This window comes from Phocaeicola faecicola (assembly GCF_013618865.1).
Lineage (GTDB): Bacteria > Bacteroidota > Bacteroidia > Bacteroidales > Bacteroidaceae > Phocaeicola > Phocaeicola faecicola.
The window spans coordinates 1-56,893 of sequence record NZ_JABSOE010000027.1 but is presented as its reverse complement, the minus strand read 5'-3'; the positions used below and the strand labels follow the sequence as shown (position 1 = coordinate 56,893).

Sequence of the window (56,893 nt, the reverse complement as noted above, 5' to 3'; positions counted from 1 at the left end):
CAGTTTGAAAGGATAAAATCTTCAAAACTAAGCTTATAAACTTCTCTCTTTAGAAAAATTCGAATGAATCCAATCTGAGATGAAACAATAGAGGCCATCTCAAGTTTATTTTGAGACAGCCTCATTTCTTTTTTTATCTGTAAAAGGCTATTTATCCACAGTCTGACATGTCTGTGCATGCCTCAATTATCATACACCGTAACGTCTCCCTGCCCCAATAAGGAATTGAAGAGAGAAAGCCATTTGCCTCCGATCAGATCTGCGTCATAATCCTTTGCTTTTTCCCGTACCTGCTGTTTCATCCGACATCGTCTCTCCTCATCGTGCATCAATGACAACAACTCTTTTGCAAACCGGTGTGTGCTTCCCATAGGCAGCAGTATCCCGTTATCTCCAGAACCTCCGATAATTTCTTCTACCCCTTTAGAAGCATTAAAAGCCATCGGGATAACTCCGTAGGACTGTGCCTCGGTCAAACAAAGCGGAAAGCCTTCAAATGCAGAAGTCAGGCAGATTATTGATGCCTGCCGATAAAATCTTCCCACATCAGAGACATAGCCGATGAAAGAAACGCGTTCAAGTTTCCATTGTTCAGCCAGGTTTTCCAGGTTCTTTTTTTCAGGACCGTCCCCTATGATAACCAGTTCCCAGTCGGGAGCCTTACGAAATATCTTTTGCCAAATTTTCAACAAGATATCTACACGTTTAAAATAATCAAGACGACCGGAATAAATGACCTGTTTTTTCTTATCATTGCACCATTCAGCGGGCACAGGCTTTTCCGCATTGGAAATTACATGAATATGATTATCCGCTCCCAATGACAATAAACGGGCCAGCTGCTGCTTGTATCCGCTGCATAATACGGTAAATGCGTCTACCAGATGGTACATCCTCTTATAATCGGCCAAGAAGCGTTTGTCATACAGATGCAGCCACATCACTTTGGGATAGATAATTCCTCGCCAAAGGATTGTTTTGATGAATGACTTTGAGCTCCATCTTTTTTTCTCATATAAATAAACGATCTTCTCATACAGAGGAAGTCCATGAAGCGCAAAAACGATCTTGCAGGAGGTATGCTCCCGGACCGCCTGACAGATATCCGGGTTCATGAAAGCAGGCAAGACAAACTGGGAAATCTGCTTTTCCCGGATTACCTCTATTATGAACTTCTGGGTAGCTTCTTCGCGCAACGACAAGTTATCAGGTACCTCTATCAGATGGAGATGCTGACAATCATTCACGTTTAGATGAGAAGCAATCAGATATACTTCATATCCTTTATTGCTGATATAATCAGCGATATCCTGCGTAACCCGCTCTGCACCTCCGGCAGGAAAGGTATCATGAAAAAATAATATACGGTGCTTCATCTATGAAATTTCAAAAATATATACTTCAGATTAAATTTACGTATCTTTTTTCTGTCTTGCTTAGACAGCTTCCGCATATCTAGTTTTTTCGTATATTCGAAAGCCTTTTTATAGCATTTTCGGGAAATGGCTTCAAAGAACAAATAACGAAAGGATTCGGTCTTAGCATCCTCATAAACCGGTTCCAGACTTTTATCATACAAATTGATAAAATAGTGCTTTATTTCCAATGCGCTTTTGTGAAAGGTTTCGGTCTTCAGCATATCGGAACTGTGGCTTTGGGATTCTCCCAAGACACGATAAACCGCCGTGGCCTCCTGCATAAACTGAATTTTCCGATGGTAGGAAATCCACAGCCACAACGGATAATCTCCCATTCTCCATCTTTTCTTTTCCGGCACTATTTCCTTGTAATATTGACGCATCAGGTCTGCTTGAAAACAAACGGTCAGCGTAGGGATACCGTTCGTCTTCAACAATTCGGGAAAGGTACAGGAGGAGAAACCAAATGTGTTTTCTTCCATCTCCTGCAGACGCTCCGAATACAACAAGGTACGTGTGTAAACCATGCCATACTCTGAATTATTTTCCAGGAAATCTACCTGCTTCTGCAATTTGTATACATCTACCCAATAATCATCTCCCTCACAAATCGCTATGTATCTTCCCTTTGCACGGGGCAACTGAAAGTGCTGCCATATAGAAATCCGCTGGGAATGCTGGTTCACAGTCTGAAATATCGGCTTGATCAAATCCGGGTATTTGTCAGCATACTGTTTAATAATTTCAGGTGTCTTATCGGTAGATGCGTCATCATGAACCAAAATCTCAAAACAGAAAGTGGTCTGTTGGGCAAGAATTCCATCCAAACACTGAGCAATAAACCTTTCCTGATTATATGCTTCACAAAAAACACTTACCAAAACATTATTTTCCATGCTATATTAATCACTGCTTTTTGCTATTTTACTGTCCCACTATCGTTTCCCGATAATGCTTGATAATGATTGATTCCTTATAGTCAACCGGGGGGAAAATCTCTTTCCCGTAAAAACAGTTTAAATGACTGTTTACAAGGTCGTATCCAATAGCTGCGGAATAAGCAATGCCGGCAGAGAATCTTGGATTGATGTCGATTAAATAAAATCTATCTTCATTTTCAATAAACTCCATATTGACACATCCATTAATATTTAACAGACCTCCAATTTTGCGGGTCAAGCCTTTCAGCACTTCGTTATTACTCATTTGAACGCTGATTCCTGCTCCATTCTTTGTTCTGATCAACTCCTTTCTCGGAATAACCACATCGTTACCGGATGCTGCATTCCGGACATAATCTACGGTATAGACCGGACCTGATATGCAATGCTGAATGATATATCCCTCTTTATTTCTTAATAAAGCCAAATCTTCAGGACCGGAAATATACATCAAGCCTTCACTGCTGCGTCCATTGCAAGGCTTCGCCACCAACGGGTATTCAGTAGCAGGAAACGGATCTATCGGATGATGACAGTCCCATAAATATGTCTGTATCGATGGGATATCGTCTTCATGCACGAACTTCAGATATAAATTATGTTTATTCCGGGCAATAGACAAGACTTCATCTGCCTGCATACACAGTACAACGTGGTTAGCAGCAAAATGCGTCCTGTATTTGGCTATCACATCAATCTCAATGTCGGTTAATGGCATTATGCAGTGAATCTGTTCCTTCGCACAAATATCCAATAAAGCATTGACGTATGCCTCCTCCTCCCGGGCCAAAGGAACCTGATAGACTCTTGCACACAGCAATGATTCATAGTGCCATTCCGATGGATATATATCACATCCGATCACGGAATGCCCCTGTGCTGTCAATTTATCTATCACACACTGTGCAGACATAGAACCTATTGCCGTTATTAAAATATTCATGCCTTCGTCTTATTTATTAATATTACACATTATTGAGTCTATCACGGCATCTACCTCCGTATCCGATAAATCTGCGTATATTGGCAAGCATATTACCGTATTGGAGAGCTTCACAGCCACTGGCAGATTGGTTTCGGCAGCACTTTCCAGTCCTCTATACGTAGAAAAAGTACTGATTAAAGGATAAAAGTATCTGCGTCCGTAAATATTCTTCTGTTTCATCTTCTCATAGAGCATATCTCTGGAGATTCCCAGTTTATGCTCGTCAACAAATATCGGGAAATAGGAATAGTTATGCTTTACTCCCGGCATGTCTTCGAAGAATGTAATTCCATCCACATTACGAAAAGCCTCCCGGTAACGGCAGGCAACCCGTTTCCTTTCTTGAATGGCCTGGTCTACCTGCTTTAAATTCAATAGTCCAAAAGCGGCACGTATCTCATCCATTTTACTGTTGATCCCCGGTGCCACGACCGTGGTCTCATCCGCAAACCCGAAATTCTTCAGATAGTCAATTCTGCGTTTTGTCTCCTTGTCATGAACCACCAGTGCTCCGCCCTCAACCGTATTATACACTTTCGTTGCATGGAAGCTAAGCGTAGACATGTCTCCCTCTTCCAGGATACTTTTACCATCCACTTCCACTCCGAATGCATGGGCAGCATCGTAAATCACCTTCAGACCGTATTTATCCGCAATCTCTTTAATCCTCTTTACATCACAAGGGTTTCCATATACATGAACGGGCATGATGGCAGTGGTCTTGGGAGTGATGGCAGCCTCAATTTTATCAGGATCCAGATTACCGGTAGAGGGATCGACATCCACGAACACCGGTTTGATGCCATTCCACCAAAGCGAGTGAGTAGTGGCCACAAAACTAAACGGTGTGGTAATCACTTCTCCCGTAATACGCAAGGCTTGTAAGGCAGTTATAAGCGGTAACGTTCCATTCGTAAAGAGACTAATATAAAGAACCTTCAAATATTCACACAACGCCCCTTCCAGCTGCCGGTGAAAACTTCCGTTATTAGTCAGTTGTTTGCTTTTCCATATCTCATCCAGCAACAAGTCCAATTCTTTTCTTGATGGTAAAAGAGGAGATGTTACATATATCGGTTTATCAATCATAACAATTACAGTCTACAAATTTTTTTAAAAGTCCTCAGACGGAGTGAACACTTCTTGAAGCCACTCCGGCAAACCTCTCTTAAACTATTCTCCGGCCTAAAGAACTTGATCTTCAACGTATAATAAATACTGTGCCGTGGGAAGATAATTTCTTTGATTTTTCCTTTATACAAATAACTTAATACCTCCAAAGGATTCACCTTCTTGACTAAAGAAGAATGGGTAGAACCGTCTTCAAAAACTCCTAATTTCTCAAATGTGGATAATTGAAGTGTGGATTCCATGTTGAAAAAAACTTTCAAATACAATCCTCCCCAGACTGACATTGCAAAATCACAATCCGCTAAGTGCAACGCATTCGTATAGCGGGCAACCTTTCTCACAGTCTGTATGGTCAGTCGCACCAGTTCTTCGTTTTGGGTAAAACGGCGTTCTTTGAATACCGGCTTTATACCTGTGTCGTCCCGAGCATATCCTTTGGTAGAAGCATAAGGTGATACACAATAATACTGCTCTATCAGAGGCATGATTGAAGGAGTATATAAATGGGTGCCATAATAGCTATCAAAACTGCCGTACCGTATGGATAAGACTTCCGGAGCAGTACCCAGATAAAAGCATTTTCCGCGATATCCGCCTTCCCGTTCCAAAATACGGTTTATCATCAGTCGTGTAGTTCCTATCCATCCTACATCCACAATGGCCCAGGGGTATTCGGAGAACAGTCCTTCCTGTCTAAAATAATCCACCACCAGGGCTCTCTCCTCAGCAGCCTTCGCTACAATCCGCTGCTTGAGTCCCGATGATTGGAGGTATTCGAAAAACAAATCTTCCTGTTCCTTTGTCTTTATACGCTTAAAAGTGATATGCTTCTTGAAATCCTCATCCAGGTCGCTCCTATCCACTCTCAAATCCAGAAGAAGATCACTCACTTTTATCCGGTTCACATACAAAGGACTTCCTCCTTTGCATTCATACAATTCTTCTTTACTTAAAGAATAGATGTTCGGCAAGAACAACGAATATCTCGAAACAAACAAATAGTGCAGCGTAATTTCCGGATAATTCTTCTGATATTCCTCTGCTATCTGCTGCAAGATATAACCGTCTCTCGACAGGAAGTACAAATGTCTGACTCCCTCCTCTCTTGCCTTACGGAACAAGTAAGAAACATAAGGGACATACATGGATGCTATCATATCTGCCGCATTATCCACATCGGCATTCCGTATACCGGAAGTAAGACGGGCCGCACGCTGTATGCCGGCAAGAATAGAAAAATCGGTACCTCCCGGAAAACTCATGGCCTGTTTCATGGCCTGTTTTTCCATCTCTGTATATCCGGTAGATATCAGATAAGCAGTTATTTTCTTCTTTAAGGCCGATTTATAGTCGCTGGACACGTTATCTCCCATATGCTCCCAATGCGTCAGGTGCTTGAAATGGGCACGTACGATATCATATAACCCTCCTTCCCTTTTGGTTGCCTTATATTCACACGAAACAAATACAATATCTTCCGGTAAAGCACATCCTTCGTCCTGCAGTTTCTTCTTCAACACCTGAGAAGGTAAGTACATATCCGAGATAAAACAGATAGTATAACCCTCTTCACGCTTTCTGGCAATTAAGTCCTTCACATAAGCTACCGGAATCAAATTGTCCATCTCCACCTCAATCTCTTTCTCAATCACGGACTCAATGTCCAGATCAGGAAAAGCCTGCCGGTCAAATACCGAATATATCTCCCGCAACGACAGATTCGTATGCTGAAACTGGATGACGGCTTTCCTTTCTGCCTCCATTCTCCAGAGAAAAAAAGCATTCTGCCGAATTTTATCAGAAGGATATAAACGTTGAGACAGTATATAAAAAATATTCTCAGGTGCACCGCAAAGACGCAACAGAGTCGTATCAAAGATATCAAATGAAGCCAGTTTCATATTACTTTTATCTGATTTTTATTATATACAGTCTCAAACCATATATTAAATAACAAATTACTACAAAGACTGCATGTCGTTCAATTTCTTATAATATCCATTTTTAGCCAGCAGTTCCTCGTGCGTTCCGCGCTCTACAATTTCTCCTTCGAGCATCACACATATCTCATCGGCATTTTTGATGGTCGACAGACGGTGGGCAATGGCAATGGTCGTTCTTGTCTTCATCAGACGCTCCAAGGCATCCTGTACCAGACGTTCTGATTCCGTATCCAGTGCAGAAGTCGCCTCATCCAGAATCAGGATAGGAGGATTCTTCAGTACCGCACGTGCAATACTCAGACGCTGACGCTGACCTCCCGAGAGTTTACCTCCGCGGTCACCGATGTTCGTATCATATCCGTCAGGAGTCTCCATGATGAAGTCGTGTGCATTGGCAATCTTAGCAGCAGCCACTACCTGTTCCATTGTAGCATTTTCCACTCCGAAAGCAATGTTGTTGAAGAAAGAATCATTGAACAGAATGGCTTCCTGATTCACATTTCCAATCAGGCTGCGCAGATCGTGTACCGTCACATCCTTTATGTTGATTCCGTCGATAGTAATCTCACCTGCCTGTACATCGTGGTAGCGCGGCAACAAATCGACCAAAGTCGATTTTCCCGAACCCGACTGACCCACCAGAGCCACTGTCTTTCCTTTCTGTACGGTCAGATTGATGTGCTTCAGTACCTCCCGACGTCCGTCATAGCTGAAAGAGATATCCTTGAATTCAATCTTATCCGACAGTTCTTTCAAAGGAACAGGATGTTCCGGTTCCTTGATGTTGTTTTCTGCCTTCAGAATCTTGTCTACACGTTCCATGGAAGCCAATCCCTTCGGAATGTTGTAACCAGCCTTTGAAAACTCCTTCAACGGATTAATCACACTGTACAGGATGACCATATAGAAGATAAAGGTAGAAGCGTCGATGGTAGAAGTATTACCCAAAATCAGTGAACCTCCGAACCAAAGTACGATGACAATCAGGATTGTACCCAGAAACTCACTCATCGGATGTGCCAATGCCTGACGGGTAGCCACTTTATTGGTCGCATCACGCAGTTCGTTGCTGCAGCGGACGAAACGGCCGATCATCTTTTCTTCGGCGAGGAATGCCTTGATGATACGCAGTCCACCCAATGTCTCATCAAGCTGAGACATCGTATCACTCCACTTGCCCTGTGCCTCCAGCGACTGGCGCTTCAACGCACGGCCCACACGGCCCATTACCCATCCCATAGAGGGAAGTACCAGGATAGTGAACAGAGTCAGCTGCCAGCTGGTGACAATCAGCGTGGCAAAATAAGAGACAATCAGGATCGGGTTTTTAATCAACATGTCCAGTGAACTGGTAATGGAGTTTTCAATTTCTCCCACATCCCCGCTCATACGGGCAATGATGTCTCCTTTCCGTTCTTCCGAGAAAAAGCCCAGAGGAAGATACATCACCTTTGAATACACCATAATACGGATGTCACGGACCACTCCTGTACGAAGCGGAATCATGATGGCAGAAGAACCGAAGTAACAAGCTGTTTTCAGCAACGTCATTCCCGCCAGGAAAACACCCAAAAGCAGCAATGCAGTCGAAGACCCGAAAGTCAGGATAAGCTGAGAAACATAATAATAGAAATTATTGACTGCCACTTCTTGCAGACTGGCGCTTCCCCATTCCATATACTCATACACCTTTGTACTGTCTCCTGTCTTAAACAGAATATTCAAAATAGGCACCAATAGAGTAAACGAAAACACATTAAACACCGCCGACAATACATTCAGTGCAACGGCTGTCAACGCGTATTTTTTATATGGCGACACAAAGCGCCGCATCATTCGCAGAAATTCTTTCATGCAGGTTGATATTATTGATTAATGATTGATTTTATAAAAATAAAACAAAAAATTTACTTGAACAAATATAAGGGGGCAGCTACCTCCAGATTATCCCGTTTATTCAGGATTCACCACCAGTTGGTTTCCGTTCATCCGCTCCATATATTGCTGGATAATGGCTTTCAGCTGATTTTCCATCGGCTGTTGCACATCGGTCTGTCCCAGCAGGTTGTGCTTCAACAAGACGTCTTCCTTGAAATTATACAGGGCAATCGACTGTCTTCCGTCAAACTGCAGCAGGTAGTCTCCCTTGAAGAACTGATAAATACCGTCCAGGTAATTCACCGCATAAGTTTCCTCTGGAGGAGTGTTCAGCAGGTCGCATCCGAAAGCCACATACGGCCGGTCGTATCCCAGGTAGCCCAATACCGTCGGCATAATATCAATCTGCTGTGAGATACCGGGGCGCTTGCCCTGCAGACTTCCGTCGGGCGTGTAGAAGATAATCGGTATCGAGAAGATTCCGGCTTCCGTCTGATACTCCGCATGTTCATTCTGATTGGTATGATCGGCAGTCAGCACAAACAGCGTATTCTTGAACCACGGTTCCTTGGAGGCAGTCTCAAAAAAGCGCTGCAAGGCATGGTCGGAATAACGGATGCATTTATGAATCGGAAGAGAACTCTCCGGATATACCGACCGGTAGCGTTCCGGGATATTAAACGGATGGTGAGAAGAGGCCGTGAAGATTCCCGTAGAAAAAGGCTCCTTGAACTCAGACATCTTTTCGGCATAGAACTGCAGAAACTCTTCATCCCAGATGGCCCAGTTGCCATCGAAGAACTCATCATTGCCAAACTCGGTCCGACCGAAATAATCCTGGTATCCGGCAGCCCGGGAGAAAGCCTGAAAGCCCATCGAGCCATTGGCAGCTCCATGGAAGAAAGCCGTATAATACCCCTTCTTGCGCAGTTCTCCGGCCACACTCGTCAGACTGTTCAACGAGGCAGGGGTCAGGAAAAAGGCTTCCACAAACATCGGAATGCTCGACAGCGAAGAAGGCATACCGTCGATGCTGGCCCGCCCGTTGGCAAAAGAATATTCAAAATACATACTCTTCTGAATCAAAGAATCCAGGAAAGGAGTATATCCCTTGTATTTCCCGCCTTCCAATGTCGGGTTCAGTGCCCCGATATATTCTTTTCCAAAACTTTCCAATATCATTACCACCACATTTTTAGGCTTGAAAACCGTGGAATCGGAAGGCACACAAACCGGGTTGAAGGCTTTCAGCATCTCCTCGCGGTCAGTGTAATACTCAGGTACCACGAAAGGCTTCTTGCCAATGGTACGGAACATGGAGAACGGAGTATTCAGTACAATTCCGGTCTCAATCGGTCTGTCTACATACTGGTTGGCATTACTGATGGTAATCGGACGAGTCTGACGGGTCATTCCCCCTCTCATACCGAAGACGATGAACGGCGCACAGGCCAACAGGAACAGGGTATTCGATACGTAATAGGCGGGCAAGGACTTGCGCACCTCGGTAGCCGGCAACTGATACAGACGGTACAGCAGAAAAGCGATGACTGCCGTCAGCAATACCAGGTACCAGTGATTCACAAACTCAATGCCGATAATGCGTCCCAGGTTGTCCTCGTTGGCAAACTGGCTGAATACCGAGCAGGTAGTTCTCCGGTTGGTAAACTGAAAATAGACCGTATCCATCAGATTGGCTACCACACAGAGCGTATTCACGATGACATACAGCCATCTTACGAACTTGTGATAAGCCGGTACTTCTTTCCAATGCAGCGGAAACAAAAACAAGAGTATGAAAAGCGCGTTTGCATACATGATGGCAGAGGTATCAAAATACAGTCCTCCCCCACACAGTTCCAGAAAATGGGAAAAAGTAAGGTCCTTGAAAAACGCCGCGTTTTCCCACAAAAAGACCAGACGGCAAAGCATGAACACCACATATACCCAAAAGATATTGATAAACAATGCCTTCAGGGTCTTCCACTGACTCATCCAATTATTATTCATATCTTCTACTAATTTCAGTATAATCTTTTGTTATCATCTCATAGCACAACTTCAGCCAGATCAGCACGCAAGGAAGGGCTTTCAGGGCATAAGGTTGTACGAATGTCTTGCGCAGGTATTCCGGGAACAGGTCGGAAGGTGACATACTGGTCAGAATAAAGGCAAACACCATCAGTGCAATGTCCCATTTGTTGCGCTTCCACGGGGCGGTCACATACCAGATAGCGACTCCCATGAAGGCAATGATATAGGTACTCGACTCGCTTCCTGTGCTGAACAGCACCACAAACAGCAGGACCGAAGCCAGCAGGGCATAGCGGAAAGCCAGGTTCCGGTATTGCTTGAAACGCAGATAAGGAACCCCAAACAGGGCCAGTCCCGGTACTATCAGCCACAAGTCCGAATAAGTGGCACATCCCGAAAGTTTGCGCACCAGTCCCAGCAGAGACACATTCTGTGCCCAGGAGAACATGTTCAGTCCGTTCTTTTCCACCAGACTCTCGTACCATCCTCCATACTGTATCAGGATATATTCAGGAGAACTGATCAGCATGGGAGCCACAAAGCAGACCACTGCCCAGCCCACCAGCGACACCGAAAATTTCAGCTTGTGCCGTGAGAAAAAGAAAAAAGCCAGTCCCACAATGCCGTAGAGCTTTACAAACGTACCGATCACAATCAGCAGGGCAGCCCACACATCCTTTTCTTTCTCAATCAGATAGAACGTACCGATGATGATTGCGGCGATTGCCACATTAAACTGCGACATGAACAGGGCCGTCAGCAGTTCGTGCGCACAGAACCAGTATATGAAAATACGTTTCCTGTCGGGCATGGGCAGATACCGCACCGACCAGTACAGACAAAGCGAAAGCGCCACCAGCCAGCACAACAGTCCGATCCATTCCGGCAGAATGGCGAACGGAGCTATCACCAGACTGAAGAACGGTCCGTAATGATTCGTATCGAAATACTCTTCGGGATAGCCCGTATACAGAGGAAACTGTTTCCAGGTATGATGGAAGACCCCTCTGAATATCAAGAAATTATTATGCTTGTAAATCTTCAGCAACGCAGAAATGACCGGCAGCAAGATCCACAGTCCGTACAGCGTACGATAGTCACTGAAAAACGGCTTGGAGAAAAATCTCCTCATTTGTTCCATCCAATTCATGTCTCTATTCTTCGTTTTCACTACTTTTCTTATACTTAAATACCCAGCGAAGCAATATAAAATTGGCCGGGACCGCTACCGCCAGTACCAGCAGAGGAGCCAGCAGACGGGGAACTCCCATCCACAGGAACACATTGAACAACACCATGTGAAGCAAGTAATTGATCAGATGGCTGAACCCGAAGCCGGTAGCCTTCAGTACCGTAGGCTTGCTCCGGAAAGTAAAATAAGAAGTCATGAAGAAATTGCAGGCCAGACTGATCAGATACCCCGCCGTATAGGCGATGTTCAATGCAAGATAAGCCTGCAGCCAATAATATATCCCATAGTGAATCCCGGCCGCTACTGTCCCTACCAGACAAAAACAGATGAATTCACGTACCTTCTTTTGACGCAAGAGTGCAGAATAATCCATAAATAAAACTTGTTATTTTTTCTCCTCTTTCTCCCAGAGCAAAGTCTCAATATTATACAGCGGACGGTGCTTTACTTCAATGTAGATTTTTCCGATATACTCTCCAATCACTCCGATGGAAAGCAGCAGCAACCCTCCGATAAACCAGATGGAAAGCATGATGGAAGGCCATCCCGGCACTGCCCAATGCTCTAAATAAGAACACAATACGTAGATGAACATACAGACGCTCACCATCAGGCACAGCAGTCCCGCACTGACAATCAGCGAAATCGGCTTGGTCGAGAACGAAGTTATCCCGTCAATGGCCAGTGTCAGCATCTTGTTCAGGGTATATTTGGAATATCCGGCAGTCCGCTGGCTGATTACATCCTTCACCGTAGTCGAAGGATATCCGATCATCGGAATCAGTCCGCGCAGATACAGATTCCGCTCTCCGTAGTGCGCCAGCTGCTCCAGGGCCCTCCGGCTCATCAGACGGAAGTCCGCATGGTTGTATACCGCATTTACCCCCATCATCTTCTGCAGCTTGTAAAAAGCCAGTGCCGTATTTTTCTTCAGGAATGAATCTCCCTCCCGGGATACCTTCACTCCATACACGATGTCATATCCTTCCCGATAGCGGTCGACCATCTCCTCGATGGCATTCAAGTCATCCTGCAGGTCGACATCAATCGTAATCACCGCATCGCAATACGCTTTGACTGTCATCATGCCCGCCATGATCGCACTCTGATGCCCCACATTCTTCCCGAGGTTGATTCCCCGGAAATAAGGATTCTCCCGGAAAAGTTGCACAATCAGTTCCCAGGTATTATCCCGGCTGCCGTCGTTCACCAGCATCACAAAACTGTCTGCGGCCACCTTTCCCTTGGCCACCAGTCCGTCCAGCAGTGCCGTCAGGCGCCCGGCCGAAGCAAGCAGGACCTCATGTTCGTTATAGCAAGGACATACAATTCCCAGTCTCATAATCCAGTCTGTTGTTTTTGTTCCACAAACTCCGAGAAAGTAGCAAACGGTACCTTTCTCTCCTTAAAGTATCTGATAAACGCATCCAGTCGTTCCACCATCTCCAGTCCCGAATGATTGCGTATGATAAACGGCATCTTCAGTTCAGGATGTTCCTTCAGTTCATAAAACTCCCAAGGGTGAAAGTAAGTAACCATATAACCGTCATGGGCATGCGTACGTCGGCACATCCAGCGGTACAACGCCCCCGGAAGGTTGTGATACGACAGCCAGAACAGCGGGAAACGCAGCCAGGGAGTCACCGAAGCCGGAATCTGCAGCACATCCTCCTTCATGAAGCAGGTACGTGGCGTAGAAAGATGCATGTATCTTCCCGGGATAAACGTAGGATTCAGCGACGAGTTATATACATAGCCAGCCTTTCGGATTTCCTTTTCAGGCACAGGCATCATCCGGGCCTGACGATATCCCTTCACTTCCTTTCCAATCAGCTGTTCGAGTACTTCCTTCGATTTTTTCAAATCCGATACCTCAAAAGTCCAATGATGATAGCCATGCGAAGCCACCTCATGTCCTTCTGCCACAATACGTTGCATCACCTCCTGAGAATGAAGTGCAAAATTGGCAGTACAAAAGAAAGTAGCCTTCACCTGATTCTTTTTCAAGCAGTCCAATATACGGTTGGTTCCCACCGTAGAAATCCGCACCTGTTCCTCCAGAGGAATATCCACCTGATGTTCGCGCGGCACATCAAATTCTTCTGTATCAAAACTCAATAGTATCATACATAAAATCTTAAACGATACAAAAGTAGCAATAAAAAAGCAAGTCGATGGCTTTGTTTATATATTTTTTCATACATTTGCCTAAAATATAAATCATTCAAAGTACACTGTCTCAGTCTCTACCTGAAGCAGAGATTTCTTAATCGAGCAAAATGAAAATAGGATTTGACGCCAAACGTGCCGCCCAGAACAAGACCGGTCTCGGAAACTACAGCCGGTTTGTCATTCAGTCACTCAGCGACCTTGCCCCGCAAAATGAATATGAGCTTTATGCGCCATCCCCCCGAAAAAGCCAGCTGCTGGAAACCCTGCACGGAAAATTCTCCGTACATTTTCCCCAAGGCGGTTTCTGGACCCGGTTCCGCTCGCTCTGGCGGGTATGGGGAATCACCCGCGACATTGCCCAGGCAGACATCGATATTTTCCACGGACTGAGCAACGAACTGCCTCTGAACATCCGGAAAGCCCGTCATACGAAAAGCATCGTGACGGTTCACGACCTGATTTTCCTGCGCCATCCGGAATGCTATCCGGTAATCGACCGGATGATTTACAACTACAAGTTCCGGAGAGCCTGCCGGCAGGCCGACCGCATTATTGCTGTCAGCGAGTGTACCAAACGCGACATCGTATCGCTCTACCATATCGCTCCCGAAAAGATTGACGTGGTGTATCAGGGCTGTGACCCTGCCTTCAAGCAGGCCGTTCCGGAGGAGAAGAAAGAAGAAGTGAAAAAACGCTATCAGTTGCCGGAAAAATACATCCTCTATGTAGGAAGCATCGAAAGCCGGAAAAACCTGATGCTGCTGGCCCGGGCCTTGTGCCACCTGGACGCTTCGTACCAGGTCATTGCCGTAGGCAAGCACACTTCCTATGCCGACAAGGTCACCCGTTTCCTGGCCCACGAAGGCCTCCAGTCGCGCATGCGTCTGATTCACGGAGTACCCTTCAGCGACCTTCCGGCACTCTACCAGTGTGCTACGACCTTTGTCTACCCTTCCTTCTACGAAGGCTTCGGCATCCCGTTGCTGGAAGCCCTGAACAGCGGAGTTCCGGCCATCGGAGCCCACGGTTCCTGCCTGGAGGAAGCCGGAGGTCCTTCTTCCCTGTATGTAGCCCCTACCGATGAGAAAGGACTGGCGGAAGTCATACGGCGGACCTATACCGATGCCTCGCTGCGCGAACGGATGATTGAAGAAGGCAAAAAGTACGCCGCACAGTTCGAACCCGAACCGCTGACCCGGCAATTATTAGCTATCTATCAGAAACTATCAGAATAAGAATCTGTCATGCAAATATCTGTTGTAATCAATACATACAATGCCTCCAAGCATCTGAAAGAAGTGCTGGAAGCCGTGAAAGAATTTGACGAAGTACTGGTCTGTGACATGGAAAGTACCGACGACACCTGCCGGATAGCCGCCGGTTTCGGCTGCCGCATCATCACTTTCCCCAAAGGACTGCATCAGATTGTGGAGCCGGCACGCGACTTTGCCATCAAGCAGGCACGGTGTCCCTGGGTACTGGTAGTCGATGCAGATGAGATTGTGACACCCGAACTCAAGAACTATTTGTACAGCCGCATCCAGGAAAGCAACTGCCCGGACGGACTCTACATTCCCCGGAAGAACTATTTCATGGGACAGTTCATGCACTGCCACTACCCCGACTATATTCTCCGGTTTTTCCGCAGGGAAAAGACTTCCTGGCCTCCCATCATACACATCTCACCGGAGGTCGACGGACGGGTGGAAAAGATTCCGGAAAACCGCAAGGAACTGGCTTTCATCCATCTGGCCAACGACAGTGTGGCAGACATTCTGAGAAAGACCAACCAATATACCGAGTACGAACTGGAAAAGAAAAAGCACAAGAAATACGGTACCATGGCTTTCTTCTACCGTCCGGCCTTCCGTTTTCTGAAGGCCTATCTCTTCAAGGGGGGATTCCGCGACGGAAAAGCCGGATTTATCAAGGCTTGCCTGGAAGGGTATTACCAGTTCATCATGCTTGCCAAAATGACGGAAAGAAAGAAAAATTCCTAAGTCGCGAAGCTACCGGCTCCCCGGAACCGTCGTTGAATCATCATCTTATAAAAACGGAAGAGGGTGGATTGTCTTACGAGATAACAGACAATCCACCCTCTTTCCGTTGGCCGTTGCCGGCCGGTTATTTGCTCAGACGGTCTACAAAAGCCTTGAGTTTTTCCAGATAAGCCATTCCGTATTTCAGGTCGGGTTCCATGTAATTTCCTTCTGCCCATTCGTTCCACGACTTGATAAAGACCAGGTTGTGCTCCGGACGCTTGCCTTCCACTACCTGTGCCACATCCTGCAAATGACGTTCAAAACGTTCGGGAGTAGCCCCGTGGAACACCAGTCCCTGTCTTCCGGTACGCGGAGTATGGTCCCAGTTCGGAATAATGGTCGGATACCGGTCTTCTTTCCGCTCTTCCTTGCCGATAAAATACTTCATCACTTCCCGGTAAGGCTCGATCATCGGCGAGCGGAACAGCAGTTTACGCAGTTTCCGGCACAGATATGTCACCTGATTGCGGTGTTTCTTATAATTATACATTCCCACGATGTTCACCGCGTCAAATCCCAGGGCGCTGACCGTATCCGCCTTCTCCGGTCCGTAAATCTGACCCACAAAGTGGATACCTTTCAGTCCGTTTTCCCGGGCCAGCTTCTGCCACAACTGGATAAAATGTGCGGCATCCGGCAACTGGAAGGGCTGATACACCATAAACAGCGGTTTTCCGTCCACCTTCACATAACGCTCGTCCTTGAATGCCCTCAGTACATGATAGAAATGGGCAATATGATCCTCCTCGGAAGGATAAGTCTGTTCAATCAGAATTTCCCGCCGCTTCAGACCATGATGGAATCCCCTCCACGACTCGTTGGCCCAGGCCAGACAGAAAGGAAAATCAGGCTCCCCCGACTGCAGCACCTCCTCAAACGGGCGCTCCAGCAACTGCTTGCCGTTGCCAAACCAGTAATGCCAATAGCAGAATCCCTCTACGCCATACTCCCTGGCCATATCGGCCTGTGCCTTCCTTACTTCCGGCACACGCAAGTCATAATATCCCAGGTCGGCAGGAACACGCGGCTGATAATGTCCCCGATACAGCGGTCTGGCCTTTCCGACATTCATCCATTCGGTAAATCCCTTTCTCCACCATACATCGTTCTCCGGTATCGGATGAAACTGCGGCAAATACAAAGCCAGTACACGTACGTTTTTCTTATCCATTATTCTTCAAATACTTGTCAATTCCATTATTACACCATTTCAACTTACCGCTCTTGACTTCTTCCAGGGCCTTGAAGTGGGCCTGTTCGTTATGGCGGGAAGATTCCTTATGCCACAGATGGTACACAATACCTCCCATTTTCAGGGCTTTTTTCTCTACTCCGGCAAAGTGGAGACGATACACCAGTTCCCCGTCTTCGTGTCCCCATTCCAGCAAGTTCTCATTGTATCCGTTTACCTTGATAAAGTCACTGCGCCAGCAGGCAAAGTTGCAGCCGCGCATGTGGTCAATCTTACGGGCATAACGCTTCGAGAGAAAACGGCGAAGCACCGCCGAGCGGATACCGTTGAGTACAAACGAGAGCTTCAGTTGCGAGAGCTTCAGTCTCAGGTTTGTGTCAGTCAAGAGTTTATTCGTTACAATCGGGCCGATCTTGGTCCGGCTTCCACAGACATAATATCCCTCTTCCATCATCTCCACATGGTCTTTGATAAAATGTCTTTCCAGAATCACATCACCGTCAATCTGTATCAGATAGTCTCCGTGTGCCTGAGCCACTGCCTTGTTCATGATAATGGTCTTTCTGAAGCCATGGTCCTCCTGCCACACATGAATGACCGGAACCGAAATCTGTTCCCTGAACTGATCGATGACCTCCTTCGTATCCTCACGTGAACCGTCATCGGCAATCACGATTTCATCGGGAAGGCGTGTCTGAACCAGGATACTCTGCAAACATAACTGCAACGCCTCTTTCCAGTTATAAGTAGAAATCAATAACGTAATAGTCGCTTTCATACAGTAATTACTTTTTCATACTGTCATAAATAAATTCTCGAATAAAGTGAACTCCTCCATCGTAAGAGGGCGGTCTTTATCCATAATCCAATGTAAAGGACGATCATGATAGAAAGCAGCCATAAGTGAATAGGTGCTTTTAGGACCAATCAAATAATCACATTCCGACAGCGTATACAGATCCTCGGCCATATTGCCGTCGGATAAATGTACATCTTCATGCACACTGTTGCGGTATTTTGCAATATCCAGATGCCGGTCGTTCGTACAGATCAGCACCTGTACCCGCTTGCCGGGAAACAAAGCCCGGAACTGGTTGATTTTGTTGATATATACGGTATCATCGAAAAAGAACTTTCCTCCCATCCAGTTGGCATAATCCCCCCGGCGGATATGTACCCCCAGGCGGATATCGTATTCCGGCAGGGATGACAGCAATTCCTTCCGTGCTGCAATGACATTTTCCTTGAAAGAAAACTGGGACAGTATTTCGGAGCGGTATTTCATGAACAAATGGGGAAAGCGGAAATGCCAACCGTCAAGCGCGATGAATTTCTTGGTTTTGAGTTCTTCCAGCACCTGCGGAGTCACCGTTTCCGGGGTTTCCAGCCAGAAACATTTAATCAGACGGGCCTTGATCATGAACTTGGCAAACAGATAAACCAGCGGAGTGTGAAACTTCTCACGGCAAATCGCAAAGAAGCGGTATTTATAGGCAAAACGCATCGAAATCACCTTTACTCCATATTCGCGCCCAAAAGCATAAGCATGGGCATACTGCAAAATATTATTACACATTTGCCCATATCCTTTCACAAAAATCATATCTACACTTTATAATTTATCCCACATTTGTCTCCCTTGCAAAGATATAACAAAAACCACAAAACCCTAAAAGAAGTATACAAAATAACCGCAAGTTTATCCAATTATTTATATTTTTGCTATCTAAAAAAACGCTTCATGGAAAAGCTAGCTACATTATTACACAGCGGGAAAAACCCTAAGCTTCCGTATTATATCAAGGGGATATTCCGCTACCTGATGCCTTCTTCGCTGTTGAGAAAGAAGCTGGAGAAGACGTTGCATGCACTCGAAGGCAGGGCAGACAAGGCCTATATCCTCGACAGGGTGGACTATTACAACAAACTGTCGGAGAAGACGGCTCTTCCGGCCGACGCACCGCTGTTGGGGGCGCACCGGCTGAAAGGGAACAAGAGTGTGTATTTCTTTGACACGTACGAATTCACCCGGTGGTTCTCCCCTTCCCTGAAATGGTGCTATGTCTTCGGCGACGTAACGACGGTTCCGGCGTATCCTGCGGTGGTCAAGAGCCGGCCGACGGGAGGCGACAACCGTAACTCGGTGTTGCTGAACCTGGACAAGATCCGGCATTTCGTGTTTCTGAAAGACCGCAAGGCTTTTACGGAAAAAGAGGATAAGATCATCTTCCGGGGAGAGGCGCACGGAAAGCCCAACCGGATTGATTTCATCAACCGGTATGTCAACCATCCGATGTGTGACGTGGGGGATGTGGGTTATAATCCTCCCATTCCGCATGCCGACAAGATGACGCTGTACAAGCACCTGGACTATAAGTTCATCATGGCCCTTGAGGGGAATGATGTGGCAAGCAACCTGAAATGGGTGATGTCGTCCAACTCGATAGCGGTGATGCCGCGGCCTACCTGCGAGACCTGGTTCATGGAGGGAAGGCTGATTCCGGATTATCATTACATTGAAATCCGTCCCGACTATTCCGACCTGATCGAGAAGGTGACGTATTACATCCAGCATCCCGACAAGGCACAGGAGATTATTAATCATGCACATGAATATGTCAGACAGTTCCAGAACAAAAAGAGAGAAAGACTGATCTCGCTGCTGGTCTTGCAGAAATATTTCCGTTTTACCAATTAATTTTCATTTACCTCGATGGGCAAAGTATATTTCATCACATATGGCGACAAGAAATACCGGGAATCTGTGGCACGGATCAGCAAGGAGGCGGAGCAGACCGGAGTGTTTCACGAAATCATCGGGTATACGGATGAGCAGCTGCCGGAACCTTTCAAGACGTATGCAGCGCGTTATCCACGCGGTGGAGGATACTGGCTATGGAAACCCTGGGCGGTATGGAATACCTGGCAGCAAATGCAGGAGGGGGATGTGCTGGTGTATGCGGATGCCGGATGTACGCTCCTGCCGCATCCCGACTGGCAGCGTTACCTGCAGCGGATAGCCCACAAGAAGGCACTGTTCTTCATTGCAGAGGGAAAGAACCGGAAATGGTGCAAAAAAGAGGTATTCGATTTCTTCACCCCTTGCATACAGTGGTGGAAATATGCACGGCAGGTACAGGCAACCTTTTTCATGATCCGCAAGGAGGGAGAGAATGATGTCGTGGAGCGGTGGTATGAACTGGCCCGGACACGGCCGGAACTGTTTACCGATGTATTGCCCGAGAACCGGAGCAAGGAGTGTGCTTTCTTCAAGGAACACCGTCACGACCAGTCGGTGCTGACGGCCTGTATCTGTACTTCCGCACAACTGGAGGCGTTCTGTTTCCTGCCGGAGAAAATGGAGCGGAAGCATTTCGGCGGACAGGCGGTACTTGCCTCACGCATTTCGGCCGAGGGAGTAAGGGGTACTCAGGCCAATGCCTCGGAACCGCGGAAATGGAAAGACTGGATCAAACGGATGGGAAAGAGCCTGCAGTGTCACTTCACCGCAGGGTTGTTCCGTCTGAACCGTCTGTTCAGCCGGAGTACTACAAACGGCTGAGACGCTTCTTGCGTTCCTCTTCCGAGAAGAGGCGGTTGAATTCCTCGCGCGTGCGTTTCCAGCGCTTATGGCTCCAGAGCCAGTATTGAGGATGACGGCAGATGGTATCTTCCAGCAGTCTGAAATAACGTTCCGTAGCATAGAAAATCGGTTTGTCACTCAGCGTATCGGCTATTTTCACCATCCGTGCCACGTAATGTCCTCGCTTGGGACGTTCAATGTCAATGTAATACACACTGGTATCCATGATTTTGGAGATGCGTTCAGCTCCGGTAAAAACGGGAGTGTCATGATGCAGGAAGTCGGTCCAGTAATGGATGTTGTGATATCCGGGTACCTGGTCGGAAATGTAGCCCACGATGTTGACTATGCCTTTCTTCTTCCATCCCAGTACGGTCAGGAACGTGGCATCCATCTCGATGGACTGAGCCTTGAAACGGCCTCTCATATACAGGAAGAGACGGTCGAAAATCTTGTTTTCCAGCGGATGATAAATCTGGCCGCACTGCACGTTGCAATGAATACCCAGCGAACTGATCCACTCCCAGTTGCAGTAATGCCCCAGATAGACAGAGACCGAACGCCCGCTGGCAAAATCCTTGTTCAGTTCGTCCAGCCCCTCAAAGCGCATCCGTCGGCGCATCTCTTTCTCACTGATTGAAAACAGCTTGATGGTTTCTACGATATAGTCACAGAAAAAGGCATAAAACTCCTTGGCGATCTTCTCAATCTCCTTTGGCGACTTCTCCGGAAAGGAAGATTCCAGATTGCTGTACACCACGCGTTTCCGGTAGCGGACCACGTAATACAACAGATAATAAAGCAAATCGGAAATCCAGTAAAGCACCCGCAATGGAAGAAGAGAAACCAGATACCAGAGTGCGAAACCAATGTAATATCCTATATTTTTCATGTGATAAAACTACAAAACCATCCTGTCTGTTATAAACTTCACTTCATGAATAAATCCCCGGCTGCCCACGGCAGCATAATGAATGCAAACGTACTAATTTTACCCCTTCCCGTCAAGAGAAATGCGTGATTCTGACCACCTCTTCCACAATCTTCTGCGGATCGATGTAGCACATGCAGGCATAATCCTTCCTCCAGCAGGGCTTGTTGCCAAAGATGGAGCAGGGACGGCACGGAAGGTCGGTCTGGATAACGGTGGTACGCTCTTCTCCCCAGGGCATGAAACCGGCATAAGGATGAGTGGCGCCCCAGATTGACACTACCGGCACGCGGACCAGTGAGGCCAGGTGCATGTTGCCCGAATCCATGGCCACCATGACCGACAGTTTGCTCATAATGGCCAGTTCCTGTCCCAGACGGTACTTTCCTGCCAGAGAGAAAACTCCGGAATACCGGCTCTGCCAGGTTTCCAGCAAGTCTTTTTCCCGCTTTCCGCCTCCGAACAAAAGGACGCGGACATCAGGTACCTTGGCCAGACTGGCTATCACTTCTTCCATCTTGTCCAGAGGGTAAATCTTTCCCGGATGTGCCGCAAAGGGGGCAATGCCTACGTATTTGATGGTCTTATCCGAAAAAACCTCTTCGGCAAAGGAGACATCGGCAGGAACGTCTTCAAAAAGCGACTGAAAGGTGAGCGGGAACTCGAAGCCCAACTTGTTGAAGACATCCACATAGCGCTGGATGGACTTCCGCAAAGGAACCAGCCGCTTGTGCCTGGCGGCGGTCAGCTGCTTCTTCTCTTTCCGGCCCTTATTTATTACGGCAACAGGGATCCCGCAGAGGCGGAATCCCCAGTCTATTACTTTACTGCGCAGCACATCGTGCAGGTCTGCCACAGCATCGAATGATTCTTTCCGTAATTCGCCCGACAGCCGGAGCAGTCCCTTGAATCCCTTGTATTTCCCTTTCAGGTCGGCCTCCCTGAACGTCAGGTTGGCAGGAGCATTCTCGAAAAGGCAAGCCATATGAGGGCGGCTCAGCACCACCAGCTGGTGCTGGGGATAACGGCGGGCAAAGGAGTAGAGTACCGGCACAGTCATGGCCACATCGCCCAGTGCTGAAAAACGGACAACCAGTATTTTAGCCATTCAGCAATCTTATTTTTGTCCGTAAAGCACCGGATTCAGATTCGGATCGTTATACATCTTCATCTGTTTGTAAACCTTCATGTACTTGTGTCCGCTTTCAATGTCTTCCAGCAGACGGTCGATGGCAGCCGACAGGTCTTTCTGCTGCTCCAGCAGTACATCCAGTTTCGCCTTGCAGGCATCGCGGTGCTGAGCGTCGGTATCCGTACGCTCCACTTCCTTGCGCATATGATAGATTTTCAGAGCCAGAATAGACAGGCGGTCGATGGCCCATGCCGGGCTTTCCGTATTGATGCTTGCATCGGCGGCTACCTGTACGTCTTTGTACTTGTCAAGGAAATAGCTGTCAATCAGTTCCACCAGGTCGGTACGGTCCTGATTCGACTTGTCGATGCGGCGCTTCAGTACCAGAGCTTCGTCCGGGTTGATGTTCGGATCGCGGATAATGTCCTCAAAGTGCCACTGTACAGTATCAATCCAGTTTTTCAGGTAAAGGTAGTATTCAATACTTTTTACAGGATAAGGATTGTTAATGGGAGTATTCACGTCGTCTGTCTTGTGATAGTCATCGATAGACTGCACAAATATCGGATTACAAAGCTCAGTAAAAGTCATGTCGAAACAATTTTTAATTATACGATTATACAAAGCTAACAAAAACTTTGATAAATTCCAACAGAGTATTCAAAATCAAATGAAGTTTCCTAATTTTGCGGTCGGAAAACGAGAAAATAAATACATACTTGGATGAAAGTAGTTATAGACAATAAGATTCCTTACATAAGAGAAGCCATGGAGGCTTTGGCCGACGAAGTGGTTTATCTGCCGGGAAAAGAGATCACTGCCAGTGTGGTAAGAGATGCGGATGCCCTGATTACGCGTACGCGTACCCAGTGCAACCGGCAGTTGCTGGAAGGAAGCAAGGTAAGGTTTATCGGTACGGCCACCATCGGATTCGACCACATCGATACGGAGTATTGCCGGGAAGCAGGAATTACCTGGAGCAACTGTCCGGGATGCAATGCCGGTGCCGTGGAGCAGTACCTTCATTCGGTGCTGTTGCTTCTGCAGCAGGAAAAGCACGTGGAACTGAAGGATGCCTGCCTGGGAATTGTGGGTGTGGGACATGTGGGAAGTCATATCCTCAGTCTGGCCGAAAGGCTCGGAATGCGCATTCTGCTGAACGACCCGCCGCGTGCCGACCATGGAGAAGAAGGATTTGTCAGCCTGGAGACACTGGCGCGTGAGTGCGATATCATCACCTTTCATACTCCGCTGGAGAGAAACGGGGAATACCGCACCTTCCATCTGGCCGACAGGGACTTTTTCCATTCGCTCCGCAAAAAGCCTTATATCATCAATACCTCACGGGGGGAAGTAGTAGAGACCGAGGCCATCCTGGAGGCCCTGGACAAGGGACTCATCGGAGGAGCCGTACTGGATGTCTGGGAGAACGAGCCCCACATCAACCTGGAACTGCTCGACAAGGTATTTATCGGTACGCCTCACATCGCAGGCTATTCGGCCGACGGAAAGGCCAATGCCACCCGTATGGTACTCGAGGCGTTCTGCCGGTTCTTCGGCAAGGAAATGAATTTCCACATCGCCGCCCCGGAACAGCCGCATCGGGAATACGACAGCGACGAGCGTGTGCGCCAACTGCAGATGTACAACCCGCATGACGACTGCGACATGCTCCGTGCACATCCGGAGTTATTCGAACAGCTGAGGGGGGATTACGTATTGCGTAAGGAATGATTCTTCAACCTCCGGTGCGAGGTCGGAGCACCCCGCGCCGGAAGTTGGACAACCCCTGTATCAGGGTCGGACAACCTGCGCTGCCGGGCCGGAACAGACAAGGGCATCCGTTCCTTTCTTCCTCGCGGGAGAGGAGAAATACATTAATTATTCTGCGAAAAAACGGGATTTTCATGCACAAAATGTATAAAATTGTGCAACACAAGTGCAATTAATTGCCGGAATATTTGTATAGAACGAGAAATATTTATTCCTTTGCAGCGAAATATAAACAATTTTATTCTATTTATAAACTTAAAAACAAGAAAATTATGTCTGAAATCGCATCAAAAGTACAGAAAATTATCGTTGATAAATTGGGTGTAGACGAATCAGAAGTAACAGCTACTGCTAGCTTCACTAACGACCTGGGTGCAGACTCTTTGGATACTGTAGAATTGATCATGGAATTCGAAAAAGAATTCGGTATCTCTATTCCAGATGATCAGGCAGAAAAGATCCAGACTGTAGGCGACGCTATCTCTTACATCGAAGCTAACGCAAAATAATTATTCCCCTATGGAATTAAAAAGAGTAGTAGTAACAGGTCTTGGCGCACTCACTCCCGTAGGCAATACGGTTCCTGAATTCTGGAACAATCTTGTTAACGGAGTAAGCGGGGCAGGACCTATTACTCATTTCGATGCATCCAAGTTCAAGACACAGTTTGCCTGCGAAGTGAAGAACTTCAATGCAAACGACTTCATCGACCGCAAAGAAGCACGCAAGATGGACCTGTACACACAGTATGCCATCGCAGCTGCCAAAGAAGCAGTATCCGATGCGGAAATTGATGTAGAAAAAGAAGACTTGAACAAGATTGGTGTTATTTTCGGAGTAGGTATCGGTGGACTCCATACTTTTGAAGAAGAAGTACTGAACTACGCACAGACCAAAGACACAATCGGTCCGCGCTTCAATCCTTTCTTCATCCCGAAAATGATTGCGGACATTGCATCTGGTCATATTTCTATGATCTATGGCTTCCATGGACCTAACTTCACCACAACTTCTGCCTGTGCATCTTCTTCAAATGCCATCGGCGAAGCGTTCAACCTGATTCGTTTGGGTAAAGCCAACATGATTCTGGCAGGTGGTGCCGAAGCAACTATCTTCCCTGCGGGTGTAGGTGGCTTCAACTCCATGAATGCATTGTCTACACGTAACGACGACCCGACTCATGCCTCACGTCCGTTCAGCGCAAGCCGTGACGGTTTCGTAATGGGTGAAGGTGCGGGATGTCTGATTCTTGAAGAACTTGAACACGCTAAAGCACGTGGTGCAAAGATCTATGCCGAACTGGCCGGAACAGGTGCTTCTGCCGACGCTTATCATATAACAGCCTCTCATCCGGAAGGTCTGGGTGCGAAACTGGTTATGATGAACGCTCTGGAAGATGCAGGCATGCAACCGGAAGACATCGACTATATCAATGTACACGGAACATCTACACCGGTAGGAGATATTTCGGAAGTGAAGGCTATCCAGGCTCTTTTCGGAGAACATGCCTATAAACTGAATATCAGCTCTACCAAATCAATGACCGGTCACCTGTTGGGAGCTGCCGGTGCTGTAGAGGCTATTGCCAGCGTTTTGTCTGTAAAGAACGACATTGTTCCTCCGACAATCAATCACGAAGAAGGTGATAACGATGAAAACATTGATTATACACTGAACTTCACGTTCAACAAGGCACAGCATCGTACGGTACGTGCCGCATTGAGCAACACATTTGGTTTCGGTGGTCACAATGCATGTGTAATCGTAAAAAAATACACTGAATAAACGTGTTTAGCAATATAACAGACAGGATAAGACTCCTCTTCCGTAAGGATAAGGAGCCTTATCTTTGTTTTTACAGAATGCTCGGATTCTATCCGAGAAACATTGAAATCTACCAGCAGGCATTGCTGCATAAGTCATCGTCTGTAAAATCCGGCAAGGGAAAGTTGCTCAACAACGAAAGGCTGGAGTTTCTGGGGGATGCCATCCTGGATGCAGTAGTGGCTGATATCGTCTATAAAAGGTTTGAGGGCAAACGGGAAGGGTTCCTGACCAACACACGCTCCAAAATCGTACAGCGTGAAACATTGAACCGGGTGGCGGTGGAAATCGGGCTTGACAAACTGATCAAGTATACTACCCGCCAGTCGTCACACAACAGCTACATGTGTGGTAATGCGTTCGAAGCACTGATCGGCGCCATTTATCTGGACCGCGGATACCGGGTGTGCAAATGGTTTATGGAAGAACGTATCATCAAACAATACCTGAATCTTGACAAGATTTCACGCAAAGAGGTGAATTTCAAATCGAAGCTCATTGAGTGGAGCCAGAAGAACAAGTTCGAGATTGCATTCAACCTGGTTGGACAGTCGGTGGATAATGAACAGAACCCCATATTCGAAACCATGATTACGGTAGAGAATATCGCAGGCGGTTCCGGCAAAGGGTATTCCAAGAAGGAGTCACAGCAGGAAGCGGCTCATGAGACACTGGACAAGATAAAGAACGACCCGCAGTTTATTGACGCTATCTTTGCGGCCAAGAGCGAAAGGGAAAAGTCTGAGGAGGATCCCATGGCAGTAGCTACCCGTCCGGCTTCTGAAGTACCTGCCATTTCCGTGACACAGGAAGAAAAAAATCCGGAACGGTATGAGGACACCGAAAGGATCATTGCCGAAGCCGAAGATGCAGCCTTTCAGGAAGAGGCACAACAAAAAGAAGATAAATAATGGAAAATGCCGAACCGGCCGCGGAATATCCGACGGGCAGTTCGGCATTTTCTTTTTCTATATACGATTGCCGGATACGGTATTATCCGAAACAGATGCCCATACGGCGTCCCTGTACCACCAGGTCATGATTTTCGTTCACCAGCTTCAGTTTGCCGGCTACCTCCGTAAGTGGAACGGAAATAATCTCCGAACCGCTGACGGATACCATACGTCCGAACTGTCCGTTGGCAATCAGCTCGGTGGCATGTCCGCCCATGCGTGTAGCCAGGTTGCGGTCGAAAGCCGTCGGACTTCCTCCGCGCTGGATGTATCCCAGTACGGTCTCACGGGTCTCAAAACCGGTTTCGTATTCAATCTCCTCAGCAATATACTGTGCGGCTTTCTTTCCTCCAAGGGTAGGAATACCTTCGGCCACCACCACGATGGAGTAAGGCTTTCCTTTCTTCAGACGGTTGATGATGGCATCGCCGATACGATGTATGTCGAACGGAATCTCCGGCAACAGTATGATGTCGCCTCCCCCGGCCATACCGGAATACAGTGCAATCCATCCGGCCTTGTGGCCCATCACCTCTATCACCATCACACGCTGATGGGCGCTGGCTGTAGAGTGCAGACGGTCGATGGCATCGGTAGCGATACTCACTGCCGAATCAAACCCGAAGGAGATGTCGGTACCCCACACATCATTGTCAATTGTCTTTGGAATACTTACCACGTTGACACCTTCCGCAGCCAGTTTGGCCGCAGTCTTCTGCGTTCCGTTTCCTCCGATACACACCACACAGTCAAGTTCATTTTTTTTGATATTGGTCAGCAGCTGGGCCGGCTTGTCTTCCGAAGCAGAAACCCTTTTCTTGAAAGGCTTCTCGCGCGAGGTTCCCAGAATGGTTCCACCCAGATTCAGCAGCCCGGTAAGAGAATTTTCTGTCAGTGGAGTGATGTCATTGTCCAGTAACCCCCTGAAACCACTGTGTATACCGTAAACTTCCATTCCATAATGATTCATGGCTGTTTTACAGACCCCTCTGATGGTGGCGTTAATGCCCGGACAGTCTCCTCCTGAAGTTAATATTCCTATTTTCATAATGTAGTATCCATTAACAATTCGATGTTTATGGTAAAGTTATAAGAAAAAAATGTAGATTTGTGATTTATGGGAAAAAAAATAATTATATAAAGCAGAAATCACCTACCTTTGTGAGTGAAGAGAATTATCAAAATGTACATAAAAGAATGAATTCGACTAAATTGATTGGAGCTTTTTTCACTCCTCGCCAGCGCCGTATCGAACAATATGGTAAAATGGCAGAGGAAATGCAGGAAAAGGCTTTCCATAAACTGATAAATAAGGCAGCCTCAACCGAATGGGGTTCTCTATATGACTACAAGCATATACGTAACTATACCGATTTCCAAAGGGTTCCGATTCAGACCTACGAAGATATCAAAGGGTATGTAGACCGTATGCGGCACGGAGAAAAGGACATTCTGTGGCCGGGACGGGTGAAATGGTATGCGAAGTCATCGGGTACGACCAATGATAAAAGCAAGTTCATTCCAGTCAGCCCGGACGGTCTCCAGCAGATTCATTACAGAGGGGGAACGGATGTGGTGGCACTTTACCTGCAGCAGAATCCGGCAAGCCGTTTCTTCTCGGGAAAGGGACTGATACTGGGAGGCAGCCACAGCCCGAACTACAACCTGAAGGACAGTCTGGTGGGCGACCTGTCGGCGATATTGATACAGAACATCAATCCGCTGGTCAACCTGATCCGTGTACCGGGAAAGGATGTGGCCCTGCTGAGTGACTTCGAAGAAAAGGTGGAACGGATTGCCGAAAGTACCGTACGGCAGGATGTAACCAACCTGTCGGGGGTGCCGTCGTGGATGCTGGCAGTCATCAAGCGCATTCTGGAAAAGACTGGAGCGGCTCATCTGAACGAGGTATGGCCGAACCTGGAGGTATTTTTCCACGGAGGAGTCAGCTTTACTCCTTACCGGAAGCAATACGAGGCTATTATTCCCAGCCAGAAGATGCATTACATGGAAACCTACAATGCCAGTGAAGGATTCTTCGGTATCCAGAATGAACTTACCGATCCGTCAATGTTGCTGATGATTGACTACGATGTGTTCTATGAATTCATTCCGCTCGAAGAGATTGACAACCCGAACCCGACCATCGTACCACTGGCAGGAGTGGAAACCGGCAAGAACTATGCCATGGTCATCAGTACTTCGTGCGGTCTGTGGAGATACATTCTGGGAGATACGGTCAAGTTTACCAGTACCCACCCCTACAAATTCGTCATTACCGGACGCACCAAGCATTTCATCAACGCATTCGGTGAGGAACTGATGATAGACAATGCTGAAAAAGGCCTGGCGAAGGCTTGCGAGATGACGGGAGCGCAGGTACTGGAATACTCGGCAGCCCCGGTATTCATGGATGCCAACGCACAATGCCGCCACCAGTGGCTGATAGAATTCAGTGTAATGCCCGATTCGATAGAGAAGTTCCGTCATATCCTCGACCAGACACTGCAGGAAATCAATTCGGACTATGAGGCCAAGCGTCATAAGAACATTACGCTGCAGGAACTGGAACTTATTACGGCCCGTCCGGGATTGTTCCACGACTGGCTCAAGCAGAAGGGAAAACTGGGAGGACAGCATAAAGTGCCGCGCCTGAGCAACACCCGGGAACATATCGAAGAGATGTTGAAGCTGAATGTCTAATGTTAATTACCATAAGAACCGATTGTTATGAAACCGATACACAAATATGTGGCCATATTGCTCGTCATACTGGGATTTTATGCGTGCGCCAGTACCGGATCGCCCGACGGGGGACCTTACGATGAGGACCCTCCCAAGTTCATACGGTCCATCCCTGTGATGAACGCCACCAATAACCAGCGGAAGAAAATCTCCATCGAATTCGACGAGATTATCAAACTGGAGAAGGCTTCGGAAAAAGTCATCGTCTCTCCTCCACAGAAAGAGACTCCTGAAATCAAGACCAGCGGACGCCGTGTGCTGGTTAATTTCCTCGATTCGCTGCAGGAGAATACTACGTATACCATCGACTTTGGAGATGCCATTGTCGACAATAACGAGGGCAATCCGCTGGGACAGTTCTCCTATGCCTTTTCTACCGGAAGCACAATCGATACCATGCAGGTATCGGGAACGGTACTGAACGCCGAGAACCTGGAACCGATAAAGGGAATACAGGTGGGTCTGCACAAGAACCTGAACGACACGGCACTGACCACACTGCCGTTCGACCGTATCTCGCGTACCGACAGCCGCGGACAGTTTACGATAAGGGGCATTGCTCCCGGCAGCTACCGCATTTATGCACTGATGGACGGCAACCAGAATTATATCTACGATTCGAAGACCGAGATGGTGGCCTATCTGGATACCCTCATTGTCCCTAGAATGGAAGGTGCGGTAAAACAGGATACCTTGTTCAATGAAAAGGATACGACTAAAATCGATACCATCAAGCAGATCAATTATACGCGTTTCCTGCCCGATGACATTATCCTGAGGGCTTTCAAGGAACCCAATAACATGCAGTATCTGGTGAAGAGCGAACGTCCGAAACTGAACCAGATCGGCATCTATTTCAGCGCGCCGGCTGATACGCTTCCTACCCTGAAAGGACTGGACTTCGACGAGAAGGATGCGTTCATCATCGAAAACAATCCGCGCAACGACAGTATCTTATACTGGATAAAGGATACTACGTTCTGTGAAAGAGATACACTGACCCTGCAGTTGGGTTATCTGGCTACCGATACACTGGGACAACTGGTTCCCAGAACGGATACGCTCCGCATGGTAAATAAGATTCCGAAAGTGCGCCGAATGGCCATGAAGGCGGAAGAAGAGAAGAAAAAGGAGAAAGAGCGCAAGCGCCGGGAAAGGAAAGGGGATACCCTGAGTGTAAAGACTACCTTCCTGGCCATGAAAGTGGACGCTCCTTCATCCCTCGACCTGAACCAGAACATCAGCCTGAGTTTCGAAGAGCCGGTTGCCAGCGTGGATACGGCAAGCATCCACATGGAACTGAAAGTCGATACGCTGTGGGAAAAGATTCCTTTCCTTTTCCGTGCCGACACTGCCGTGTACCGGAAATACGAAATTCTGGCCGACTGGCAACCGGGACAGGAATACCGGCTGAAGATAGACTCCATGGCATTCAAAGGCATTTATGGACTGCATACAGACAAGGTAGAGAATACCCTGAAGGTCAAGACGCTTGAGGACTACGGTACACTGTATCTGAATATTGTCGGCGCCAAACCACATTCCATCGTACAGCTGCTCAACAGCAGTGACGGAGTGGTAAGGCAGCAGCCTGTGACCGACAAGAACACTTGCGATTTCTACTTCCTGCAGCCCGGAACCAAGTATTATATCCGTATGTTCCACGATGCGAACAACAACGGCAAGTGGGATACCGGAAATTATATGGAGCACATACAGCCCGAAGAGGTGTATTACTATCCGAAAGTCTGGGAGATGAAAGCCAATTTTGAGTTTGAGGAGACATGGGACATTCATGCCGTACCGCTCGACAAGCAGAAACTGGATGAAATCAAAAAGCAGAAGCCGGATGAAACCAAAAAGATCAAAGACCGAAATAAAGAACGAGCAAGAAATCTAGGAAGAGCATGATAAGGAAATTACTCGTCAGTTTATGCCTCTTGATTGGAGGGATTACTGCATATGCACAATGTGGCACAGAGAACCACGCCATACAACCGGGAGAGACTCTCAGTTATGAGCTTAAGTTCAACTGGAAGTTTATCTGGATCAATGCCGGATGGGCAAAGATGACAGTGAACAATACAGTATATCAAGGAGAGCCGTGCCTGAAGACCGACCTCCAGTCGTACACGAACAAGAAGATTGACTTTTTCTTCAAAATGCGTGATACGCTGACCTGTATCACCAGCCGGCAGCTCGAACCGCTGTATTTCCGCAAAGGAGCTGAAGAAGGCAAGCGATATACGGTAGACGAGGTGAAGTTCAGCTACAAGGACGGAAAATGCATTGTCGACCAGCAGCGCACGCTGTACGGCAATACCGACAAGCATCATGACGAGGTATCGGTATGTGTATACGATATGCTCAGCATCCTGCTGCAGGCCCGCTCGTACGACCCGACGGACTACCGTCCGGGCACAAAGATTCTCTTCTCCATGGCTACCGGAAGAGAGATTGAGAAACAGACATTGATTTACCGTGGAAAAGAGAATTTCACCGCCGAGAACGATGTGACTTACCGCTGCCTGGTATTCTCACTGGTGGAATATGTAAACAACAAAGAGAAGGAAGTCATTACGTTCTATGTCACCGACGACTTGAACCATCTGCCTGTGCGCCTGGACATGTATCTGAATTTCGGATCTGCCAAGGCATTCCTTACAGACATCAAAGGCAACCGCCATCCGCTGACTTCCATTGTCAAGGATTAAAGAGACATTGCAGTTACATGCATTAAAAAACCCCATTCCGGAAAAGGTTCTTAACCGGAATGGGGTTTATTTATATCATTGATGTTTATCTGCAGGCAGAAAAACAATATTTACCGTATCTTGCTTACTTGTTCAGCTTCCAGGTAAAGCCGTCCTTGGTATCCTTTACCTCAAAACCCAGTGCAGCCAGACTGTCACGGATCTTGTCGCTCGTAGCCCAGTCTTTGTTGGCCTTAGCCTGCATACGCTGTTCCAGCAGCATATCAACCACCTTGCCATAGGCTTCCTCACGTGCGGCATTGTTTTCGGCTTCGGCTTTCAGTCCAAGAATATCGAATACGAACAACTGGAATACGCTCTTCAGTTCTTCCAGGTCTTCGGCACTGATTGTCGCCTTCTTGTCGATTACCGTATTGATCATTCGGGTGGCATCAAACAGATGAGAGATGACAATCGGAGTATTCAGGTCATCGTTCATAGCCTCATAGCATTTTTCACGCAAGCCGGCCGGTTCAATGCCCGTAGTTGCCTTTGACGGAGTAATGCGTTCCAGGTTCTTCCATCCTTCCATCAGGCGCTCCAGTCCCTTCTCAGAAGCCTGCAAAGCCTCGTTACTGAAGTCTACGGTGCTGCGATAATGTGCCTGCAGGATAAAGAAGCGGATGGTCATTGCCGTATAAGGCTGTGCCAGCAGTTTATGATTGCCGGTAAAGAACTCATCCAGAGTGATGAAATTACCCAATGACTTACCCATCTTCTGACCGTTGATGGTAATCATATTGTTGTGCATCCAGTAGCGTACCATGTCATGTCCCTGAGAAGCTACGCTCTGTGCAATCTCACATTCATGGTGCGGGAAAACCAGGTCCATACCTCCCCCGTGAATATCAAAGTTCTCACCCAGATATTTACGTCCCATAGCGGTACATTCACAGTGCCATCCCGGGAAACCGTTGCTCCATGGAGAAGGCCAGCGCATGATGTGTTCCGGCTGTGCACACTTCCAAAGGGCGAAATCGGCCGGGTTATGCTTTTCCTGCTGTCCGTCGAGCTCACGGGTAGTATTCAGTACGTCATCCAGGTTACGTCCGGAAAGCTTTCCATAATGGTGATCCTTGTTGTATTTGGCTACATCAAAATACACAGAACCCTGGCTTTCATAAGCATATCCGTTCTTCAGGATCTCTTCCACCAGCTGAATCTGTTCGATGATGTGTCCCGATGCGTGCGGCTCGATGCTGGGAGGAAGCACATTCAACGCTTCCATGGCCTTATGGTAACGGTTCAGGTAGAACTGAACGACTTCCATCGGCTCCAGCTGCTCCAGACGGGCTTTCTTTGCAATCTTGTCTTCACCGTCATCGGCATCGTGCTCCAAGTGGCCGACATCGGTAATATTACGTACGTAACGCACCTTATATCCCAGATGAGTCAGGTAACGGAACAGGATATCGAAAGTGATTGCCGGACGGGCATGTCCCAGGTGTGCATCACCGTATACAGTAGGACCGCACACATACATTCCTACATGAGGAGCATGAAGCGGTACGAATTGCTCCTTCGTACGAGTCAGCGTATTGTAAATAACTAATTTATTATCCATAAGCATTCATTTATATCAAGACTACAAAAATAATAAAAAACCATTAACCAAGAAAACAGTTTCCTATTTGCTTTTTTACAAAAATATGGGATAAACATAATCTTAAGTCCACTCTGAGCCCGAAACGGGCTTCAAAATGTTTCCAATCATTAACATTCTGCACTCATCTTATTAATATATGTTATAAAGCATGATTTTTCAGCTATATTATTTGCAGATTACTCAGAAGTCCGTATCTTTGTACTGTATTTTTCATAGTATTAGATTTAAGGTTAACAAAGGTTGGAGTACAGCGGTACTCCTTTTTTTATGCCCATACTTAAAGTTTGATTCATATGACCCCAAATAACAAAGTATTGCTAGGAATGAGTGGCGGAACCGACAGTTCGGTAGCTGCATTACTGCTCCAGGACGCCGGATATGAGGTAACCGGCATTACATTCCGTTTCTACGAGAAAGACAATCATACAGAATACCTGGACGACGCACGCGAGTTATGCGAGCGACTGCACATCCCTCACATCACCTACGATGCCCGTGAAGTATTCCAACAGCATATCATTTCTTATTTTATCGATGAATACATGGCCGGACGTACTCCGGTCCCCTGTACGCTGTGCAACAATTACCTGAAATGGCCTCTGCTGCAGGAGGTGGCAGATGCACGAGGTATCTGGCATTTTGCTACGGGACACTATGTACAGAAGACCCAAATCGGTGACTACTGGCACATTATGGCAGGAAAAGATCCGGATAAAGACCAGTCTTTCTTCTTATGGGGGCTCACACAGCCTGTGTTACAGCGCATGCTCTTGCCCATGGGCACACTGACCAAAACAAGAGTAAGGGAGATTGCGGCAGAGAGAGGTTTTCTGAAAGCCGCTCATAAAAGAGACAGCCTGGGAGTATGTTTCTGCCCCATGGATTATCGGAGTTTTCTGAAAGAACAGCTTCCGGAAGGAAGCATCCGACCCGGAAATTTCTACGATGAGTCCGGAAACCTGCTCGGGAAGCACGAAGGATACCCCTTTTATACCATCGGACAACGGAGAGGGCTGGGTATCTATCTGAACAAAGCGCTTTTTGTCAAAGAGATTATCCCACAGAAAAATCAGGTCATACTAAGTGAAAACTTACAGTCGCTGGAGAAAAACGAAATGTACCTCAAGGACTGGAAGATAGTCAATCCCGATATCCTTTTCAACGACGACCCGGATATCATCGTAAAAATACGGTACAGAAAACAGGCCAATCACTGCAAAGTGACTCAAACAGCCGACGGAAACCTGCATGTCCAACTGCATGAGCCATTGGCCTCCATCGCTTCCGGACAGGCAGCCGCATTCTACAAAGGTGACATCGTTTTAGGAGGAGGAATCATTATTTGACCCTTCTGTTGAGCTGGTTGTTGGCTTTCTCAGGTCTCGACTTCCCTACTCGTTTGCCACTCGACTTCTTTTGAGATTTAAGTTTTGCCTTATATGCAAAAGGATTTTTCTTATTTACTACCATATGCTCAGTTGCTACAATTAGAATGCAAAAATAAGAAATTATCCATCAAGGAATGAAAAAGAGACAGAGCAAACCATCCATTACCAGGGATTCTTTATTTATTTCATACTAAAAATGAAAAAAAACGGCCAAAGCCTTGCAGATATCAAAAATAAGCAATACCTTTGCATCGATTTTGAAAAGAAAGGCAAAACGATTCGGGGTGTAGCGCAGTCCGGTTAGCGCACCTGCTTTGGGAGCAGGGGGTCCCAGGTTCGAATCCTGGTACCCCGACAACGAAAAAAGGTTGTATCAATTGATACAACCTTTTTTCGTTGTATAAATCGCAATCATCGATTAAGGACATGATAATCTGAGATCAACGTAAAAAACTGTGTCCTGATTTTTTCAGAGGAACTGTCTTTCCGACCACCGGCTTATCGGCTACCGGACTTTCTGCAGGCAGCCGACTGTCCGCCTCTCCGGCGAAACGGAAAAGCCGAAAAATCATTTTGCAGGGAAACAGCTCTAAACAGAAACAAAAATCTTCCATATCACGCTTTTCCATAACCCTCTCTTCCGCCAGTACCTTTCATACAGCAGCCGGAAAAGGGCGTACAATACATTTTATAAGCAAAAAATAGACCCCGGAAGGTGATCCGTCACCCGTTCCATATTGAAACATCCGCCGAAACCTCACGGTCTGTGAGAAAAAGCTGGCGAGGTTTTTACCCGAACCTCCTTTTCTTTTGGCCAATCTTCCGATGAAAGCACAAAAAACACCATTAAAAGAAGATTTTTCCACGGTAAAAGCAGCAGAAATCAATTTTCAGAAAAAGAAAAATCCATCGATAACAAGCTAGCAGACAAACAGATAGAGCAAAATTAGTCCGCTGAGAATAGCAAAAATCAAACCACCCGTCCCCAAGGACGCAAATAAAAGAATCTCAGGCAGCCGCTCTGACATTTTGATATATTGTCCTTTCCGGAAATCCGAACAAACAGTCCCCTCAGTTGCCCGCCCAACAGATACACCAGCAGCAGTTTCAGGTAGTTTCCCAGACGCTTCTGCAAAAAGGCCAGTGCCTGCTTGATGTGGTACTTCACCGTATTGACCGATATCCCCAGTTCCGAAGCAATCTCCTCGTATTTTTTCTGTTCAAAACGACTCTTCTTGAACACCATGCGGCACTCTGCCGGAAGCTCCTCGATGCTCCGGTTCAGCTCATCCTCCAGCTCCCTTTCGAGCAACACCCCCAGCGGATGCTCGGTCTCGGCAAACAAGGTATCCAGCAGTTCCATGTTCTCGGGAAGCAGAAAAGAAGAAAAATGCAGTTCCTCGCGGCGGGTCTGCGAATTCAGTTCATTCAGGCAGCGGTTGCGTACGGCCCGCATCAGGTACGCCCGTATCGAATAAGTGGTTTCCACCTCTTCCCGATGCTCCCACAGGTAAAAAATCACATCATCCACAATCTCTTCCGAAAGTGCCGCATCATTCAGCATCTGATTGGCAAAACGGCAGAGCAGCACATAGTGTCGGTCGTAAATATCACGAAAGACCTTCTCATCTCCCGCTCTCAGTTTCTCCAAAATCTGTGGCTCCATCATATTTCCCCGGAAAATCTTGTTCTGTAAAAAACATTCGCCAAAATTACAAAATTCGGACAAACCACCAAAAGAAGTGCCGGTTCTTTCCAAAAGACTTTTCAAGAAAGAGATACAAAGTGTTGACCGACTGAGCGAAAATTCGTAATTTTGCACAATCAATTGAAATTACGTAATTTAATTTATAATGAACCAAGAATTCGAGCTGATAGCCAAAACCTTCCAAGGACTGGAAGAGGTTCTGGCACAAGAACTCACCGAGCTGGGAGCCGGAAATATCGAGATTGGACGCCGCATGGTCTCTTTTACGGGAGACAAGGCAATGATGTATCGTGCTAACTTCTGCCTGCGTACCGCCATCCGTATTCTGAAACCGATCAAACATTTTTCTGCCCAAACTGCCGATGACGTGTATGAGGCAGTGAAGAGTATCGAATGGGAAAACTATCTGGACAATATGAGCAGTTTTGCCGTAGATGCCGTAGTGTTCTCTAATGAATTCCGCCACTCTAAGTTCGTGGCTTACAAGGTAAAAGATGCGATTGTAGACTATTTCCGTGAAAAAACAGGAAACCGCCCGTCGGTGCGGATCAATAATCCGGACCTGGCCATCAACATCCATGTGGCGGAAGACCGCTGTACCCTGTCGCTCGACAGTTCGGGCGAATCGCTGCACCGCCGCGGATACCGTCAGGAGCAGGTGGAAGCCCCTTTGAACGAGGTACTGGCCGCCGGTATGATTCTGATGACCGGATGGAGAGGCAAATGCGACCTGATCGACCCGATGTGCGGTTCGGGAACCATTCCTATCGAAGCGGCACTGATTGCACGCAACATCGCTCCGGGAGTCTTCCGCAAGGAGTTCGGATTCGAAAAATGGAAAGACTTTGACCAGGAACTGTTCGACTCTATCTATAACGATGACTCACAGGAACGCGAGTTCGAACATAAGATTTACGGATACGACAACAATCCGAAAGCCAACGAGATTGCCATACACAATGTGAAGGCTGCCGGTGTAAGCCGCGACGTCGTGTTGCGCATCCAGCCGTTCCAGCAGTTTGAACAGCCGAAGGAAAAGAGCCTGATCGTCACCAACCCTCCGTACGGAGAACGTATTTCGTCAGAAGACCTGCTCGGACTGTATCAGATGATCGGAGAACGCCTGAAGCATGCCTTTACCGGCAACGATGCCTGGATTCTGAGCTACCGCGACGAATGCTTTGACCAGATCGGTCTGAAGCCTTCGGTAAAGGTACCGTTGTTCAACGGAGCCCTGGAATGTCAGTTCCGCAAGTACCAGATTTTCGACGGAAAATACAAGGAATACCGCAGCGAGAACAGCGACAAGGAATTCAAGCCGAAAAGAGAGGAACGTCCTGCCAGAAACCGGAAGACTGCCGAAAAGGTAGACTACAAGGGAAAGCGGGGCAGCGGATTCCGCGGAGACCGGAAGGGAGATGCGGGCGAAGAACGCAGAACGAACTTCCGCGGGGAACGTAAGGACTACGACAGAAAGGAATACGGAAAAGAGCGCAACAGCAACTTCAAGTACAAGGAAGACAGCAAACCACGCACTCCGCGCCCTTCTACCGACGACGGACGTCCGAAGGCGGCTCCTGCTCCACGCTATATGCACAAACGCAGAAGAGCAGAGGAAAATGAAACGGAAGATTAAATCCGAAGCATAAACTCATTACCGCAAAAGACACGAAAAGGCATAGCATTCAATTTATGAACTTGTGTCTGTTCGTGTGTTCTGCGGTTTTTTCATAATAGCTAGTGACCCAAACAGATTTTAAATCAATGAAAAGATTATTTCAATTTATTCTTTTATTCTTTACCATGACAACGGTAGTGCCGGCACAGGAAAAAAAATCATTTACCCTGGAGGATGTGATTCCCGGAGGTAGCAATTATTACAACCTGGTTCCCAAGAGTCTGCCGGGAATACAGTGGTGGGGAGACAACTGTGTACGCACCGATGCGGAACAGATCATCGGAATCGATACCAAGACCGGAAAAGAGAGTACGCTGGTTACCCTCGACGAAGTGAACCAGGCCCTGAAGCACCTGAAGGCTGAGATACAACCGCTGCACTCACTGACGGCAGCCTCACTGCCATGGGCTGACAAGAAGATGGTCCGGATCTTCCACAACGGTTATTTCCTGACATACGATTTCGGTACCGGAAAGATTGCCGCAGTGGCACACATCACTGAAAAGGGAGCAACCAACTTTGATTTCTGCAAGGAAAACGGCTGGGTGGCTTACACGGCCGGAAAGAACCTGTTCCTGACACAGCAGGGAGATTACAGCAAAATGGTGAATCCGGTGTGCATGGGCAATAAAGAGGAGAACGACAAGAACATTGTATACGGACAGGCCGTACACCGCAATGAATTCGGCATCATGAAGGGAACGTTCTGGAGTCCGAAGGGAAGCTACCTGGCTTTCTACCGCATGGACCAGAGCATGGTGACCGACTATCCGCAGGTGAATACCACCAAGCGCATCGCAGAGGTAGAGCCGGATACTTATCCGATGGCCGGAATGACCAGCCATCAGGTGACTGTGGGCGTGTACCACGTGAAAGACGGCAAAACAGTCTACCTGCAGGCAGGCGACCCTACCGACCGTTATTTCACCAACATCAGCTGGAGTCCGGACGAGAAGCATATTTATGTCATCGAACTGAACCGCGACCAGAATCATGCGCAGCTGGTGAGCTATGATGCGGCAACCGGTGCCAAGGAAGAGGTATTGTACGAAGAAAAGCATCTCCGCTACGTAGAGCCTCAGCATCCGCTGACCTTCCTGCCATGGGATAATACCAAATTCATCTACTGGAGCCAGCGCGACGGTATCCATCATCTGTATCTGATGGATACGGAAAAGCGTCTCAAAGGCGAATGGAAGCAGGGCAAGGATGCAGAGAGTCAGTATTGCGAATACCTGCAGACCGAAGCCCTGACCGAAGGAGACTGGCTGGTGCAGGAGATTCTGGGATTTAATGCCGCACGCAAAGAAGTGATTATCGGCAGCACGGAGGTTTCTCCGCTGCAGACCAACCTGTTCAGCCTGAATGTGAGAAACGGCAAGCGTACGCTGATAGGCAATGCCGACGGCATGCATCAGGGACAACTCTCGGCAAGTGGTACTTACGTGATTGACAATTTCACTTCGAACAGTGTTCCACGTGAAATCTCCCTCCTTCCGACCAACGGCAAAAAGGGAGTGACCCTGTTCACGGCTACCGACCCGATGCTGGAAGCTTACAATATGCCGGAAATCACACTGGGCACCCTGAAGGCTGCCGACGGTAAGACGGACCTGTATTACCGCCTCATCAAGCCTGTGAACTTTGACCCGGCAAAAAAATATCCGGCCATCATTTATGTGTACGGCGGACCTCACGCACAGATGATTCACAACACGCGTTTCTACGACGCACGCGGATGGGACCTGTACATGGCACAACAGGGCTTTGTCATGCTGACAGTGGACAGCCGGGGAAGCGACAACCGGGGCATTCAGTTTGAAAACTGCACGTTCCGTCACCTGGGTGTGGAAGAAATGAAGGACCAGGTGGAAGGTGCCAAGTTCCTGCAGTCGCTGCCGTATGTCGACGGAAACAAGATCGGTGTACACGGCTGGAGCTTCGGAGGATTCATGACCACCAACCTGATGCTGAGCTATCCGGAAATTTTCAAAGTGGGTGTTGCCGGCGGACCGGTCATCGACTGGCAGTTCTATGAAGTAATGTACGGCGAGCGCTACATGGACACTCCGCAAAGCAATCCGGAAGGCTACAAGGGTTCGAACCTGCGTGAAAAGGCAGGCAACCTGAAAGGCCGGCTGATGATCATTCACGGAGGTACCGACCCTACGTGCGTGCCGCAGCACAGCTACACCTTCCTGCGGGCATGTATTGACGCGGGCACACATCCCGACTTCTTCATTTATCCGGAAGACGGTCACAACATGATGGGACGTGACAGGGTACATCTGCACCAGCACATTACCCGTTACTTTATGGATTTCCTGAAATAACAATTAGTCATTAATCACAATACTAGAAACATTAAGATATATGAAACTTTTACTATTAGGTTCAGGCGGACGCGAACATGCACTGGCATGGAAAATTGCTCAGAGTCCCAAAATCGAGAAACTCTTCATTGCTCCGGGAAATGCGGGCACACAGGAGGTAGGTGAAAATGTAGCCATCAAGGCAGATGACTTTGAGGGCATCAAGCAGTTTGTCATCGAAAAACAGATTGACATGGTAGTGGTTGGCCCGGAGGATCCTCTGGTAAAGGGTGTATATGATTTCTTTAAGAACGACGAAGCACTGAAAGCCGTACCGGTAATCGGTCCGTCAAAGGCCGGAGCGGTACTTGAGGGAAGCAAGGAGTTTGCCAAGGAATTTATGAAACGGCACCAGATTCCGACAGCCGGATACAAGAGCGTGACTGCCGAGAACCTGGAAGAGGGACTGGCGTTCCTGGAAACACTGGAAGCACCTTACGTACTGAAGGCAGACGGTCTGTGCGCCGGAAAAGGGGTACTGATTCTGCCGACACTGGAAGAGGCCAAGAAGGAACTGAAGGAAATGCTGGGCGGTATGTTCGGAAACGCTTCGGCTACGGTGGTTATCGAGGAATTCCTGAGCGGTATCGAATGCTCGGTATTTGTCCTGACAGACGGAAAGAACTACAAGATTCTGCCGGAGGCAAAAGACTACAAGCGTATCGGTGAAGGAGACAAGGGACTGAACACAGGTGGTATGGGTTCGGTTTCTCCGGTTCCGTTTGCCGACAAGGAATGGATGCAGAAGGTGGAAGACCGCATCATCCGTCCTACGGTAGAGGGTCTGGCTGCCGAAGGCATCGACTATAAGGGATTCATTTTCTTCGGACTGATCAATGTGAAGGGTGAGCCGATGGTCATCGAGTACAACGTACGCATGGGCGACCCGGAAACGGAAAGTGTGATGCTGCGCATCAAGAGCGACCTGGTGGAACTCTTCGAAGGAGTGGCTACCGGCAACCTGGACGAGAAGGTACTGGAAATCGACCCGCGCTCGGCAGTATGTGTCATGCTGGTATCGGGAGGTTATCCGGAAGCCTACGAAAAGGGATTCCCGATGAGCGGTATCGAAGAGGCAAAGGCTGGAGGAAGCATTGTGTTCCATGCAGGAACCGCCATGAAAGACGGACAGGTAGTGACTGCCGGAGGACGTGTGATTGCGGTAAGCTCTTACGGAGCCAACAAGGAAGAAGCCTTGAGACTTTCGTTCACCAATGCCGGAAAGATTTCGTTCGAGAAGAAATATTTCCGTTCAGATATCGGATTTGATTTATAAATAACCTTTGCGGGACAGGTTGTATCGGAACATCGGCCGGATTTTGCTTTCCGGGAACGGGTGGGTTGATACAGCCTGTTTTGCAATTTATTCTTTTTCCCATTATGTATAGCAGAAACAGATTTCAGTATGAAACGGCTACCGGACGGGGAACGCTCCCGGCCGTCTTTTTTATTTCTCTGATATTGTGGCTGATACCTTCTATCGGAGACTGGGAACAACTGGGATCTTTTCTCTGTGCCAGTGCCTGTGCATATTTACTGCAGGAAACGGATACCCGGTTTGCGCTGATACGGACACGGACTACCCTGCCTTCGGCCTTGTTCCTGTTGGGATATGCCTCCTTTACGTTCTTGCACGGATGGTCGGCCTCGTGCCTGCTGCCTGTGTGCTTTATAGGCATCCTGTACTCGCTGTTCCACAGCTACGAGTTGCCCTATGCTTCTACCACTATTTTCCATGCCTTTCTCTGGCTGGGCATCGCGGGACTGATTGTGCCGACTTTTTGCTGGCTGGCGCCTTTCATGTACATCTACATGATCAACCTGCGCTCGTTCAGTGCCCGGAGTTTCTTTGCCGGCATCATCGGTCTTTTCCTCCCTTTGTGGTTCCTGTTCTGCTACCAGTTGTACATCGGAGAAGGCAGCAGGATTCTACCGAAACTGGCAGAGATGGTGACCTTCGCTCCTATCCGGTACGATCAGGGAGTGGAAGTATGGGTATCCTGGGGAATCACCCTGATATTGTCGGTTATCTACGGAGTGGTCTATCTGCAGGATTCGTATAAAGACAAGGTTCAGACACGCATCATGATGCGGTGTGTCCTGCTGATGGGACTGTATATCCACCTGATCATGCTGGTACAGCCTCATCTGGTACCCGATCTGCTGCCGGTCGCCCTGATTCCGGCCGCCCTGGCGGGAGGGCACTTGTTTGCACTTTCTTTCAAACGTTTCACTTACTGGTTGTTTGTCGCTACGCTGGCGATAATCGGCCTCTTGTTTGTTTTTAACTTATGGATGCATTTATTCAACTGCTGACCGACTGGGGGTATGTAGGTATGTTTCTGTCTGCGTTTCTGGCAGGCACCATCCTGCCGTTCAGTTCGGAGGCGGTACTGCTGGCCTGTATCGGCCTGGGGCTCGATCCAGTGGCTTCCACACTGGCCACTACGGCGGGCAATGCACTGGGGGGATTGACATGTTACTGGATCGGACACCTGGGAAAGATGGAATGGATTGAGAAGTATTTCAAGGTCGACCAGAAGCAGATGGACAAGGCAACCCGGTTTATTCACGGAAGGGGGTCGTGGATGGCGCTTTTCTCTTTCCTTCCGGTCATCGGGGATGCCATCCTGATTGTACTGGGACTGATGAGGGCTAATATATGGATTGTAGCCGTCTCCATGACAGCCGGAAAACTGTTGCGCTATGCCTTGCTGGTGGCTGCAGCACTGGGAATTATTCATGCTTTGTAATATTTTGCTATGATACAACTCGAAAAAACGGACGACGGAAGCTATACGCTTTTCGTGCCCGAACTGAATGAGCATTATCATTCGGTAAAAGGGGCATTGACGGAATCGGAGCATATTTTTATCAACATGGGACTGAAGCACAGTCTTGCTGAAGCTCCGCGGGTGCTTGAAATCGGATTCGGAACGGGACTGAATGCTTTTCTGTCTCTGCTGTATGCCGGACAAGCACAGCGTGACATCTATTATGCGACGATTGAACGCTATCCGGTAAATGACGAACTGGTCGGACAACTGGATTATCCGGAGAAAATCTGTCCGGAAGCGGCTGACGATTTTTATGCGCTGCACAAGGCTGCATGGGATACTGACGTAAGACTGACGCCTTTTTTCACGCTGCACAAAATCCTGGGAGATTTCACCCGATATCGTTTTCAGGGGAACTTCGATGTGATTTATTTTGATGCATTTGCCCCGGAAAAACAGCCTGAAATGTGGAGCCAGAGCCTGTTTGACACACTTTACGCTTGCCTGAACGAGGGAGGAGTACTGACGACTTATTGTGCCAAAGGGGTAGTAAGACGCATGCTCCAGGCAGCGGGATTTACGGTGGAACGGTTGCCGGGACCTCCGGGAGGAAAGCGGGAAATCCTGAGAGCCTGCAAATAACTAAAGGGGATGAAAGCCTGCTTCAATAGGTGAAGGCATCCTTTTTTTCATTATCTTTGTTTGGATAAAATCAGGTAAATCGTATGAAAAGGAATTATATTATTTTACTGTTGACCGTGCTGGGACTGGTGGCCTGCCAGAACGGCAACCGGCAGCAGGACGAGAAAATACTGACGGTGAGTATCGAACCGATAAGGTATTTTGCAGAGGCTATTGCCGGAGAGCATTTTAAGGTAGTGAGCATGGTTCCCGAAGGAGGAAATCCGGAGACTTATGACCCGACTCCGCAACAGATGGTCAAACTGAATAAAAGTCAGGCCTTCCTGCGTATCGGATACATCGGGTTTGAACAGGTCTGGATGGACAAACTGACCAAGAATGTGCCGCAGATGGAGGTATTTGACCTTTCCAAAGGGGTTCAGTTGCTGCAGGGAGAATGCCACGGACATGCACACCAGGGGCACGAGGTCGGAGTGGAGCCGCATATATGGAACTCAATTCCCAATGCGCGGGTCATCGCCGACAATGTATACCAGGCACTCTGCAAGTTGGATGAACCGAACCGGGAATATTACCGCGCACGTACGGACAGTCTGCTGGGGGTCATCGGGCAACTGGAAATGGAGGTCAAGGCGCATCTGACCGGCTCACAGGGAGCGTTTCTGATTTATCATCCGGCACTTTCTTATCTGGCACGTGACTACGGATGGGAACAGATCAGCATCGAAGAGGGAGGCAAGGAGCCCTCACCGGCGCACTTGCAGCAAATCATCCGCCAGTGCAAGGAGAAAAAAGTGAAAACGGTGTTTATCCAGAAGGAATTCGACAGCCGGAACGCAGAGATCATTGCCAGAGAAATCGGAGCCGAGGTAGTGGAAATCAATCCGCTCAACTATCACTGGGATGCCGAAATGAGACACATCGCAAAGGTTTTAGGTAACTAAGGAATCTATGAATCAACATCCTATTATACAGCTGGAAAAGGTATACGCAGCCTACGACGGTAAAACGGTATTGGAAAATATCGACCTGACCGTCTATGAACATGATTTTCTGGGGGTCATCGGCCCGAACGGAGGAGGAAAGACTACGCTGATGAAGGTGATGCTGGGACTGTTGCCGGCTGTATCCGGTAAAATCCGGTTTTTCCAGGAAGGAAAGGAGGTGCCGGAAATCAGTATGGGGTATCTCCCGCAATACAGTTCGATTGACAAGAAGTTTCCGATTTCGGTCTATGAGGTCGTACTTTCGGGACTGAACCGTCAGAAGTCTCTCTTTCATGCCTTTACAAAAGAACAGCACCGGAAGGTGGAGGAAATCATTGTCCGCATGGGACTGGAAGGACTGGAAAAAAGAGCCATCGGGCAGTTGAGCGGAGGACAGTTGCAACGGGCCTTGCTCGGAAGGGCACTGGTTTCCGACCCGCAGGTAGTGATTCTCGATGAACCGAATACGTACATCGACAAACGGTTCGAAGCGAAACTCTATTCTCTGCTGGAAGAAATCAACCGCGAATGTGCCATCATCCTGGTGAGCCACGACATCAGTACCGTACTGCAGAATGTGAAGTCGATAGCCTGCATCAACGGCACACTGGACTATCACCCGGATACGGAAGTACCGGCCGAGTGGCTGGAAGAGCATTTCGGCTGTCCGATTGAACTGCTGGGACACGGAAATTTGCCGCATCGGGTATTGAAATGTCATCATCACGAAGCGCACGGCACTCAGGAAGTATAAAAAAACGAAAAACTAGGTATCACTCCGCCTCCCTGAGGTGAAAATCACTATCTTTGCGCGTATTTCAACTGAAAATTAACGAGAAACAAAATAATTACATGAAACAACAGTACAACAAGATCAACAATCTGGTAGGATGGCTTGCCTTCGTCATTGCAGCGTTCACTTACTGCATGACCATCGAACCGACTGCCAGTTTTTGGGATTGTCCCGAATTTATTACGACTGGGTATAAACTGGAAGTAGGTCACCCGCCCGGTGCCCCCTTCTTTATGCTTACCGCCAATTTGTTCAGTCAGTTTACAAGCGACCCCTCGAAAGTGGCCATGATGGTGAATATCATGAGTGCCCTGATGAGTGCGGCCTGTATTCTTTTCCTGTTCTGGAGCATCACGCATCTGGCAAAGAAACTGATTTGTCCGGACGAAGAGAATATGACTGTCGGAAAGTTAATCACCATCATGGGTTCCGGACTGGTTGGAGCCCTGGCTTATACGTGGAGTGACACTTTCTGGTTCAGTGCTGTAGAAGGAGAAGTATATGCATATTCCAGCCTTTTCACAGCCGTCGTTTTCTGGCTGATATTGAAATGGGAAAACCGTGCGCATGAACCGCACAGCGACCGGTGGCTGATATTAATTGCTTATCTTACAGGACTTTCTATCGGTGTACACCTGTTGAATCTGTTGTGTATTCCGGCCATTGTACTGGTTTATTATTACAAGAAGAACCCGAATGCCAATCTCAAGGGCAGTCTGATTGCCCTGGTAGGCTCCATGATTCTGGTGGCCGCCGTACTTTACGGTATCGTTCCGGGTATCGTAAAGGTAGGAGGATGGTTTGAACTGCTCTTTGTCAACAGCCTGGGATTCTCTTTCAACACAGGACTGATTGTGTATATCATCGTACTGGCAGCCAGCCTTATCTGGGGTGTATACGAGAGCTTTACCGTACGCAGCCAGAAGCGGATGAACCTTTCCTTCCTGCTGACTGTCGCACTGCTGGGTATTCCTTTTTACGGACACGGATGGAGCAGCGTACTCATCGGTCTGCTGGTACTGGCAGTACTGGGAGCTTATCTCTTCATGAACCTGCCGGAAAAATACCGTGTAAGTGCCCGTACCCTGAACACTTCCTTGCTGGCAATGATGATGATTGTAGTAGGATATTCTTCGTATGCGGTAATCGTCATCCGTTCCTCGGCCAATACGCCGATGGATCAGAACTCTCCGGAAGACATCTTCACCCTGGGAGAATATCTGGGACGTGAACAGTACGGTACCCGTCCGCTGTTCTACGGACAGACATACGTATCCAAGCCTGCCCTGAAACAGGTAGACGGAGGCTGTGTATACGACGTGACGGAAGGTGCCCCGGTATACCAGCGCAAGGAAAAGGAAAATCCGGATGAAAAAGACAGCTACGAAGTAGTACGTAACAAGACGGAATACAAGTATGCACAGAATATGCTCTTCCCGCGTATGTACAGCGCCGACCATGCAAAGGCTTATGAAAACTGGGTAGGAGGTATCGAAGGCAGACAGGTGCCGTACGACCAGTGTGGAGAAATGATCATGGTGAAAGTTCCGACACAGTGGGACAACATCAAGTTCTTCTTCATCTACCAGTTGAACTACATGTACTGGAGATACTTCATGTGGAACTTTGCCGGACGTCAGAACGACATACAGGGACAGGGAGAGATCGAACACGGAAACTGGATTACAGGTATTCCGTTTATAGACAACTACCTTGTGGGCGACCAGACGCTACTTCCTGCAGAACTGAAGAACAACAAGGGTCACAATGTATTCTACTGCCTGCCGCTGATTCTGGGATTGCTGGGACTGTTCTGGCAAGCCTATAAAGGAGACCGGGGAATCCAGCAGTTCTGGATTGTGTTCTTCCTGTTCTTCATGACCGGACTGGCAATCGTGCTTTACCTGAACCAGACACCGCAGCAGCCTCGTGAGCGAGACTATGCGTATGCCGGATCATTCTATGCATTTGCTATCTGGATCGGTCTGGGTGTGGCTGCTATCGCCGAATGGCTGCGAAACAAGATGGGAGAAAAACCGGCTGCCGTACTGGCCAGCGTAATCGGTCTGCTGGTACCGATACAGATGGTCAGCCAGACCTGGGACGACCATGACCGCAGCGGACGTTATACCTGCCGCGACTTCGGACAGAATTACCTGAGTACGGTACAGGCAGAGGGAAATCCGATTATTTTCACCAACGGAGACAATGATACGTTCCCATTGTGGTATAACCAGGAAACAGAGGGATTCCGTACGGATGTACGTGTATGTAACCTGAGTTACCTGCAGACCGACTGGTACATCGACCAGATGCGCCGTCCGGCATACGATTCACCTTCTGTCCCCATCGACTGGGACCGTATCGACTATGTACAGGGACACAATGAGGCAGTTTACGTACGTCCGGAAGCCATGGAGACCATCAATAATTTCTATAAGCAGAATCCGGAAGAAGCCAAGAAGGAATTCGGTGACAACCCATATGAACTGAAGAATATCCTGAAGCATTGGGTACGTGCCAAAGAAAGCGGACTGCAGATGATTCCGACCGACAGTATCGTGATGAAACTGGATAAGGAAGCCATCAAGCGCTCGGGTATGCTGGTTCCTGACTCTATTCCTGAATACATGCATATCTCGCTGAAGGGTAAGCGCGTGCTTTACAAGAGCGAGCTGATGATGCTGGAAATGCTGGCCAACACCAACTGGGAAAGACCGTTGTATATGGCCATCACCGTAGGTTCGAACAACCACCTGAACCTGACCAACAACTTCCTGCAGGAGGGACTGGCTTATCGCATTACGCCGTTCGACAATGCGAAACTGGGACGTACCATCGACTCTGAGAAGATGTACGATAACCTGATGCACAAGTTCAAGTTCGGCGGTATCGACAACCCGGATATCTATCTTGACGAAACGGTACTGCGCATGTGCGATACCCACCGCCGCCTTTTCGTGCAACTGGCAAGCCAGCTGATCAGAGAGGGCAAGAAGGACAAGGCCCTGGAAGTACTGAATTACTGTGAGAAGGTAATCCCAAGTACCACCGTACGCCACGACTATATCTACAGCAGTTCAAAAGAAATGGCAGACGACTACAAGGCTTTGGGAGAAATACAGAAAGCAGAAGAAATCCTCGACCAGCTGGCCAATAACTCAGTAGAATATGCGTCATGGTACCTGAGTCTGGATGACGACCGCTTTACCGGTTCATACGAAGAGTGCATGCGTCACTTCTATATCCTGGATGATGTATGCAAGGCACTCGCCGCCCTCGACGGAAAGCAGACCGACGAGTTGTCGGAAACCGCTGCACATTATGCGAAGAAGTTTGATCAGTTGTATCAGCTTCTGGAACAGCGTATAGGAGCTCCGAAGGGAGAAGTTAACAATTAAATAGTATACTATAAGGTTGCATCAGGAAAGCCTGTCTTTCATTGATGCAACCTTATTTTTTGAAAAAAATCATAACATGCTGATAGAACAACCGCCACTTTTACTGCGATGGCTTTATCCCGGAGCTTTATGGCGAATGGATAAGAAAGAAAGAGCTGTATATCTGACTTTTGACGACGGACCGATTCCTGAGATTACTCCTTGGGTACTTGATTTATTGGACAAATATCACATCAAAGCCACTTTCTTTATGGTAGGAGATAATGTCCGCAAGCATCCGAAAGAGTTTCAGATGGTAGTGGAACGGGGACACCGGATCGGAAACCACACTTTCAACCATATCCGGGGTTTTGAATTCCTGAGCAAGAACTACCTGGCCAATACGGATAAGGCAGATGAATATTTGCAGAGTGATCTGTTCCGTCCTCCGCACGGACACATGCGATGGATGCAATATTTTACACTGAAGAAAAAATACCGCATTGTCATGTGGGACCTGGTTACCCGAGACTACAGTAAGCGCCTGAACGGAGATCAGGTCTTCCAGAATGTAAAGAAATATGCACGAAACGGATCTATCATCACTTTCCACGATTCGCTGAAATCGGAACGGAATATGAAATATGCATTGCCCCGTTCCATTGAATGGCTGCTGTCACAGGGCTATTCCTTCAAGGTATTCGATTAAATACCGGACCGGCAACGTGTGCAGTACCTTCAAGGTCTAGCACACTGGTTCATTTAATAAAAAAGGATTATTTCCGCAGGCTGACTCCTCTCCTTTCTGGAGACTATCAGGTTTCCTCCTGCAGGAAATAATCCTTTCCTTTTATCTTGTTTCCAGCCAATACCGGCATCAGTTGGCCAGTATCTCACAAATCTTATCCTGGAAATTGCGGGCCTCTTTCCCTTTCAGCACATTCTGATTAATGATGGCAAAAGCCAGCATGTGACCGTTCCTGCTGCGGACATATCCGGCCAGTGAGCTCACTCCTGTCACGGTTCCCGTCTTCGCCCTCACATTGCGGTATGCCTTTCCTCCCTTCATCCGGTGCTGCAACGTCCCGTCTATCCCTGCAATCGGCAAAGCCTCATAAAAAGGCTGGAAAACGGCTGAATGATAATATGCATATTTCAGGTACTCCACCAGCAAATCGGGAGAAATGTAATTATAGAGCGAAACTCCGCTTCCGTCGGCTATGCGGTAATTCTCAGGGATACGCCCGATTTTTTCTTTCATAAAACGGCATATCACCTCCCGAGACTCTTCCACACCGGAATATGGCATTCCTTTTTCATGAATTCCCAGATGATAGAACAGGGCTTCCGCCGACAGATTATCACTCTTCTTCAAGGCACGCTTCAGTACCGGGTCCAGCGGACGAACCACCGTATCCATCCATACCACTGCCGTATCAGGAATGATTCCCTGCGCTACCTCCTCTACGTGTATATCTTGTTTATACAATACATTCCGGAAAGAGCGAAGGAAAAAACAAGCTGGGTCACACACATTAAGGGTACGCTTTTGTGTGCGGGTCACATTCCCACTGATCTGAATCAGGTTGCTGTGATGCAGCCAGTCGCGAGTAATCCGGACCGTTCCACATTCCGGAGCATGGCTCCGTGCCGCATTCTCAACCGTATAACTGTCCGATTCCGGAAAGACAGTAACCGACGGAGGCATACCCGGCTCAGAGGGGCGCACTGTTATATCCACACAACCTCTGTTCAGCATCAAAGGAGAGAGATAAGGCTGAAATGACTCCGGAGTATCGTCCCACGACCATCCGGCCCCCCAGTACACCGAATCCATCAGAGAGACATCTCCTATCAGTTTCCCTGAGATGCGGTTGATACCCATGCTACGGACACTTCGGGCCAGACGCTCCAAGTCATCCGGCATGAATTCCGGATCAAAGCCTCCGCGCACATACAAATCCCCCTTCAGTACACTGTCGGGAGTAATCTCTCCTACATATCCCATCCGGGTTTCAAACCGGTAGTCCTCTCCCAGCACAGACAGTGCCGTCACTGCCGTCACAATTTTTTCCACAGAAGCCGGACGATAAAGCTTTTTATCCTGATACCGGTACACCGGAGTACCGTCGGTCAGGTCGAACACCACTATTCCTGCCTCCGAACGCTCCAACAAAGCCGCCGACTGGACATACCTGTCCAGTTTCTGTGCCACAGACTGTGCCCACCCCGAGAGGACCGAGCAGCACATCCACACGCTTACAATCAGATATTTCATAACCAAACATTAAAATCAATCGTCCCACACCATAAAAAGACAACGGAGCCTTTGCCCGTCAGACCAGGCAGCGCCTCCGTTGTCAGCATACAAAAATACGTTTTTTTCAGAAGATTCATTCCATTTCGCGGAAGATCTCACCCACAGTCGGATGCGGGAAGACATATCGCTTCCAGTCGGACAACTTCCGTCCGTCTTCAATCATCATACCGGCCATCACTATCAGTTCCGAAGCCGGATTGCCCAGGATATGCACTCCCAGCAAACGGTCAGCATCATCTACCAGTACCTTACACAGACCGTTTACGCCTTCATTTTCAGCCACAAACCGTCCCGAGTAAGTCATAGGCAACTTGATGGCCCGGTAGGCCGTTCCCGCTTTCACCAGTGCTTCTTCCGTAGCTCCTACCGAAGCAATCTCCGGATTGGTATACACCACTCCCGGAATGGCCTTGTAGCTCATGGCATCTTCCTTTCCCAGCAAATGATGCACCGCTACTTCCGCCTGTCTGACCGCAGTATGTGCCAATAACGACTTTCCGTTCAAATCTCCACAGGCATATACTCCAGGCAAAGAGGTCTGCATGAACTCATCCACTTCAATCCGTCCCCGTTCCGTCATTCTTACGTTCAGATTCTCCAGTCCGAATCCTGCAGTCACCGGCCTGCGTCCTACACTCATCAATACCTTATCCGACTCCAGCGCACCGCTTCCGGCCGCATTTTCATAACCTATCCGTACACCCTCTGCTGTTTTCTCGAAGGAAGTCACCCGGGTATTCAACAGGAAATTCACCCCCCGCTTGGCATAATCCGCACGAAGCAATGCTGCCAGTTCCTTATCCAGTCCTCCAAGAATCTCATCCATCATCTCAATCACCGTAACCGGCACTCCCAGACTGCTGAAGAAAGAGGCAAACTCCATTCCGATGACACCTCCCCCCACAATGGTCAGTGAAGCAGGCAGTTCCTTGTTCTCAAGCGCCTCACGATGTGTCCAATACTCAATATGCTCCAGCCCGGGAACAGGAGGAATCACCGTTTCACTTCCCGTACAAAGAATCAGATGGTCACACTCATAGCTTTCCCCTCCACAGGTTACCGTATGTGCATCGGCCACATAAGCCTCCCCCTGCACCAGATGTACCTGACAGGCAGTCAGTCTGGCTTTCACTCCCAGTACGAGCTTACGTACCACTTTCGATTTCCGTGCAATGATTTTTCCCAGGTCGAAGGCAACCTCCGATGCACTGACTGCATATTTTGAAGCATGACGCGCCGTATCATACACCTTTGCCGAATAGAGCAGCGACTTGGTCGGTATGCATCCTTCGTTCAGACACACCCCGCCTACACTTTTCTTTTCGAACAAGACCACGCTCAATCCGGCTTTTCCAGCCGCTTCAGCCGCTGTATATCCGGCCGGACCGCCACCAATGATAGCTACTTGATATTTCATATACCTTGATCAGATTAACAGGTTAAACATGTATCGTTGTAATTCATTCAATTAATATATATTTCCTCCATCTCCGGATAATGTGTACGGAACCTCTCTATCAGCCCGTCCAACTCCTGTACCGAATACCACTGCTTCGGGTTATTTCCCTCTGCCGTAAGCTGCACAGCCCCTCGCTTTCTGTCAACGACGATGCGGGAGACATTTCGCCATGTAGTCCGCAGCACACCCAAATAGCTGATTACCTCCACCTCCCCGTTGTCCTTTATCCGATATTCCTTTACCGTCACGTACAGGCTCACCAGTATCCAGAAAAGCATCAGCGCCAAAGTCGCTATCCACGACCTGCTCATCATCCACAACTCCGCCACTACCAGCAACAGGCAGAAGCCAGCCAGTTTACCGGCTAGGACGCCCGGCGTATCTTTCGATTTAAAAACCTCCATAGTATCTTACAGATAAGATTATTCGTCTGTCGACTCTGCTTTTTTCCGGTTAATCCACTGCATGAAATCCTCCTCATTCTGCGGAGAAACCCAGACCTTCTCCTTTTTCCCTTTCACCTCATAGCTCAGTTCAATACGCCGGAAAGACAATGCCGGTGCCAGTGCATACGACTTCACCTGCCGCATTTCCGAGATGGCTGCCAGAGGAATCTCCCGATTGGGCACAAAACGCCCGCTTTCGATATAAAGCACCTTATCGGCCGATACCACATAACGCGTATGAATCAGCATCTCAATTTCAAAAATCATGACTACGGCCATCAGCAAAGTAGGCACAGTATAATGAAACCAGAAAAAGTCGAACAATAAAAAAGCAGTCACTGCCATCAGCAGCCAGTACCAGCCGCCAACCTGAGAATGAAAAGTTCGGTTCATTGATTTTATATTACGTTTTATCATTAATCCTCCGTGAAGATAACAAATTATCAATAAAAACCATACAGCCTTCAGGTTGTTTTGAAAAAAAACCGAGATACCGTACACCCGTAATTGTTTTTTTGTAGCTTTGTACCCATATATATAGTCATTACTATGGTACGAAAATTCGATTTTCTCGTTATCGGTTCAGGAATTGCCGGAATGAGCTTTGCGCTGAAAGTTGCGCATAAAGGTTCGGTTGCACTCATCTGTAAAGCCGGACTGGAAGAAGCCAATACCTACTATGCCCAAGGCGGTATTGCTTCGGTTACGAATCTAAAAGTGGATAATTTCGAAAAACATATCCACGACACCATGGTGGCAGGAGACTGGATCAGCGATCCTGCAGCCGTAGAAAAAGTAGTCAGAAATGCCCCTTCCCAAATCGAGGAACTGATAAAATGGGGAGTTAATTTTGACAAGAAAGAAGACGGAGAATTCGACCTGCACAAAGAAGGAGGCCATTCAGAGTTCCGTATTCTGCATCACAAGGACAATACAGGGGCTGAAATCCAGACCAGCCTGATCGAGGCAGTCAAGAATCATCCGAACATCACCGTTTTCAGCCATTTCTACGCAGTTGAAATCATTACCCAGCATCATCTGGGAATCATCGTTACGCGCCATACCCCAGGCATCAAATGCTTCGGAGCCTACGTACTGAATGAAAAGACCAGTGAAGTCAATACCTTCCTTTCAAAGGTTACCGTCATGGCTACCGGAGGTTGTGAGGCCGTATACACCCATACCACCAATCCGCTGGTGGCAACCGGCGATGGAATTGCCATGGTATACCGTGCCAAGGGAGTTGTCAAGGATATGGAATTTATCCAGTTCCATCCTACAGCCCTGTATCATCCGGGCGACCGCCCCAGTTTCCTGATTACGGAAGCCATGCGCGGATACGGAGCTGTACTCAAAAACCTGGATGGAGAAGAATTCATGCAGAAATATGACCCGCGCCTGTCGCTTGCCCCCAGAGACATTGTAGCCCGTGCCATCGACAGTGAGATGAAACAGCGAGGAGAAGATCATGTATATCTGGATGTAACCCATAAAGATCCGGAAGAGACCAAGAAACACTTCCCGAATATCTACAAGAAATGTCTCAGCCTGGGTATTGACATTACCAAAGACTACATCCCGGTTGCACCGGCTGCCCACTATCTTTGCGGCGGTATCAAAGTCGACCTGGACGGACAGTCCAGCATCAAACGCCTGTATGCAGTAGGCGAATGTTCCTGCACCGGTCTGCACGGTGGAAACCGCCTGGCTTCCAACTCACTCATAGAAGCCATTGTATATGCGGATGCTGCTGCCAAACATGCACTGAGCGTCTTCGACCGCTACGATTTCAACGAAGATATTCCGGAATGGAACGATGAAGGCACCATCAGCACAGAAGAACGTATCCTGATTACCCAGAGCATGAAGGAAGTCAACCAGATTATGGAATCCTATGTAGGTATCGTAAGAAGCAACCTCCGTCTGGTACGCGCCTGGAACCGCCTGGATATTCTGTACGAAGAGACAGAACGTTTATTCAAACGGGTAAAAGCTTCACGTGAAATCTGCGAATTGCGAAACATGATTAACGTAGGTTATCTGATTACCCGTCAGGCTATGGAAAGAAAGGAAAGCCGCGGATTGCATTATACCATCGATTATCCACATGCAGCCAATCAGGAATCAAAAGAATAAATCGTCCCTGAGGACTTTTTGAAAGACTTTCCATACAAATATACATTGCGCCATTTTAAAGCTCTACAGAAGCCTTAAAATGGCGTTTTTTAGTATCTACCGGCAGAGATATCCCCCGGATAAACTCATAATTACCTTTCAGACCCACAAGCAAGCCTTTTTTCAGTCTTGAATCTTAACTACAGAAGAAAAGAATGAGCACACAAAAAAGTAAGAGAATAGCTGCCTTGCCCTGATTCATGATTCAGTTTCCGAAAACAGAAAGAGAAGAAGAAAAAACATAAGAGCCCAATATGCCAGTGAAACGGAATATACCCGATTGCAAAAGACAAACATTCCCGCAAGGAACAGATGCCTTACAGGCAGCACAGGCTACACAGGATAGTGATAAAAAAAGGAAGACGAAAGGGAAGCCTATCCAGAGAGATGCAGAAGCATACCAACCAATCAGAAGTATACAAACAAAAAAATCCCCGGGGTGTTGACCACTCCGGGGATTCTGAATAAAACGGCGACTACCTACTCTCCCACAGTCTGCAGTACCATCGGCGTGACGAAGCTTAACTTCTCTGTTCGGAAT

Annotated in this window: 46 protein-coding genes, 1 tRNA gene, 1 rRNA gene and 1 pseudogene; 24 read left to right on the top strand and 25 right to left on the bottom strand. The window is 47.9% G+C overall.

Going from position 1 to position 56,893, the window contains the following annotated elements; genetic code table 11:
* Positions 1-182 precede the first annotated feature (182 nt).
* The 11 genes from H3001_RS09185 to H3001_RS09135 form a co-directional block, all read right to left on the bottom strand.
* Entirely contained in the window at positions 183-1,376 is a 1,194-nt protein-coding gene (locus H3001_RS09185; protein WP_181214747.1) for a glycosyltransferase, read from the bottom strand.
* Positions 1,373-2,314 carry a glycosyltransferase gene (locus H3001_RS09180; RefSeq protein WP_178243293.1) on the bottom strand — a complete coding sequence of 314 codons (942 nt, stop codon included), beginning with the start codon at positions 2,312-2,314 and terminating at the stop codon, positions 1,373-1,375. Before H3001_RS09180 ends, H3001_RS09185 begins: the two co-directional genes overlap by 4 nt.
* A gap of 28 nt (positions 2,315-2,342) precedes the next feature.
* Positions 2,343-3,302 (bottom strand): ATP-grasp domain-containing protein, encoded by a 960-nt coding sequence (locus H3001_RS09175; RefSeq protein ID WP_178243294.1) that lies wholly within the window; start codon positions 3,300-3,302, stop codon positions 2,343-2,345.
* Positions 3,303-3,311: 9 nt separating this feature from the next.
* On the bottom strand, positions 3,312-4,433 hold the full coding sequence (locus H3001_RS09170; RefSeq protein ID WP_181214746.1) for a DegT/DnrJ/EryC1/StrS family aminotransferase: 1,122 nt from the start codon (positions 4,431-4,433) through the stop codon (positions 3,312-3,314).
* A 5-nt stretch (positions 4,434-4,438) separates the two neighbouring features.
* The gene (locus H3001_RS09165) at positions 4,439-6,238 is read right to left on the bottom strand and encodes a hypothetical protein (RefSeq protein WP_181214745.1); all 1,800 of its coding nucleotides are present in this window, start codon (positions 6,236-6,238) and stop codon (positions 4,439-4,441) included.
* A gap of 198 nt (positions 6,239-6,436) precedes the next feature.
* Complete coding sequence (locus H3001_RS09160) at positions 6,437-8,272, bottom strand: ABC transporter ATP-binding protein (protein ID WP_178243297.1); 1,836 nt, start codon at positions 8,270-8,272, stop codon at positions 6,437-6,439.
* 99 nt (positions 8,273-8,371) lie between these two features.
* Positions 8,372-10,306, bottom strand: coding sequence for an LTA synthase family protein (locus tag H3001_RS09155; protein ID WP_246368538.1), 1,935 nt, complete (start codon positions 10,304-10,306; stop codon positions 8,372-8,374).
* Positions 10,299-11,480 (bottom strand): glycosyltransferase family 87 protein, encoded by a 1,182-nt coding sequence (locus H3001_RS09150; protein WP_181214744.1) that lies wholly within the window; start codon positions 11,478-11,480, stop codon positions 10,299-10,301. Before H3001_RS09150 ends, H3001_RS09155 begins: the two co-directional genes overlap by 8 nt.
* Before the next feature lie 4 nt (positions 11,481-11,484).
* Complete coding sequence (locus H3001_RS09145; RefSeq protein WP_181214743.1) at positions 11,485-11,895, bottom strand: GtrA family protein; 411 nt, start codon at positions 11,893-11,895, stop codon at positions 11,485-11,487.
* Between the two features lie 12 nt (positions 11,896-11,907).
* A complete protein-coding gene (locus H3001_RS09140; protein ID WP_181214750.1) occupies positions 11,908-12,867 on the bottom strand; it encodes a glycosyltransferase family 2 protein in 960 nt (319 codons plus the stop codon).
* A complete protein-coding gene (locus H3001_RS09135) occupies positions 12,861-13,649 on the bottom strand; it encodes a polysaccharide deacetylase family protein (protein WP_178243301.1) in 789 nt (262 codons plus the stop codon). The genes H3001_RS09140 and H3001_RS09135 overlap by 7 nt, the downstream gene beginning before the upstream one ends.
* 152 nt (positions 13,650-13,801) lie before the next feature.
* On the opposite strand from H3001_RS09135, the gene H3001_RS09130 reads away from it, so the two are divergent.
* Positions 13,802-14,929 carry a glycosyltransferase family 4 protein gene (locus tag H3001_RS09130; protein ID WP_181214742.1) on the top strand — a complete coding sequence of 376 codons (1,128 nt, stop codon included), beginning with the start codon at positions 13,802-13,804 and terminating at the stop codon, positions 14,927-14,929.
* Between the two features lie 9 nt (positions 14,930-14,938).
* Positions 14,939-15,694, top strand: coding sequence for a glycosyltransferase family 2 protein (locus tag H3001_RS09125; protein ID WP_181214741.1), 756 nt, complete (start codon positions 14,939-14,941; stop codon positions 15,692-15,694).
* 124 nt (positions 15,695-15,818) lie between these two features.
* On the opposite strand, the gene H3001_RS09120 is transcribed toward H3001_RS09125, so the two are convergent.
* Genes H3001_RS09120 through H3001_RS09110 form a run of 3 tightly spaced genes read right to left on the bottom strand, consistent with a single transcriptional unit; the run spans position 15,819 to position 18,504 of the window.
* On the bottom strand, positions 15,819-16,907 hold the full coding sequence (locus H3001_RS09120) for a glycoside hydrolase family 99-like domain-containing protein (RefSeq protein WP_181214740.1): 1,089 nt from the start codon (positions 16,905-16,907) through the stop codon (positions 15,819-15,821).
* Positions 16,900-17,706, bottom strand: a complete 807-nt coding sequence (locus H3001_RS09115; RefSeq protein WP_178243305.1) for a glycosyltransferase family 2 protein — start codon at positions 17,704-17,706, stop codon at positions 16,900-16,902. Before H3001_RS09115 ends, H3001_RS09120 begins: the two co-directional genes overlap by 8 nt.
* Before the next feature lie 15 nt (positions 17,707-17,721).
* On the bottom strand, positions 17,722-18,504 hold the full coding sequence (locus tag H3001_RS09110) for an alpha-1,2-fucosyltransferase (protein ID WP_246368537.1): 783 nt from the start codon (positions 18,502-18,504) through the stop codon (positions 17,722-17,724).
* Positions 18,505-18,669: 165 nt separating this feature from the next.
* On the opposite strand from H3001_RS09110, the gene H3001_RS09105 reads away from it, so the two are divergent.
* A complete protein-coding gene (locus tag H3001_RS09105; protein ID WP_178243307.1) occupies positions 18,670-19,626 on the top strand; it encodes a glycosyl transferase family 90 in 957 nt (318 codons plus the stop codon).
* 15 nt (positions 19,627-19,641) lie between these two features.
* Entirely contained in the window at positions 19,642-20,490 is an 849-nt protein-coding gene (locus tag H3001_RS09100; protein WP_181214739.1) for a hypothetical protein, read from the top strand.
* Here H3001_RS09100 and H3001_RS09095 read toward each other — a convergent pair.
* The 3 genes from H3001_RS09095 to H3001_RS09085 all read right to left on the bottom strand — a co-directional run bounded on the left by H3001_RS09095 (position 20,477) and on the right by H3001_RS09085 (position 23,165).
* Entirely contained in the window at positions 20,477-21,403 is a 927-nt protein-coding gene (locus tag H3001_RS09095; RefSeq protein ID WP_178243309.1) for a lysophospholipid acyltransferase family protein, read from the bottom strand. The two genes, H3001_RS09100 and H3001_RS09095, sit on opposite strands and share 14 nt — an antisense overlap.
* 112 nt (positions 21,404-21,515) lie before the next feature.
* Positions 21,516-22,550: a glycosyltransferase family 9 protein gene (locus H3001_RS09090; protein ID WP_181214738.1), complete on the bottom strand. Its 1,035-nt coding sequence runs from the start codon at positions 22,548-22,550 to the stop codon at positions 21,516-21,518.
* A gap of 9 nt (positions 22,551-22,559) precedes the next feature.
* The gene (locus tag H3001_RS09085; protein WP_178243311.1) at positions 22,560-23,165 is read right to left on the bottom strand and encodes a DUF4254 domain-containing protein; all 606 of its coding nucleotides are present in this window, start codon (positions 23,163-23,165) and stop codon (positions 22,560-22,562) included.
* 132 nt (positions 23,166-23,297) lie between these two features.
* On the opposite strand from H3001_RS09085, the gene pdxB reads away from it, so the two are divergent.
* The 4 genes from pdxB (at position 23,298) to rnc (ending at position 27,082) form a co-directional block, all read left to right on the top strand.
* Positions 23,298-24,308, top strand: a complete 1,011-nt coding sequence (gene pdxB, locus H3001_RS09080) for a 4-phosphoerythronate dehydrogenase PdxB (RefSeq protein ID WP_178243312.1) — start codon at positions 23,298-23,300, stop codon at positions 24,306-24,308.
* Positions 24,309-24,619: 311 nt separating this feature from the next.
* Positions 24,620-24,856, top strand: a complete 237-nt coding sequence (locus H3001_RS09075; protein ID WP_178243313.1) for an acyl carrier protein — start codon at positions 24,620-24,622, stop codon at positions 24,854-24,856.
* Positions 24,857-24,866: 10 nt separating this feature from the next.
* Positions 24,867-26,132: a beta-ketoacyl-ACP synthase II gene (gene fabF / locus H3001_RS09070; RefSeq protein WP_178243314.1), complete on the top strand. Its 1,266-nt coding sequence runs from the start codon at positions 24,867-24,869 to the stop codon at positions 26,130-26,132.
* A 2-nt stretch (positions 26,133-26,134) separates the two neighbouring features.
* On the top strand, positions 26,135-27,082 hold the full coding sequence (gene rnc / locus H3001_RS09065) for a ribonuclease III (RefSeq protein WP_394367802.1): 948 nt from the start codon (positions 26,135-26,137) through the stop codon (positions 27,080-27,082).
* A gap of 82 nt (positions 27,083-27,164) precedes the next feature.
* On the opposite strand, the gene H3001_RS09060 is transcribed toward rnc, so the two are convergent.
* Positions 27,165-28,172, bottom strand: a complete 1,008-nt coding sequence (locus H3001_RS09060; RefSeq protein WP_178243316.1) for an ATP-dependent 6-phosphofructokinase — start codon at positions 28,170-28,172, stop codon at positions 27,165-27,167.
* A gap of 149 nt (positions 28,173-28,321) precedes the next feature.
* Between H3001_RS09060 and H3001_RS09055 the strand changes: the two genes are divergently transcribed.
* The 3 genes from H3001_RS09055 to H3001_RS09045 are packed head-to-tail and all read left to right on the top strand — an operon-like array spanning position 28,322 to position 32,583.
* Positions 28,322-29,827, top strand: a complete 1,506-nt coding sequence (locus H3001_RS09055) for a GH3 auxin-responsive promoter family protein (RefSeq protein ID WP_178243317.1) — start codon at positions 28,322-28,324, stop codon at positions 29,825-29,827.
* 27 nt (positions 29,828-29,854) lie between these two features.
* Positions 29,855-31,780, top strand: coding sequence for an Ig-like domain-containing protein (locus H3001_RS09050; RefSeq protein ID WP_178243318.1), 1,926 nt, complete (start codon positions 29,855-29,857; stop codon positions 31,778-31,780).
* Positions 31,777-32,583, top strand: coding sequence for a DUF3108 domain-containing protein (locus H3001_RS09045; protein ID WP_178243319.1), 807 nt, complete (start codon positions 31,777-31,779; stop codon positions 32,581-32,583). The genes H3001_RS09050 and H3001_RS09045 overlap by 4 nt, the downstream gene beginning before the upstream one ends.
* Positions 32,584-32,707: 124 nt before the next feature.
* Here the strand turns inward: H3001_RS09045 and cysS are convergent, their stop codons facing one another.
* Entirely contained in the window at positions 32,708-34,186 is a 1,479-nt protein-coding gene (gene cysS, locus H3001_RS09040) for a cysteine--tRNA ligase (RefSeq protein ID WP_178243320.1), read from the bottom strand.
* Between the two features lie 335 nt (positions 34,187-34,521).
* Between cysS and mnmA the strand changes: the two genes are divergently transcribed.
* Both mnmA and H3001_RS09030 read left to right on the top strand, forming a co-directional pair.
* Positions 34,522-35,574, top strand: a complete 1,053-nt coding sequence (gene mnmA, locus H3001_RS09035) for a tRNA 2-thiouridine(34) synthase MnmA (protein ID WP_178243321.1) — start codon at positions 34,522-34,524, stop codon at positions 35,572-35,574.
* Positions 35,575-35,896: 322 nt separating this feature from the next.
* A tRNA-Pro gene (locus tag H3001_RS09030) sits at positions 35,897-35,971 on the top strand.
* A gap of 732 nt (positions 35,972-36,703) precedes the next feature.
* On the opposite strand, the pseudogene H3001_RS09025 reads toward H3001_RS09030, so the two are convergent.
* A pseudogene (locus tag H3001_RS09025) lies at positions 36,704-37,282 on the bottom strand (RNA polymerase sigma-70 factor); the annotation flags it as partial.
* Between the two features lie 187 nt (positions 37,283-37,469).
* Here H3001_RS09025 and H3001_RS09020 point away from each other — a divergent pair.
* From H3001_RS09020 to H3001_RS08975, 10 genes are all read left to right on the top strand, one after another.
* Positions 37,470-38,960 carry a THUMP domain-containing class I SAM-dependent RNA methyltransferase gene (locus H3001_RS09020; RefSeq protein WP_181214737.1) on the top strand — a complete coding sequence of 497 codons (1,491 nt, stop codon included), beginning with the start codon at positions 37,470-37,472 and terminating at the stop codon, positions 38,958-38,960.
* A gap of 128 nt (positions 38,961-39,088) precedes the next feature.
* On the top strand, positions 39,089-41,335 hold the full coding sequence (locus H3001_RS09015; RefSeq protein WP_181214736.1) for a S9 family peptidase: 2,247 nt from the start codon (positions 39,089-39,091) through the stop codon (positions 41,333-41,335).
* Positions 41,336-41,375: 40 nt separating this feature from the next.
* On the top strand, positions 41,376-42,650 hold the full coding sequence (purD, locus tag H3001_RS09010; RefSeq protein ID WP_181214735.1) for a phosphoribosylamine--glycine ligase: 1,275 nt from the start codon (positions 41,376-41,378) through the stop codon (positions 42,648-42,650).
* Positions 42,651-42,754: 104 nt separating this feature from the next.
* Positions 42,755-43,690: a hypothetical protein gene (locus tag H3001_RS09005; RefSeq protein WP_178243326.1), complete on the top strand. Its 936-nt coding sequence runs from the start codon at positions 42,755-42,757 to the stop codon at positions 43,688-43,690.
* Positions 43,666-44,127: a YqaA family protein gene (locus H3001_RS09000; RefSeq protein WP_181214734.1), complete on the top strand. Its 462-nt coding sequence runs from the start codon at positions 43,666-43,668 to the stop codon at positions 44,125-44,127. The genes H3001_RS09005 and H3001_RS09000 overlap by 25 nt, the downstream gene beginning before the upstream one ends.
* Before the next feature lie 12 nt (positions 44,128-44,139).
* Positions 44,140-44,793 carry a tRNA (5-methylaminomethyl-2-thiouridine)(34)-methyltransferase MnmD gene (mnmD, locus tag H3001_RS08995; protein WP_181214748.1) on the top strand — a complete coding sequence of 218 codons (654 nt, stop codon included), beginning with the start codon at positions 44,140-44,142 and terminating at the stop codon, positions 44,791-44,793.
* Between the two features lie 83 nt (positions 44,794-44,876).
* Positions 44,877-45,737, top strand: a complete 861-nt coding sequence (locus tag H3001_RS08990) for a metal ABC transporter solute-binding protein, Zn/Mn family (RefSeq protein ID WP_181214733.1) — start codon at positions 44,877-44,879, stop codon at positions 45,735-45,737.
* Positions 45,738-45,744: 7 nt separating this feature from the next.
* Positions 45,745-46,533: a metal ABC transporter ATP-binding protein gene (locus tag H3001_RS08985; RefSeq protein WP_181214732.1), complete on the top strand. Its 789-nt coding sequence runs from the start codon at positions 45,745-45,747 to the stop codon at positions 46,531-46,533.
* A gap of 98 nt (positions 46,534-46,631) precedes the next feature.
* Positions 46,632-49,973 carry a DUF2723 domain-containing protein gene (locus tag H3001_RS08980; RefSeq protein ID WP_181214731.1) on the top strand — a complete coding sequence of 1,114 codons (3,342 nt, stop codon included), beginning with the start codon at positions 46,632-46,634 and terminating at the stop codon, positions 49,971-49,973.
* Positions 49,974-50,049: 76 nt separating this feature from the next.
* A complete protein-coding gene (locus H3001_RS08975) occupies positions 50,050-50,661 on the top strand; it encodes a polysaccharide deacetylase family protein (RefSeq protein WP_181214730.1) in 612 nt (203 codons plus the stop codon).
* Between the two features lie 168 nt (positions 50,662-50,829).
* On the opposite strand, the gene dacB is transcribed toward H3001_RS08975, so the two are convergent.
* The 4 genes from dacB to H3001_RS08955 form a co-directional block, all read right to left on the bottom strand.
* On the bottom strand, positions 50,830-52,230 hold the full coding sequence (dacB, locus tag H3001_RS08970; RefSeq protein WP_181214729.1) for a D-alanyl-D-alanine carboxypeptidase/D-alanyl-D-alanine endopeptidase: 1,401 nt from the start codon (positions 52,228-52,230) through the stop codon (positions 50,830-50,832).
* 115 nt (positions 52,231-52,345) lie between these two features.
* Positions 52,346-53,689: a dihydrolipoyl dehydrogenase gene (gene lpdA, locus H3001_RS08965; RefSeq protein ID WP_181214728.1), complete on the bottom strand. Its 1,344-nt coding sequence runs from the start codon at positions 53,687-53,689 to the stop codon at positions 52,346-52,348.
* A gap of 47 nt (positions 53,690-53,736) precedes the next feature.
* Positions 53,737-54,135 (bottom strand): hypothetical protein, encoded by a 399-nt coding sequence (locus H3001_RS08960; RefSeq protein ID WP_181214727.1) that lies wholly within the window; start codon positions 54,133-54,135, stop codon positions 53,737-53,739.
* Between the two features lie 18 nt (positions 54,136-54,153).
* A complete protein-coding gene (locus tag H3001_RS08955; protein ID WP_178243335.1) occupies positions 54,154-54,570 on the bottom strand; it encodes a PH domain-containing protein in 417 nt (138 codons plus the stop codon).
* A 156-nt stretch (positions 54,571-54,726) separates the two neighbouring features.
* Here H3001_RS08955 and nadB point away from each other — a divergent pair, with 156 nt between their 5' ends.
* Positions 54,727-56,313, top strand: a complete 1,587-nt coding sequence (gene nadB / locus H3001_RS08950; RefSeq protein WP_181214726.1) for an L-aspartate oxidase — start codon at positions 54,727-54,729, stop codon at positions 56,311-56,313.
* A gap of 506 nt (positions 56,314-56,819) precedes the next feature.
* Here the strand turns inward: nadB and rrf are convergent.
* Positions 56,820-56,893 (bottom strand): 5S ribosomal RNA (gene rrf, locus H3001_RS19855); the annotation flags it as partial.

Excerpts from the sequence above, each read along its gene's own strand:
- H3001_RS09155 (WP_246368538.1), bottom strand. The coding sequence starts at position 10,306 with ATGAATAATAATTGGATGAGTCAGTGGAAGACCCTGAAGGCATTGTTT.
- H3001_RS08960 (WP_181214727.1), bottom strand. The coding sequence starts at position 54,135 with ATGGAGGTTTTTAAATCGAAAGATACGCCGGGCGTCCTAGCCGGTAAA.
- H3001_RS08975 (WP_181214730.1), top strand. The coding sequence starts at position 50,050 with ATGCTGATAGAACAACCGCCACTTTTACTGCGATGGCTTTATCCCGGA.
- H3001_RS08990 (WP_181214733.1), top strand. The coding sequence starts at position 44,877 with ATGAAAAGGAATTATATTATTTTACTGTTGACCGTGCTGGGACTGGTG.
- cysS (WP_178243320.1), bottom strand. The coding sequence starts at position 34,186 with ATGGATAATAAATTAGTTATTTACAATACGCTGACTCGTACGAAGGAG.
- H3001_RS09045 (WP_178243319.1), top strand. The coding sequence starts at position 31,777 with ATGATAAGGAAATTACTCGTCAGTTTATGCCTCTTGATTGGAGGGATT.
- H3001_RS09175 (WP_178243294.1), bottom strand. The coding sequence starts at position 3,302 with ATGAATATTTTAATAACGGCAATAGGTTCTATGTCTGCACAGTGTGTG.
- H3001_RS08980 (WP_181214731.1), top strand. The coding sequence starts at position 46,632 with ATGAAACAACAGTACAACAAGATCAACAATCTGGTAGGATGGCTTGCC.
- H3001_RS08985 (WP_181214732.1), top strand. The coding sequence starts at position 45,745 with ATGAATCAACATCCTATTATACAGCTGGAAAAGGTATACGCAGCCTAC.
- H3001_RS09100 (WP_181214739.1), top strand. The coding sequence starts at position 19,642 with ATGGGCAAAGTATATTTCATCACATATGGCGACAAGAAATACCGGGAA.
- H3001_RS09000 (WP_181214734.1), top strand. The coding sequence starts at position 43,666 with ATGGATGCATTTATTCAACTGCTGACCGACTGGGGGTATGTAGGTATG.
- nadB (WP_181214726.1), top strand. The coding sequence starts at position 54,727 with ATGGTACGAAAATTCGATTTTCTCGTTATCGGTTCAGGAATTGCCGGA.
- H3001_RS09115 (WP_178243305.1), bottom strand. The coding sequence starts at position 17,706 with ATGAAAGCGACTATTACGTTATTGATTTCTACTTATAACTGGAAAGAG.
- H3001_RS09050 (WP_178243318.1), top strand. The coding sequence starts at position 29,855 with ATGAAACCGATACACAAATATGTGGCCATATTGCTCGTCATACTGGGA.
- H3001_RS09060 (WP_178243316.1), bottom strand. The coding sequence starts at position 28,172 with ATGAAAATAGGAATATTAACTTCAGGAGGAGACTGTCCGGGCATTAAC.
- dacB (WP_181214729.1), bottom strand. The coding sequence starts at position 52,230 with ATGAAATATCTGATTGTAAGCGTGTGGATGTGCTGCTCGGTCCTCTCG.
- mnmA (WP_178243321.1), top strand. The coding sequence starts at position 34,522 with ATGACCCCAAATAACAAAGTATTGCTAGGAATGAGTGGCGGAACCGAC.
- H3001_RS09005 (WP_178243326.1), top strand. The coding sequence starts at position 42,755 with ATGTATAGCAGAAACAGATTTCAGTATGAAACGGCTACCGGACGGGGA.
- fabF (WP_178243314.1), top strand. The coding sequence starts at position 24,867 with ATGGAATTAAAAAGAGTAGTAGTAACAGGTCTTGGCGCACTCACTCCC.
- H3001_RS09110 (WP_246368537.1), bottom strand. The coding sequence starts at position 18,504 with ATGTGTAATAATATTTTGCAGTATGCCCATGCTTATGCTTTTGGGCGC.
- H3001_RS09185 (WP_181214747.1), bottom strand. The coding sequence starts at position 1,376 with ATGAAGCACCGTATATTATTTTTTCATGATACCTTTCCTGCCGGAGGT.
- H3001_RS09105 (WP_178243307.1), top strand. The coding sequence starts at position 18,670 with ATGGAAAAGCTAGCTACATTATTACACAGCGGGAAAAACCCTAAGCTT.
- H3001_RS09090 (WP_181214738.1), bottom strand. The coding sequence starts at position 22,550 with ATGGCTAAAATACTGGTTGTCCGTTTTTCAGCACTGGGCGATGTGGCC.
- H3001_RS09120 (WP_181214740.1), bottom strand. The coding sequence starts at position 16,907 with ATGGATAAGAAAAACGTACGTGTACTGGCTTTGTATTTGCCGCAGTTT.
- pdxB (WP_178243312.1), top strand. The coding sequence starts at position 23,298 with ATGAAAGTAGTTATAGACAATAAGATTCCTTACATAAGAGAAGCCATG.
- H3001_RS09180 (WP_178243293.1), bottom strand. The coding sequence starts at position 2,314 with ATGGAAAATAATGTTTTGGTAAGTGTTTTTTGTGAAGCATATAATCAG.
- H3001_RS08955 (WP_178243335.1), bottom strand. The coding sequence starts at position 54,570 with ATGAACCGAACTTTTCATTCTCAGGTTGGCGGCTGGTACTGGCTGCTG.
- H3001_RS09170 (WP_181214746.1), bottom strand. The coding sequence starts at position 4,433 with ATGATTGATAAACCGATATATGTAACATCTCCTCTTTTACCATCAAGA.
- H3001_RS09130 (WP_181214742.1), top strand. The coding sequence starts at position 13,802 with ATGAAAATAGGATTTGACGCCAAACGTGCCGCCCAGAACAAGACCGGT.
- H3001_RS09075 (WP_178243313.1), top strand. The coding sequence starts at position 24,620 with ATGTCTGAAATCGCATCAAAAGTACAGAAAATTATCGTTGATAAATTG.
- purD (WP_181214735.1), top strand. The coding sequence starts at position 41,376 with ATGAAACTTTTACTATTAGGTTCAGGCGGACGCGAACATGCACTGGCA.
- H3001_RS09160 (WP_178243297.1), bottom strand. The coding sequence starts at position 8,272 with ATGAAAGAATTTCTGCGAATGATGCGGCGCTTTGTGTCGCCATATAAA.
- H3001_RS09085 (WP_178243311.1), bottom strand. The coding sequence starts at position 23,165 with ATGACTTTTACTGAGCTTTGTAATCCGATATTTGTGCAGTCTATCGAT.
- lpdA (WP_181214728.1), bottom strand. The coding sequence starts at position 53,689 with ATGAAATATCAAGTAGCTATCATTGGTGGCGGTCCGGCCGGATATACA.
- H3001_RS09020 (WP_181214737.1), top strand. The coding sequence starts at position 37,470 with ATGAACCAAGAATTCGAGCTGATAGCCAAAACCTTCCAAGGACTGGAA.
- H3001_RS09095 (WP_178243309.1), bottom strand. The coding sequence starts at position 21,403 with ATGAAAAATATAGGATATTACATTGGTTTCGCACTCTGGTATCTGGTT.
- H3001_RS09015 (WP_181214736.1), top strand. The coding sequence starts at position 39,089 with ATGAAAAGATTATTTCAATTTATTCTTTTATTCTTTACCATGACAACG.
- H3001_RS09135 (WP_178243301.1), bottom strand. The coding sequence starts at position 13,649 with ATGATACTATTGAGTTTTGATACAGAAGAATTTGATGTGCCGCGCGAA.
- H3001_RS09165 (WP_181214745.1), bottom strand. The coding sequence starts at position 6,238 with ATGGAGGCAGAAAGGAAAGCCGTCATCCAGTTTCAGCATACGAATCTG.
- H3001_RS09145 (WP_181214743.1), bottom strand. The coding sequence starts at position 11,895 with ATGGATTATTCTGCACTCTTGCGTCAAAAGAAGGTACGTGAATTCATC.
- H3001_RS09125 (WP_181214741.1), top strand. The coding sequence starts at position 14,939 with ATGCAAATATCTGTTGTAATCAATACATACAATGCCTCCAAGCATCTG.
- H3001_RS09055 (WP_178243317.1), top strand. The coding sequence starts at position 28,322 with ATGAATTCGACTAAATTGATTGGAGCTTTTTTCACTCCTCGCCAGCGC.
- H3001_RS09150 (WP_181214744.1), bottom strand. The coding sequence starts at position 11,480 with ATGAATTGGATGGAACAAATGAGGAGATTTTTCTCCAAGCCGTTTTTC.